The following is a 43050-nucleotide window of genomic DNA, read 5'->3' as shown; positions in this document are numbered from 1 at the left end:
GAGCATTCCCAGATAGTCCAACATCACCGCTTTGTCTTGGACATCTCCAATGCGTTCAAATATTTCCAAAGACTGATTGAAAAGTGCGATCGCTTAATCCACTTCCCCTTTGTCGGCGTAGAGCATTCCCAGATAGTCCAACATCACCGCTTTGTCTTGGACATCTCCAATGCGTTCAAATATTTCCAAAGACTGATTGAAAAGTGCGATCGCTTGATCCACTTTCCCTTTGTTGGCGTAGATATTTCCCAGTTGGTACAACGTCGCCGCTTTCCATTGAACATTACCAATGCGTTCAGTTATTTCCAAAGACTGATTGTAGAGTGCGATCGCTTGATCCACTTCTCCTTTGTCGGAATAGAGAATTCCCAGTTGGTGCAACGTCGCAGCTTTGGTTTTGACATCATCAATACGTTCAAATATTTCCAAAGACTGATTGTAGAGTGCGATGGCTTGATCCACTTCCCCTTTATCGGCGTAGAGCATTCCCAGATAGTTCAATGTCGCCGCTTTGGCTTGGACATCTCCAATGCATTCTTTTATTTCCAAAGACTGATTTAAAAGTGCGATCGCTTCATCCACTTCCTCGTTGTTGGCGTAGATATTCCAGACATTGCAATGTAGCCGCTTTGGTTTGGACATCACCAATGCGTTCTGTTATTTGCAAAGACTGATTGAAAAGTGCGATCGCTTGCTCCACTTCCCCTTTGCTGGCGTAGAGAATTCCCAGTTGGTTCAACGTCGCCGCTTTGCCTTGGACATTACCAATGCGTTCTTTTATTTCTAAAGACTGATTGTAGAGTGCGATCGCTTCATCCACTTCCCCTTTATCGGCGTAGATACTTGCCAATTGGTGCAACGTCGCTGCTTTGCCTTGGACATCACCAATGCGTTCTGTTATTTGCAAAGACTGATTGAAAAGTGCGATCGCTTCATCCACTTCCCCTTTGTCGGCGTAGATACTTGCTAGATTGTGCAACGTCGCCGCTTTGCCTTGGACATTACCAATGCGTTCATTTATTTCTAAAGACTGATTGTAGAGTGCGATCGCTTGATCCACTTCCCCTTTGTTGGCGTAGAGAATTCCCAGATTTTGCACCGTCATCGCTATGCCTTGGACATCTCCAATGCGTTCAAATATTTCCAAAGACTGATTGAAAAGTGCGATCGCTTGATCCACTTCCCCTTTGTTGGCGTAGAGAATTCCCAGTTGGTGCAACGTCGCCGCTTTGCCTTGGACATTACCAATGCGTTCTTTTATTTCTAAAGACTGATTGTAGAGTGCGATCGCTTCATCCACTTCCCCTTTATCGGCGTAGATACTTGCTAGATTGTTCAACGTCGCTGCTTTGTTTTGAACATTACCAATGCGTTCATTTATTTCTAAAGACTGATTGTAGAGTGCGATCGCTTGATCCACTTCCCCTTTGTTAGCATAGATCATTCCCAGACAGTGCAACGTCGCTGCTTTGGTTTGAACATTACCAATGCGTTCATTTATTTCCAAAGACTGATTGTAGAGTGCGATTGCTTGATCCACTTCCCCTTTGTTGGCGTAGAGAATTCCCAGTTGGTGCAACGTCGCCGCTTTGCCAGCAAAATTCCCAAGGCGTTCGTAGAGTTCAAGAGACTGCTGATAGAGATTCATTGCTTCATTGACTTGCCCTTGTTGCACATAGAGTGTTGCCAAGTCAGCAGTACTTAGTGCTTTTTCTTGTTCATCTTCTGGAGGACAATTATGTATTGCTTGTTGATAATGTTCAAGCGCTTGATTTACCTCACCAAGGCTTTTCTCTGCTCTAGCTAAACGGTGGAAAAGGCGATAGTCTTTAATAATTGTTAATGTAGCTTTGCAAGTCCTGAGAATTTCTCGATATCGGCTGCTTGTATTCCATTGAGATGTCAAATTATCCGCTATTTTCGCGGCGATTTCTCCATCCTTACCCAACAAAGCCAAGCGATGAATTTCTAACATTTTTGCTTCCGTCGCACCTCCCGCCTCCCACCACAGACGATACAAAATTTGTGCAGCTTGTTTATACAACTCTTCACCCTTGGGGTTTTCTGGAAACTCTAGCAACGGTGACAAAATCCGGGGAACACGATACAACCTCTCTGTGTTGTTGGTGAGGGTAACTTCCAACAAACCCAAAATTTCAGCGCGTTGAATATGATCCCAACTTGAGATATCCTCACAAATCAGGGAAATTGCAGCTTGAGGAACAGGTAACTCATACACCAACAACTTCCCCAGCATTTGACGCAAAGCTGGAGTTTGCTGCTTCAGCAATTCCTCAGCCAAAATATCCTCACGAAATTCCTTTTCCTTCTCCTCCATCTTTTGCAGAATCATCTCAACTCCCCTCTCCGCTTCCGGCGACTTGGGGGAATTTTGCAAAATCTTATCTAACCATTCCAACAACCGAGGATTTCCATCTGCTGCTTGTTTGGCACGTTCGGGCAAATCTGGCTGAAATTGCCAACTGCCATTAAACGAATCCAGACGATTATACTTTTTAATTAAATCTGCCCCACCCAAAGCGCCCAGAGGTTCGCGGTACAGACGATGATTCAGTTCCGACAATGTGAAATTGTAGCGACAGGTAATAATTACCTTGTGGGGAAGTTGGGAATTTTGCATCGCCTTTAGTAACGCCAGCAGTACATCCACAACTTGTGGTTGCAAAATGTAAACCCCATTTTGTAATTCCAAATTCGCCTCAAAATCATCTAGCACAAAGGCAAAGCGCTGTTCTTTGGTATTCAGTCCTTCAGTGAAAAACTTGGTGAGGCGCTGCATCAAAGGTAACTTGCCATTGAGAATTTCATGCCCCCGTTCCGAGGTACATTGTTCAGCAAGGGTTTTGAGCAGTTTGTCCTCATCCAGTTGCCGAAAGTTCACCAGCCTGTGATAGCCAACCATCCTTTCCAGAAGTCGCGCCGTCACAGTACTCTTACCCACACCCCCCAGTCCGTGAATTAGTACCCCTAATGAAGTGCGAATTGCTTTGAGACAACGTTGCAAAGTCCGCCGTCTCCCAACAAACTCAGAGGGTTTCGCCACCCGCACCTGTTGGGTATCGGGATCTAAAAACTGTTGGTATGCAGGTTCCGGCGCAGAGGGTGGCACATCTCCCAACACTTCCACCAACGCACCGGGACATTCTCCCTGAATATATAAACGCAACAAATGCCAGTCACGCACATTCTGTTTAAACAACTGCTGGTAAGTGCTAGCGAGTGCTTCAGCTAATTGATATCCAGCCGCCAATTTCCCGTAGAGGTGCGCGGCGGCGGCTGTGGCTGTCCGATCTTCCACAGGCCGCCCCCAACTTAATACCGTCCTGGCCCCTTGGGCAATTAGTGCCTCAGCCATTGAAGGGACAGCCCCTTTATCTGGTGCTTGTCCAGTCCGACACCCAGACAAAAATACCAACTTGGGAAAGCGAAACCGGAAGACTTCGGCCAGTTCTGCTGCTGTGGTTTCGTGACGTTCCCCAATTTCCGTCTCAGTAATAAAGTAAGGCATATTCGCCTCTAAATCTTCTCCCCTCCTCGCTTGCGGGGAGGGGTTGGGGGTGGGGTTCTTTTCCGCTTCAGGAGGACTAATCGACGCGTGTCCTGTGAGATGAAACACATCAAACTTATTAAAATAGCGACTCCACACCTTACCCAACTCGCTAACGCAACCGCTTTCTTCGACCCGTAAATCTAAAGCAAAATCTCGCGTATCTGCCAGAATTCTCGCCTCTTCCTGTTCAAACTCTAACTTTGGTTCCACATCTTCCGGATCGGTTGCCATAAACAATACTCGCAATTGTCGTGCTTCCACAGAAAACGGTTCCGTTTCTTTTTCAATCCAGCGCAGAGGTAACACCACTGGATTAACCCGCTTGACTAAAAAATCCTCACCATCATGCAGCACTTCCCAAGGTAGATGTGCCAGTTGTTTATCAGTATCAATGGCAATTAGCAACCCCTCACCGCAACAATTAGCAATTCCCCGACTCAACCACCGTCCATCCCCATCCAACCAAAAAAATAACTGCTTCCCGATTCCTGCTAAATTGGGCAGCAGTTTATAGTAATCTCGTTCACCTTGCTTGAGGAAATCAGCGATTTCTGCTAATTTCAGGCGACGTGATTCATAGTGCTTTATTTCAGGTAGCCAATACCTGAGTTCAACTATTTCCTGCGTACTTTCCCGAAGTTGAATGCGGATAGTTTGCACTTTATTTGCTGAGAGATTTAAGGATTTCCGTGATTTCCTCTATAGTAGCTTCTTCGAGTAAAATCCTGTTTCCAGTATCAGGGTCAAGGATTACCACATCAAATTGTTTTCCTGGATGGGATTTATGCCATTCTTGATACCATTTGCGGATTTGTTCAGCTAAAGCAGCAGCACCACCCACAATGCCGACAATAGTAGCAATAGCTGCTAGAGTCGCCTCTCTTTGCGTCGGAACTTCATAGCTTCCCGATATTCCAGGAATTTCTAGCAAAGCCTCGGCTGCTGCTGGTGCGTTTTCGCCTTCAATACCAACTTGAATTTCAGCCATTAAATTACCTACGAATTTATCCAAGATTCCGTATATTATCCATTGAATTGGAGATAAGATTCACGCACAGACGCAGAGAGGATTAAAATTAACTGTTTAAGAAGTTATAGCTGCAAGTCAAATCCAAAAACTATGAGAAGTTCCAAAAATGGTATGGACTCCCCTACATGCAAAAATACATCGCACCATCCGATCGCGTCACTTATTTGAGCGCAACCAGCGTCTATTAGTCGCTGTCTCTGGCGGACAAGATTCTTTATGTTTAATAAAATTACTTTTAGATTTACAATCCAAATGGGGATGGGATTTAGGTATTGCTCACTGTGATCATCGCTGGCGTTCTGACTCCCAAGCTAATGCTCATCATGTCGAAAACTTAGCTAAAATTTGGGGTATATCTTTTTATTTAGAAACAGCGATCGCTCCGGTAAATAGTGAAGCTGCTGCGCGCGATTGGCGCTATCAAGCTTTAAGTGCGATCGCTCAAGCAAATAATTATCAATATATAGTTACAGGACATACTGCCAGCGATCGCGCCGAAACTCTCCTCTACAACTTAATTCGCGGTACTGGTGCTGATGGCTTACAAGCCCTGACTTGGCAACGCCCTCTAACTACGAGCATTATGCTAGTGCGTCCACTTTTAGAAATCACTCGCTTACAAACAGAGCAATTTTGTCAAGAGTTTAAATTACCAATTTGGGAAGATTCTACCAATCAAGATTTGCAATATGCCCGCAACCGGATTCGCCAAGAGCTATTACCATATTTGCGGGATAATTTCAACCCTCAAGTAGAATCAGCCTTAGCCCAAACAGCAGAACTTCTCCAAGCAGAAGTGGAATATTTAGAAAAAGCTGCCCAGCAGTTGCGAGAAAAGGCGATGTCATGGGGCATTGGGGATGAAAAAGATTCTCTTATTCGCCTTCTTCCCTTACGGTTAAATCGCCGGGTATTGCAAAAAGCACCATTGGCACTGCAACGTCGGGTGATGCGTCAGGTATTGCAGCAAATACTTACTGATGCCCCTAGTTTTGAGCACATCGAAAAATTAACGGCTTTAATTATAGCGCCCAACCGATCGCAAACTGATCCATTTCCTGGTGGTGCGATCGCTCAAGTAGAAGGCGACTGGATCTGTTTTAAATAGTTAGGAGTTAAGAGTTTGGAGTTTGAAGTTTTCGGTTTTAGGTGTTGAGATTTAGTTAGTAAGGAGAAGGGTTGAGAATAAGGTTTTGATATGATGTACTTCATGCACCTGGGAACCACTATAACTCCTAACTCCTAACTTGTTAAGACGCTAGTAATTCTGGCTGAGATATTAAACTTTGGAGAGTATGACGCAACTGGCCGATCGCTTGGACTTGATAATCACCAGTTTCCTGGAATTGATCTAAAGATTCTCCAATTCCTTGCAGCTTTTGTCGTAAGCCATCGAGTGAATCCTGAATTGGTTGTAGTGCTTCTTGATACAGATTCGCCCGACCCCAGTACTCAGCGATCGCTGTTCGCAGGGACAGCAAGTTTTCCTCGATCGCTTTGAGTTGTTGGCGCTTTTGATCTAGATCGTGAGTTTGATTGTCAATCATTCCTTGATTTAGCTCAATACCAGAACGAATCTGCTCAATTTCCCGTTCCAGTTTTGGGATTTCCTGTGAATATTGTTGCCGCTGGGTTTCAATTTGTAACAGAATCGGTTCTAAATTAATTTTGTTATTACTTTCTTCTTCATCAGTAAGAGTATGTCCTTGCCGCCGCAGCAGTACAGCTTGGTGTTGCTTGAGAAATTTCTGATGCTGTAGCATATTGCGGCGTTGTCCCACCAAACTGGAGTTTAGCATCTGGTAGAGGTCTTTTTCATCCGTTAGTTCCAGTTCCAAATTGATGTGGTCATGGTCAGATGCGTGATTTCTTTTAGTTTGGAGTTCTTCTATAGCTTCTTGTTTATATGTCAGTTCTTGTTCTTGATCGTGAACAAAGCTAGCGTCTATTTGTAACTTATATTGCAAGTCTTGCACTATCTTTTGTAGTTCTTCTAAAGGCATTTTATCCAAAGCTTTTACATCAGCTTGCTGTCCGAGAACTACATCACCAGATGTTGCAGCTAAAGAGTGAATCTGTTGATATAACTCTTCGGCGTTTCGTAACTGCTCTTTGATTATCCGAGCATACTCTTGCTTGCTAGTAAGGTCTGCTGTATTTATCTGCAATTGGGCTGTGTGCTGGACTAGAGAATTTTGTGCTTCAAGACATGCGTTTTGGCGATCGCTAAAGGTTTGTGACAAACGCTCTACTTCTTCTTGCTGTTGAGCTATGGCTGTTTTTTGCTCCTCCAGTTTTTGCCAGTGTGGGGTTAGAGTAGCTTGCTGCTTTTCGACCAATTCAAAGACCAGATGCAGCTGTTCTCTGACTGTTTCCGTGGGAGCCGCACCACTAGACAAGCGATCGAGTAACTCACTCATCACCCGACTCTGCTCCTCATCCAAAACCGTCCCTTGTTGAAAATCCGCTTGACGTTCCTCTAGGCGACGCTGCTCACCACGCAAATGCTCCCAAGCGCCTTCCAACTCCTGGCGGTTGCGCTCATTTTCTGCTTGCAATCGTTCAAGTTCCTGGCGCGAGGTGTCAACTTGCTGTTTTTGCTCCTCCAGGCGTTGCACCTCATCTTCCATTTCTTGCAACTGTTCTGATCGGACTTCCATGTCCATTTCACGGCGATTCAACTCTTGCGCCTGAAACGTCAGCGACTGCTTCCACTGATCAATCTCATCTTCCTTGAGCTTAAATTTCTCCAATTGGCGGGAAAAATTCTGCAAAATGTTGACTAGTGGACGCCCTGCTTCTTGAATCCGCTGCACTTGACGATTCGGATTCAGTTCAACCAGTACCAAAGCACCATCATTTAATTTGCTTGCGTCCTCAGCGGCAATCACATCTTCCGACACAGTACTCCAATTCTGGTCAGTTCGCTGACAAGCTAGCAGTTTCAGTTCGGTTTTAGCACCGCCGCTGAGTAAACCACCTTTCTGTTTTTGTACTTCTGCTAAATACAGCACACCGTTAGTCCTTTATTGATGCACTTAAAGTTTGTGTTTTGTTTTGGGATATACCTTAAATAATTCTGTTAACTTCTCTCACTGAACCGAAGTTTAGGAGAACAAGACAGACAAAACTATAGACGCGAGATGTTACGTCTTGGATACTTATAAAAGCGACTTGGTCGCGTCTTTATATTTTGTACTGATGACAGTGATGATGACTTCCGTGTTAACACTAGCTTTGTTGAAGTGTATTACGAAAGATAAAGGTTTATAGTTTAATGTATTCTCGGATGAGAACAAGGAACAGGGTAATAATCTTTGCAATACTCCATAATTAATACTTAGAGGATGTTTTAAAAGTATTAGGCGAATAGAATTCGCTACTATCCAAGGGTACTCCTTCTCTACGAGACGCTCCGCGAACGGAGAAGCAAGCTACGCGTAGCGTCCCGTAGGGAAGTTCACCTCCGTGGACTAATACAAAATGAAGGGTTTTTAACCCACGGAGGTGGGTTTTGTTTGTATAGTCGCGACTTCTAGTCGCCAGGGCTAGTAATAAATTAAACTTTTCAAACATCCTCTGAAATAAGAAGTCAGAATTCAGAATTCAGCAATAAGGAGTACTTTTTAGATAAATGCAGGGAAATTTAAATGAAATTGATATTTGCAGTATCCTGCAATTGATTGAGTTGGGACAGCGAACTGGGCAACTATGGGTAGAAGCTCATAGCTTTCACCATAACAACAAACTGGGTGGAGACGGAGCAAGCATTTATCGCCCCAAACAACAGTCTTGGTTCGTCTTTTTCCTGAATGGTCAAATTATTTATTGCCAAGAAGGTGAAAGTAGTTTATCCAGAATTAGCGATTATTTACGTTATTACCAAGTTGAGACGCGACTCACCGAGAAACAAATTGCCTCCCTACCATCAACTGACGCGCCAGAGTATGCCTATCTTTGGGCACTCTTGGAGCGGAATATTATCAACCCAAAGATAGCTGGTAGTATCATTCACGGCTTGGTGCATGAAACCCTTTTTGACCTGTTGAGCTTACACCAAGGTAACTTCATCTTTCATCAGGGTACGGCACTTGCCCCGCAATTAAACACTTTCGAGATTGCTCCATTTGTTACAAAAATTACGAAGCAGGTGCAAGAGTGGAAGCAACTATATCCACACATTCAGTCTCCAGAACAATTGCCAGTGCTATCTGACAAAGTTCAGCTACAATCTTCCCTACCAGAAGCAACCGTGAATAAGCTACAACATTGGGCTGATGGTAAAACATCCTTGCGTCAATTGGCTCGCTATCTCAACCGAGATATTTTGACAGTCGCGAAGGCAATATATCCATATGTGCAACAGAGTTGGCTACAACTAGTATATTCAGTCACAACTAAACCAGATACCCAAACGGATAACTGGGAATTGAAGGGAAAACATCGGGGGCGGATAGTATGTATTGACGATGCGATCGCCATCGGTGAGACTGTAAATTCCATCTTACAACCACAAGGTTATGAAGCGATCGCTCTCACCAATCCTTTAGAGGCACTGAGTCTAATTTTTCAACTCAAACCGGATTTAATTTTATGCGACATTGCCATGTTGGAATTAGAGGGGTACGAGGTTTGCGCCATGCTACGCCATTCAAGAGCATTTCGGCTCATACCGATTATCATGCTTACTGGTAAAGATGGATTTATTGATCGAGTCAAAGCTAGGATGGTCGGGGCTACAGATTATTTAACAAAACCATTTACAGATACTGAGTTACTTATGCTTGTAGAGAAATATATCAACATCGACTCTCAATAGGGCATGGGGCAGAAGAATTTTGGATTTTGGATTTTGGATTTTGGATTTTGGATTTTGGATTGAACATCTAAAATCTAAAAGACGCTTGATAGCGCAGCGTAAAGCCAACTCTTGGAGAGGCTGCGCCAACGGCATGACTTCGCTTAGAGCGACTGTGCGTAGCGTCTGACTGGTTAACGCAAATCCAAAATTGAGGAGGCATAGGACATGGGGCACATAAAAAGCTCGAAGATTTGTTGATCTACTAAAAGATGAGTTAAAAGATGTTATCACAGAGTCAGCCAACTCAGTGAAACCTCAATATCCAGGAAAATAGTGAAAAAATAGAATTAATTTATACAGTTAATACTTGCGGAGGAATCAAGGAATGTTCCAAATAGGAACGTCTACATCAGGAGGTAAATAGACACTTATGAGTACAGTTCTGATTGTGGAAGACAGTATCGCGCAAAGGGAGATGATTACAGACCTCCTGAAAGCTACTGGACTAACAGTGACCCATGCTAGTGACGGATTAGAAGCATTGGAGGCAATTCAAATAGCACCTCCCGATTTAGTGGTATTGGATATTGTCATGCCCCGGATGAACGGCTACGAAGTTTGTCGGCGGTTAAAATCCGATCCAAAAACCCAAAATGTCCCTGTGGTTATGTGTTCTTCCAAAGGCGAAGAATTTGATCGCTATTGGGGCATGAAGCAGGGTGCAGACGCCTATATAGCCAAACCGTTTCAACCAACCGAGTTGGTGGGAACTGTCAAACAACTGCTGCGAGGATAAGGATAAAAGCAATATGGTCAGCAAACCGGACTTTTTAAGTGGCAGTGGTCAAGACCATTTCCGACCTGAATTACAAGTAGAAAGTCCTGAAGGTGAGTTACATTTGAGGTTTTACATTCCCTCGCATCAGGAGTTTGCACTACAAGCAACTGGCATTCGGGAGGTAATTGAACTAAGTCCTGATAGAATCACCCCGATTCCTAATGCTTCTCCTTTACTTTTGGGTACTCTAAATTTACGAGGTCGAGTTATTTGGGTGGCTGATTTGGGTCAATTTCTTGGGGAAGCAAGTGCATTAAATACGGATAGAGCTGAAATTCCGGTAATTGCCATTGAAGAGCAAGACACAATAGTGGGTTTAGCAGTCGAGGAAATCGGTGGTATGGACTGGCTGGATGTCCAGAATCTCATGCCACCAACTAATGTTCCAGATACTATGGCTCCCTTTTTACGTGGAGAGTGGTTATTACGTGCTAAAAATAACCAGTGTCTACGACTGCTCGATCAAATGGCAATTTTACGGAGTGCACGGTGGGCAGGATGAAATTGGAGGAGGAAATGGCAGCAAGTATTGATAATTACGAGCCAACATATCAACAGGCGATGACCGCCTATGTTCAAAGGAATTATGAGGTTGCCGCCACTTTAGTTGACCAAGTGGTGCAAAATTTACCAAATGATCCCAACTCCCATTTGTTACGGGGTCACATTTACTATGTTTTGCAGCAGTACGATGTAGCAAAAGAAGAATATCAACAGGTCTTACGCTTGACTAAAGATCAAGAAATTATTGATTTTGCCAATAATGGAATTGAGAATATCAATCAATATTTACAGTCATTCAGTGGGCAGATTGATACATCAGGAAGTCAAAAGCAAATAAATTCCCCAGAAATGTCTGATCCACTGGCATATAGCGAACAAGAATTAGAAGATTTGGGCGCTAGTGAGGAGTTTGACAGTAAGAATCTTGATTTTAACTTTTTTGGAGAGGATGAAGAAACTCTGAATGGCAGTAAAGATATATCTTCAAAAAGTCCATTTGACATACCCACAGAAGACAGTATTGGAGCGGTAAAAATCTCAGATTCTTCTATAGCTTTTGGTGACGACCCTTTTGCCTTCAATGAAGAATTACAGGGACAAGAGTCAAATAGCAACTGGGAGGAGAAAACAGAATTAGAGTTGCCTGCTTTTTGGCAGGAAGATATGTCAGAAGATAGTCTGGAAGAATCATTAGTAAATAGTCAATTCTCAGATAATGGGATAAATCTTGATCGCAAAACTTCAGCTATTGACAATAATAACTCTTCATCTTCTAATTCCCAAACTAGTAATAGCGAGAATGATTTCCTTGATTTGTTGAGTGAGCCAAAGTCTCCAGAGCTTAAGACCGAAAATTTAGAACATAAAAAATCTAATTTGGGAGACGAAACGTTACTGATTGTTGAAGAAGAACTTAGAAACAGTTCCTCAACAAAAAACTTGGAATACAAAAATCAAGATAATTTACCTGAAACCGAAGCACATGAGTGGTTGAAGTCAAAATATTTGGGAGAAAAGGAAGATTTTCAGCCGGATTTATCTGATGAATCTTCATCTTTTAGCAGCAATCTCCCTTTGGAAGAAAAGCAGTTTAAATCAGGAGAACTCAACGGTAAAAATAGCTTTGATGATGATGAAAATTTTGATATGGAAGCATTTGAGTCTGCCTTTGGCTCAGAAGGGTTAAGTTCTTATGAAGACTCAAAGAATATACTGAATGAAGAAAATTCTAAGAGCAATATCGAGTTTTTAGATGACTTTGAGGAATTTGACGATTTAGGCAACATTCCAGGGTTTGACCTGATCGAAGGAGATTCTAGCTTTGGTAATCCAGCAATGCATTCTGCTCCAGCGGAAACTAGTGGCAGTGGACGCCCTGAAAGCGCGGAGGCTTTTTTAAGTAATGCAGCTGATCGCGAAGAGGAACTATTCTCGATGACTGGTTCCCATGAAGCAGTTCCAGTCTTTAGCCAAACAGATGTCTCCAAGCAAGAACCCAACGTCAGCATCGAGCAAGGATGGTTAGCACCATTAGAGAATGCCTCCATCGAAAGGAAACAATGGTTAATTGCTGGAAGTGTAGGCATTGTCTCAGCGCTGGTTGTAGCCATAGTTAGCTTTGTCGCCACCACGTTTTCGCCAGCCCAACAACGAGAATCAGTACGAAACACAGGTTGGGCAATGTCACTAGCATCTGGGATTGCAGGTTTTGCTACCGCAGGCTTCATGGGGAATCTTGCGCTCAAACAAATTCGGCGCACAACCAATGATCTCCAAACTCAGTTTGAGGCTGTACGCCAAGGAAATCTGAATGCTCAAGCCACAGTGTTTTCCGAAGATGAATTGGGGCATTTATCCACTGGCTTTAATGAAATGGCGCGGGTAATTTTCACGACGACAAGTGAAGCCCAACGGAAAGCTGATGAACAAGAGGAAGCCAAAGAAAACCTGCAACGCCAGGTGATTCGGCTCTTGGATGATGTGGAAGGAGCTGCTAGAGGAGATTTAACAGTCCAAGCTGAAGTGACAGCCGACGTACTGGGAGCCGTAGCTGACGCCTTTAACCTGACAATTCAAAACCTGCGGGATATTGTCCAACAGGTAAAAGTAGCAGCCAAGGATGTGACAAAAGGTGCAACCAACTCCGAAACCTTTGCTAGAGCCTTATCTGGTGATGCTTTGCGGCAAGCAGAAGAGTTGGCAGTGACGCTAAATTCTGTACAGGTAATGACCGACTCGATTCAGCGGGTAGCAGAGGCAGCGCGGGAAGCTGAAACCGTCGCCCGTGATGCTAGTACGATCGCTCTCAAAGGTGGAGAAGCAGTAGAAAATACTGTGGCGGGGATTTTAGAAATTCGGGAAACCGTTGCTGAAACCACTCGCAAAGTGAAGCGGTTGGCGGAATCTTCCCAAGAAATTTCTAAAATTGTGGCGTTGATTTCCCAAATTGCTTCCAGAACAAACTTGTTAGCACTCAATGCTAGTATTGAGGCGGCAAGAGCGGGAGAAGCTGGACGCGGGTTTGCGATCGTCGCAGATGAAGTGCGCCAGCTAGCAGATAAATCAGCTAAATCCCTGAAGGAAATTGAACAAATCGTGATGCAAATCCAAAGCGAAACAGGCTCTGTAATGACTGCAATGGAAGAAGGCACACAACAAGTAATTAAAGGGACAAAATTGGCAGAAGAAGCCAAGCGATCGCTGGAAAACATTATTCAAGTAGCGAATCGCATCGATATTCTTGTGCGCTCCATTACCAGCGACACTGTGGAACAAACTGAAACCTCCCGTGCCGTCGCTCATGTAATGCAATCAGTAGAACTCACCGCCCAAGAAACTTCCCAGGAAGCACAGCGAGTTTCAGGTGCCCTACAACACTTAGTAGGTGTATCCCGTGACTTGATCGCCTCCGTTGAACGTTTCCGAGTGGAAACTATGGAAACCAGGTAAAAAAGTTAGGAGTTAGGAGTGAGGAGTTAGAAATAAAAATCACAACTCACAACTTGAAAAAAAGTTAGGAGTTAAGAATGAGAAGTTAGAAATAAAAATTACAACTCATAACTCATAACTCATAATTCATAACTCATAACTCATAACTCATAGCTCATAACTCATAACTCACAACTCATAACTTTTGCTATGCTGCCGGAACAACAACAGCGGATTTTGGGTTACTTTATCGAAGAAGCCAGGGATCACCTGAATACCATTGAGCAGGGGTTGCTGAATTTAGAGGGGACTCTGAACGACCCGGAAATGATCAGTGAAGTCTTCCGGGCAGCTCACTCCATCAAAGGAGGAGCGGCGATGCTTGGATTGACTAGCATCCAGCATACCTCCCACCGTCTGGAAGATTGTTTCAAAGTTCTCAAAGATCATCCGGTTCAGATTGACCAAAAGTTAGAGTCTTTATTTCTTGGTGTATCTGATACCCTTAAATCCCTGTTAGAGCATTTGAGTGGGCCATTCGGTCTTTCCGAAGATGCAGCTAATACTTTAATGTCAGAAACTGAGCCAGTCTTTCAATGGCTGTATCAGCATCTGGAACTACTTGTAGAACAAGGAAAAAGTGGAGTAGCCAGCAGTCCTTCGGCAACAGAACTACACACAACTTCTGTAGAGAATGTCTCTACACTTACAGAACTTTTCCTGCAGCGAGATATTCCCAGTTTGGCAGAAGACACCCATCAAGAATCTCCAGAAATATCTCTCTCTGTAGCACCCCAGGAGGTGCGAGACGCTCTCTACCAGACGCAACCCGTAGCTAGCGCAGCCCAAGGTAGAGAAGAGACTGGGCGATCGCCAGTCACCGCTAAAGAAAATAATAATTGGGGCGAATTTCAAGCCCAGGTGCTGCAAAGACTGCGGGAAATGTTGCAACTATTTAAGCAAACCCCAACACCCTCAACGCGACAAAATCTTCAGCAATGCTGTTACCAGTTAGTCAAACTTGGTGAGACTTGGAATTTGTCCAAGTGGTGTGGTTTGTGTCAAGCAGCAGCCAGTGCGATCGGCAATCCTGAAAATACTTATCTGACTTTAGCTAAAATTGTCATTACTGAAATCAAGCAAGCTCAAGAATTAGTCCTGCAAGGTAGGGAAGCCGAAATTGCAATTAGTCAGCAACTAGAAGCACTTTTGAGCTTTGCAGAAATTGAGTTATTAGAAATTACCCCTGATTTGTTTGATGAACAGTCTGTGGCCTTGACAGAATCATCAACTGCCTCTGAGCCAATTGTATCTGGTGATACCGAGCCGTTAGTCATAACTAACCTAGTCCAGACAACTGAGGAACTGAATCTAGACGAGGATACTAGCGTTCACCCCTACCTTCAATTCCAAGGGACACTACTAAACGCTGCAACTCACACTAGTCTTACTTTCACCGCACATGAGGAAGCACATCCAATCAGTGGCAATCTTGACCCCAATGGGCCAGAGGTAGGAATAGCTGAGTTAAATACCCTTGCCGATTTATTTGAAGGTGAGACTCCCGAACTAGATGAAAGCTGGCATCAAGAAGAAACCTTAGATATTGTTGCCACTGATGACTTTGGAATTGATTTGGGCAGCACTGACGCTGCTGATGGTGATTTATCCGATTTACTCTCCTTTGATGAAGACACAAGCAACGAGCAGTACCCAACAACCACAGCCACAACAGAAGATTTATCCCTGTTATTTGGCGACAACTTCCTAGAAAATGAGAATTCAGAACCGCAAAATCAACAAACATCTGCTACAACTGTAGAGTTGAGTGATATCAACGTACTTGATCTAAATTTAGACTTTTATTCTCCAGAAAATTTACAAGAATTTACTGAAATTCCTCGTGATCCAAACCAACCTCCTGGGGAGATTGTCCAAAATAGTGTTAATAAAAACGATGTGGTTGAAGATTTATTGACACTGGCACTAGAAGATGATGATACAGAACTATTGCTTACAGGCGAAGTGACTCAACCAGAAACTGAGGCGTTCGCCAGTGTGGAACTATCTACTAACCAACAAAATAGTTTTGATAACTTATTCTTAGAAACTAGAAATGCAAATTGGGTAGAAGAAATTACCCCTAGTGACTACATAGAATTACCCCAACAAACAGGCTTGTCTATGGACAGCCTGTTTGCTGAAATGGAAGAACAGACACTACTCCCTACAAGTGAGCCAGAAATCGGTGATTTATTTGATACATCTTCAGCAACAGCACCTGAGTTTTCTGAATCAGAAAATGATCTAAGCAACTTCTGGAGCCAGGAAACCACAGAGGAACTGGACGAATTTGATTCCTTAATTGAACAGAATGTGGAAAGGGCGTTAGATGAGAGTTTGTTTACTGCGGCGACTGATGACATTTTTGCCAACAGTAAGCAGTCCATACCTTCTCCTATAGCCAGTTTTGACATCGAAGAAGATTTTGATCTCAATTTCCAGCACCAAGAGCAGCTAGATTTGATATCCTCATCAGATTCTGGAGATGATTTGTTTGATGAGTTAGCACCAAGTAACTCAACTATTCCCCCTGTAATCAACGATGCCTCCACGCCGGAAACGCCGTTGTTTGCGAAGCATTCAGGGGAAGAAATTCTCAGGCGATCACAACAACTAGAAGCTTTAGATTTTGTTCCAGAATTTACTAATCAGCCTCCAGAGATATCTGCTGTTGATCTAGAACTTGATTCATTCAGTTCTTTCGATGAAAACCCGCAACTATTGTTTGAAGATGTAGCGATAGATGACTCCACCTATATTCAGATGAACACCACAGATAATACTGTGGATGAACAAGAAGCTAGAGAGTCTACTTTAGATATCAGTTTTGGGGAAACTTCAGATTTAGTATCACCCCAAGTACAGCCAGGTGATTTGTTCAGTTCTTTCAATGAAAATCCGCAACTGCTGTTTGAAGATGTAGCGACAGATGACTCCACCTATATTCAGATGGACACCACAGATAATACTGTGGATGAACAAGAAGCTAGAGAGTCTACTTTAAATATTAGCTTTGGGGAAACTTCAGATTCAGCATCACCCCAAGTACAGCCAGGTGATTTGTTCGGCTCTTTCGATGAAAATCTGCAACTGCTGTTTGAGGATGTAGCGACAGATGACTCCACTTATATTCAGATGGACACTACAGATGATGCTGTGGATGAACAAGAAGCTAGAGAGTCTACTTTAAATATCAGCTCTGGGGAAACTTCAGATTTAGTATCACCCCAAATACAGCCAGGTGATTTGTTTGACTCTTTCGATGAAAATCTACAACTGCTGTTTGAGGATGTAGCGACAGATGACTCCACTTATATTCAGATGGACACCACAGATAATACTGTGGATGAACAAGAAGCTACAGAAACTTCAGCTTTACCCCAGACAAGCCCAAAAGTTTTAGATACTGAGGGGAACAATAACTTAGAAACTGCCTTTGAGTTCCCAGAAAACACAGATTCTGAAGGTATAGAACTGGGTTTTGTGAATGATTTATTGTTTACAGAAACTGCTCTGCCAGAAGCAGCAAACCAGGAAGAATTAGGAGAAAAAGCGGCAAAAACTGACTCACAAGCTGTCAATTATTTAACACAAACGATTATTCAGGAAGATGTAGAAACCGATTTGTCGGATCTAAGAGAGACATTTGAACCTGTACCAGTGTCAGAGGCAGAAGATGCTATTGTTGCCTCAACTGAAGAATTGGCAACGACAGAAACCGTTGAAGAAGTTGCTTCAGAAGATGAATTTGCAGACTTGGCAGCATTACTAGGAGAAGAAGTAGCACCCATCCCCAAAGCTACGTCAATACCAGAAGTAGATTTTGCTGCCCTGGAAGAATTGCTAGGTACAGATAACGATCGCGATGTCGACGACGGGCTACACCAACACCAGCCCTTGAACATTCAACCAGTCTTGGCTAAAAATGCCATTCCATCACCAGCCATAAAAGATGAATTTGGTGACTTGGAAAAGTTACTGGCAGAAGCAGATCAAACAATATCCCATTCACCAGTAGTAAAATATAACACCAATAAAACTCCCCGCCCCTCTACTCGTCGCGCTGCAAGATTTGAAGAAACGATGAAGGTTCCAGTTAAACAACTGGACGATATGAGTAATTTAGTTGGGGAGTTGGTGGTAAATCGTAATACCTTAGAGCAAGATCATGAACGGCTGCGGCAGTCATTAGATAACTTGCTAATTCAGGTACAACAACTCTCGGATGTGGGCGCAAGGATGCAGGAGTTGTACGAGCGATCGCTACTAGAAGCCTCTCTGTTAGCTGGACGCAAAAAGAAAGACTCCGGCTTCCAAGCGCCTGATTCCAATGCCGATAGGGGTTTTAGCGAGTTAGAAATGGATCGCTTTACTCCCTTCCATACACTCTCCCAGCAGATGATTGAGCGGATTGTGCGAGTGCGTGAGTCGGCTAGTGACATTGATTTTGTAACCGAAGAAACCGAGCGAGTAGCAAGGCAATTCCGCCAAGTAACCACCCAGCTACAAGAGGGATTAACTAGAGCGCGAATGGTGCATTTTGCCCAAACTATTGATCGCTGGCGGCGAGGAGTGCGCGACAACGCCATTAAATGTGGCAAACAAGTAGAGTTGGTGATTGAAGGTGGCGATACCTTAATTGACAAGATGATTTTGGATCATCTTACCGATCCGTTAACTCATATGCTAAATAATGCGATCGCTCACGGTATTGAAACGCCAGAAGAACGACAGGCTGCTGGTAAACCACCCGTGGGAATCATTACTATTCGTGCCTTCCACCAAGGCAACCAAACGATCATTTCTGTAGGCGATGATGGTGCAGGCATCGATTCAGCAAAGGTTAAGGCTAAGGCGGTGAAGATTGGCATGATTACACAAGCGCAGGCAAAAGCCATGTCTCGCCTGGAAGTCTACGATTTGCTGTTCCAGTCTGGTTTTACGATGAAAGACCAAGCAGATGAAATTTCTGGTCGTGGTGTAGGTATGGACGTAGTGCGCGCCGAGATTAGCGAAATTCGGGGGACAGTGAATACCGATTCTGCGATCGGCAAGGGAACCACCTTCACCATTCGTTTACCACTAACTCTGAGTATTTGTAAAGCTCTCTGCTGCGTCTCTGATCGAGCTAGAATTGCCTTCCCGATGGATGGTGTAGAAGATACGCTCGATATACCATTGAAAAATATTCAGCACGATGCCAATGGGCAATCATTTATTTCCTGGCGGGATACGGTGCTGCCATTCCGACCCCTGAAGGAACTTTTAACCTTCAATCGCCAAATCAGTCGGGGTAATGTCTATGGCGGCACCAGAGATGATGATATGGTTTCTGTGGTTGTAGTGCGATCGGCAAATACCCTGATTGCTCTACAGATTGACCTGGTATTGAGCGAACAAGAAATTGTAATTAAGCAATTTGAAGGGCCAGCGCCTAAACCCATTGGTGTAGCTGGTGCTACGGTACTGGGTGATGGTCGGATTATGCCTATTGCTGATGTGCTGGAAATAATTGATATCTTCCAAGGACGGATTTCTACAGAAATTGATGGCAATTCTTGGCAACAGAAAGCTACTCCCCCAGATACCTCTCCTGTGAAGATTGACCCGACAGTGCTGATCGTCGATGACTCAATTACAGTTAGAGAATTGCTATCCCTGACATTTAACAAAGCAGGTTATCGCGTAGAACAGGCGCGTGACGGCCAGGAAGCTTGGGATAAACTCCGCTCTGGTCTGCCTTGTGATATTGTATTTTGCGACATTGAAATGCCCCGCTGCGATGGTCTGGAGTTACTCTCTCGCATCCAGAAAGACCCTAACCTCAACCACCTACCAATCGCTATGCTCACCTCGCGGGGTGCTGACAAGCACAGACAAATTGCTGCTCAACTCGGTGCTAGTGGCTACTTTACTAAGCCCTATCTCGAAGAAGCTCTACTTGAAGCTGCGGCGCGGATGTTGAAAGGCGAAAAACTTGTTAGTACTACAAGTAATATTTAGTAAGTAAGTAATAAGAGACTTTGACAGGTTTACTGCCAAGGTCTTTTATTTAAACGAGGTAAAAATTAAAATTAGGACTAGCCTTTTCCAGGTGACTTATAAAATAAGATTGTTTTTCTCAGCGTTCTCTGTGCCTGGAGCGGTTTAAAAGTAATTTATTTCACCGCAGAGGCACAGAGAAGCCAGTGCGCCCTTCTCCCTTGGCGTTAGCCTCTCCCTTTGGGAGAAGGGGAGACGCCAAGGGCGATAGCGCAGCGGTAGCGAGCCTGCAAGCGTCTGCGGTTAAGAGACTTGTACCCCTCCGGGGAAGCAAGCTACGCTCTTAGCGTTCCTGTAAGGTAGCAACTGGCGTGATACAGAGATCAGAGGTTAAAGAAGAATTATATGGACTAAAATTTCCACCCACCTTGAAAGGGCTAGTCTTAAAAATATAGCAACTGCCAAGCTGTACTAGTGATAAATAAAAAATAATTACTCAGTAATGGCAACATTGCTCTCCTGAGTTTAGGTATTGTCAGTATTGAGTTTATCGATTGTGGGTTCTACATTCAAACTTATGTATTAATTACGTAAAGTTTGTGTAAAGCAGTAAAATTAACCTGCTTTTAGTACTGAATATAAAATTTGCACTCTCATCTGCTCAACTTTATCTATACAGGAGGAGGAAATTTGCTATACCTGTATAATTTATCTATACCAAAATCTACGTTAGAAAGAGAATAGATCAAACATCTAAGCAAAAGACACCATAACGATGCAAAACTACGTTAGAGCCTCTACTTACAGTGGATTTGCCAGCACATGGTCAATTAAAACACAATATGTAGCTTTTCTATAGTTGACTAGTGGTAGATTTAAGTTACTCTTAAAGCGGATCGCTTTCTGTAAGAATCTACCCTGACAGAAATGTATGAAGATATAGTTAAATTTAGCAATTCTGTCCGAGATTTTTAATTTGCAAACTGAATAGTTTGATACGGTGTTCAAAACCCCGATCTACTACCCTAAACAAGGTAGTCAATTAACGACTCAATATCATTTGTCTGGTAATTGTAATGAATAGTCTACAATACCAGTGGATGAGAAAATCTAAAGAAAATATAAAAGAGACTCAAATGACTGTGGTGTCTGGAGGACAAAAGTGTTTCTGAGACTAGCACATCAACATCGACAATTCGTCCAAGACTTGGTAATGAACCTGCAAGCCTTGGCGGTTGTATTAGAACGACGTGGGTATCCTGCGTCTTGTTACACCTGTGGCGACCAAATGAATAGTGCTTCGTTTATGGTTAGCTTGGGTGATAACCATCTGATTCGATTTTTAGTGTCCGATTACGGGATTACTTGGACGGAAATGCGGGATGACCGCGAATTAATGAAGCTAGAAGGTGCGGAGGCAATTAGCCAACTAGACGAACTGGCTAATCTTGTCAAGCAATCTATGCAAACTGATACAGGCTCTAAAACTCTTGCCAAGAAGTATTAAGGTTTTAAAGGTCGATCGCTTTCTTAGAAATTGATTATCGATAATTGGTAATGATGGCTTAGTTGGCGATCGCTCTTACCTGTTTCATTACCATTAAGTGATTGGCTCGTCGCTAGCCTATCACATATTTTTTTGTATCTGCCAAAATCTCACAAGCCGGATTTTGAGCCTTTTGCTGGAAGGTGTTAAAACACACCAAAGTCAGAGGTTGAATAGTTGGGCACTTCTCTTTGCCCAAAATATCATCAAAACGCGAAAACTTCTCTACGTAGACGCTCTTGCTAGCTCACTTCCCCGTAGGAGTACGTTAAGCTTTGCTAACACAGTTTTCCTTAGGGCTATGTAATCAGTAATGGAATATCACAGCTATCGAAATCGCGGATATTAGGCGTTACTAAGGTCAGCTAGTGAATCTGGGCGGTAGTAACTATCATTGTATCTGCTTGACTGTGTGTTTTCCCTAATTATGAATTTTTACACTTAAAATCCATTACCAATCAAAATAAAAGGTGCCCAATAGTACGGATGACTAAAGTCACTAACTGCTGCTACGGGTACATTATGACTTATTGCCTTCCAGTCTCCAGTGATTAATGAGATTTGAGCTTGTCGTAGAGCTTGAGTTTTAGTCAACTTATCAGTGGAAAGTAGAGCATAAAAAGCACTCATGAGTGCTTGTGTACCACCATCATCCACAGACCACAACGAGGCGATGGCGGCTCTAGCGCCAGTTTGTTGCATCTGATAGCCAAAGCCCAAAATTTCCTCACCATTACCCAACTTACCTCCCAAGCCGGTTTCACAGGCGCTCAACACTACCAAATCGACATGGGGGAGTGACCAAGTGGCGACATTTCTAAAGTTAACGCGATCGCCATTCCCGAATAAAATAAACGAATCTTCTGGTTTACCCACCACAAAGGCTGCATGAGTCGCTAAATGGACAATTGTATAATCATCCATTTGGGGTACAGTGACTTTGGGGCTAAAGGCATCGTCTAAAAGCTTCGTAGTTTCAGGAACCACAGCTGCTAAACTTTCTACTTCCTGCGTTGCAAAGGGCAAACCAGCGAAAGCAACCTGCCGATTACCAACTTTGATTTGATAATTCCCTTTAGTAAAAGCACCAGCTAAAACCCGCAAAGTAGATTGTTGTGGGGTATTTAAGTTAGTCAGACTGGCAGATGTAATGTGACTCACATTGAAGCGCTGTACTAGCCATTGTTTGCCATCATATAAAGCAGTTAAAGGAATGTAACGTAACTGGTCATCTGGAGCGTAAATCAGAGTTTGTGTACCTGATAGCTTCAGGTCTTTTTCTATCGGTTTAATTAGCCAGTCATACAATTGGTGTGCAGGTGCTTTGATATTTCGACTGGGATTGATTAAAGCTTGGCGGAAAGCAGCAATTGTCTGATGAAGGGTTTCGCGTTTTACAGCAACGGTGCGATGAATTGGTGGAGAATCAGCAGTTACTAGTACCAATTCCAAGCTATCTTTTAAAATCAGTGGGTAGAGTAGTGCAGATTTTTGCGGTAATCGCGCCAAATTATCCCGAAGTTCGTTGAGATTCTCCAAATCCAAATTTTGCCGCCTGGCTGTGCGGCTAATTTGCTCTACCTGTGCTTTCACTGAAGGACTATTGATAAATTCGTTAAATTTATCTAGGAGTTGCTGTTGATTTAAGACTAATTGCTCGATCCGTTGTTTCTGTTCGAGTGATCGCTGTTCAGGCTTAATTTTACGTAGTGTTGTCAGTTGTTTACCCAACACAACAGCATTATCCACGCTTTGATCCCACTTAGCATGAATTGGTTTTTCTGTTGCCGCTATATTAATACCTTTGACAGTACGTTGATTACCTGGCACATTCTGGAGATATTCCTCTAGTTCTTCAACTTTGAGTAAATCCATTGTCCTTTGTGCTTCAGCAACACGTTCCTGTTTGAGCAATCGTCCACTCAAAATGCGATATGTCTGACTAACAGTTATGCTATAAGCATCTGGTTGTGGCGCACTCAGTGCTGATGGATTCAAGCGAGCTTTCTCACGATTAATCAAGCAATGCTTATAGAAAAAAATTGCTAACTCTGGTTGGTTTTGGATATCAAACAAGTAACCTATGTTACTGTATGTTTTGCCAAGTCGAACGAGATCCCCAAGTTCTTTGTTAATTAATAGGGCTTGCTGATAATATTGAAGTGCTTCAGGATACTTTTCTTGACTTTGGTAAATTCTGCCGATGTTGTTGAATGTTACCGCTTCCCAAGAGCGCTCTCCAAGTTCTCTGCTGATGGCTAATGCTTTTTGTAATCTCTGCAACGCTTCTTTCGATTGACCTTGCCGAGATTCTTTGATAGCCTCTTCGTTGAGCCTTGCAATTTCTGAGAGTTGATTATTCTGGGATAAAGCTTGAGCTCTTTCTCCGAAATCATACCTCAACTTTGCATTTGTGCTTACCTGGTTATTATCTGGGTACGCCATCCCAAAACCTAGTAAACTAAGTAGAGTCAAAGTAACAACATTAACATACCAAAGATTAGGCTGCATAACAGAACACTCCCCATATTCGGAAGTGTAAATATTAAATCAACAAGTCCGGCAACGCAATTAATTTTTATGCTATTCAATGATTTGGAAAATTTATAGGTGCTTAGAAAATCGAAGATGTCAGAAGAAAAGCCCAGCCAACCAAAACTACCACCAACCAGCGCCCTTGACAATCCATCAAGTCATGAATTTGGGAATTGGTTTGAATATCCTATCAGAGTGCAACCCCACCACACCGATTATGCCGGTCTTGTCTGGCACGGTTCCTATATAGCTTGGATGGAAGAAGCGCGGATTGAATGCTTGCGATCTATAGGGATTGAATTTGTTGATTTAGTCGCTATAGGCTGCGATTTACTAGTTGTAGAACTGTCGGTGCGCTATCACCGTTCAATTCAATTGGGTATGGCAGTGGTGGTAAAAACGCGCATGGCTGAAGTGACTGGTGTCCGCATCAATTGGGATTATGCCATTGTCTCAACTGATGGACAACAATTGTACGTCACTGCCAAGGTGACTTTAGTAGCTTTAGATCGCGAAAGAGGCAAAATTATGCGTCAGTTGCCGCCGAGTTTTAAGGATGCGTTGGCTAAGATTTCAGCATTGAATAATAATTGACCAACAAAGGTTATGTGTGAATCCGTTTTGATTTCGAGAACTGAGTTGGCTTAGAAGGCAATAGGCAAAGGGAAAGAAGGCTCTTTGAGTTGTAGCTAGTTTGGCAAAAATCGAATACGAATTTTATAGACGAAAATTTTGTCTAGTCATTTTTTTCGATTCAGCTTTGTTAATAAAGGTGAATTTTTAATTTTTTACTTGCCGCTTTGGATCTGCGAGAGAGTTTGAGCAAACTGTGTTATGTGATGCCAAATATCTTGCGGAGTAATCCCAAAACTGATGTTTAATAAAACAAGGATTGCCGCAATAGTTAATGCACTACTCACGGTTGCTTTCAGCAACTTCCATAATATTATGAAGACAATCCAAGCTACAATCAGTGTAGCAATCATAATATATTAAATAAGCTAAGATTTTTTGTGTAACTGTGCCAATGTAATCTTAGCTGCAAATGAGACAAAAATTCAGATAATAGGCAACTTATTTGGCAATTTGGCAGAATTCCTGAAAATATTTTTTCTGGATATTTTTGTATCAATAATCACAAGATATCAGAGTTATATTTATTTACAAGTCATCGACTATTACCTGTGGGCTGTGCAGCGATGCTATTAACGCGACGATGACCAGTTTTTTTGCCCCTTGCCAATAAATATAGACTGATTATGGATTTGGACGATAAGCGCAATAAAGTTTATGGAGAGTGGTATGGCGATCGCAATTCATTAATTCTGGAAAAGCTAAAGGGGCTAGTACTGCAAGGCGGAAGTCACTCATTCAAAAGTCAAAAGTCAAAAGTCAAAAGTATTAGGGAATGAGCTTTTTAGGGTTTTTAAATGGTTGGCTCTATTTACGCCGTGTTGTACTAGGTCTAAGTAGAATTACTACTCAGACACACGGCATCAAGCCGACGTTCGCCCCTTTAAATACTATTGTACAGTATATAAATCCAACCATTCAAGTCCTCACTGGTCAAAGGCTTGGGCATGATGCCAGAATGTCATCAGCCATTTTTTCCTCTGTGGAATGGGCAGGTTTACAATATTAGAAAAAACTTGATTGCAAGGTGACTCAAACAACCGTGAATCACAACGGGGCAATGCCACAAAGCAGTAAACCAACTTATTACTCCCTGCTAGGACTGCATCCGTGGGCATCAGTAATCGACATTCGTCGTGCTTATAGGCAACTGAGCAAACGCTATCATCCTGATACTACAGACTTGCCTACTGCGATCGCCACTCTCAAATTTCAGCAAATCAACGAAGCCTACGCCACCCTAAGCCATCCAGAACGTCGGTTAAGCTACGATTTAAAAATTGGCTATTCCCGCTTTGGAGTGATTCAACCACCCCCTGATTTGAATCATCCCGTCTCGCGTTCCGATGAATTGTCAAAATCAGCTTACCTCGATGCGAGCGATCGCCCCCTCTCATCTGGGGAAATATTTGCTTTATTTATGCTGGTGTTAACATTTGTCGGTTGTCTGCTACTAGCAGTAGCTATCGGCTTAACTCGTGGTGAGACTGCTTTCCAAACGCATTTGCAACAGCCAACTCCATCTGTACAACAGCACATTATCCATGTATCACAACCAATTACCCCTATGGTTATTAAAAATTAAAAAATTTCCTAATCCAAAATCGTTCGACTGAACGAACGCGAATAGCGTTTCTAATAGCTGCGGAAGTCCAAAATCTAAAATCTAAAATTCCTATGCCTCTTCTCCCCTCTGATACCCCCCTATATAATCATCCCCTGCCACAAATTGAACAGTGGCTAAAAGACCAAGGCTGTCAACAAGACGAAACACAGAGGCATTGCTGGCATGTGCAGCGGCCTAGTTGGCAAGCTGAACTATGGCTCGATGTTGAGCAAATCGTAGTGCGATATGTCCAATCTGGAGAAGATGGACAAGATATCCAACGTTCATTCAAGTATTCTCTTAGTCGGGATGATGTAGAACAAGCCGTGTTTTCAGGGCCGTAAGAGGAGTTAGGAGTTAAGAGTTATACTGATTGGCTATGAAGATGCACTTACGATTTATTAACAAACCGCCAAGTACGCTAAGTACGCCAAGGGATAAAGAGTAAGTATTAAATGCAAGTTTAGGGAGAATTGGTATTAGAAGTTAGGAATTATGAGTTTTTATTCCTAACTCCTCATTCCTAACTCCTCACTGATTTTATACTTTCCCAAATCGCCGCTCCCGTTGCTGGTAGGCACATAAGGCGCGGTGAAACTCAGCCCGGTCAAAATCAGGCCAGAGAGCATCGGTGATGTAAATTTCCCCGTAAGCCATTTGCCAAAGAAGGAAATTTGAGAGACGCATTTCTCCACTGGTGCGAATTAACAAATCTGGGTCAGTAATTCCTGCTGTGTACAAGTGGCTCTCAAACACCTGTTGATTAATTTCATCGGGTTGTAGCATACCTTGCTGCACAAGCTTGGCGATCGCCTGACAAGCTTGTAAAATTTCTTGCCGTCCGCCATAATTAGTTGCTACTGAAAACCGGATACCGCGATTATCCTTGGTTTCTTGCATTGAACGGGATATTTCTTGTTGGAGCGATCGTGGTAGGTCTTGTAAATTTCCCACAAACTTAATTTGAACATTCTCTTCGACCATTTCCCGCAGTTCTTGGCGCAAAACTCTTTGAAACAGAGTCATCAAAAAATCCACCTCTTCCTGCGGTCTTTTCCAGTTCTCTGTTGAAAAAGCATAAGCCGTCAGCGCCTGAATTCCCCAATCTTGACAACAGCGAAGTAAATCCTTAAGAGCATCTACTCCTCGCTTATGACCCATAATCCGAGGTAAACCCTGACGTTTAGCCCATCGACCATTGCCATCCATAATCACTGCAACATGCTGGGGCAATAGTTCTTGTTTTAAGTCAGTAGGCAAATCTTGCAGTTTAGTTTGTTGTGCTGTCATTTTTTATCTCGAGAAGCGGTCGATGGTAATCTGAGTAAACGTGAAACCAGTGCTAGTGCCTTCCCACTTATCTGACGAACAAAACTCAACAGACCAGGAGCAACAGCTTCCCTATCGACGGTTGGAGACAAAACAGCCTCTAATGACTCTTTCAGCTTCCTAATCGTCAGCGGTCTATTTAGGGTTCCCCGTTCCGCTAAGGAAATGGAACCGGTTTCTTCAGATACAACAACACAAATGCAATTTTCGACCCGCTCAGTAATTCCCATTGCCGCCCGGTGGCGTGTTCCCAACTGGCGCGAGGCTGTGCGTCCCGAAAGTGGTAAAATTATACCCGATGATACGATCCGCGAACCACGAATTAATGTCGCTCCATCGTGTAACAAAGTTTTCGGCTGAAAAATTGTTTGGATCAGTTCTTTAGAAACCTCCGCATTTAGCTTTACTCCTGGCACAGAAAAATCTCGCTCATCAATTGGCCCTGTGGTTTCCACAATTAGTAAAGCTCCAATGCGGTTTTTTGACAATTCTTTAACAGCCTCAACAATTTCATCAATTACACTATCAGACTTAGGGATTGTCAGACGGTCAGGTTGAAACAGCTGGCGAAATTCGCCACGCCCCAATTGTTCTAAAAACCGTCGAAACTCTGACTGTAGAGCAACTGCCATCGCTACAGCACAACCAATCACTAACTTTTCCAGTACAAAATTTAGCAGAGGTAGTCCTAATTTGTTACTTAGTGCTGAGGCTAGCATTAAGATAATGAATCCCCGCACCATCCATAGTGTTCGGCGCTCACTAATAATAACTAGTATCATGTACGTCAGCGCCAGCACTAACACAATATCCAGAGTCCCAAGCAGCAAGGACTGTGACCACCCCAGGTTTGTCAGCCATTGCTTCCACCAATCTCTCATGACATCTGGATTACACTTTTGCCTCTAATTAGATTAGTCATTAGTCATTAGTCATTTGTAATTAGTTCCTGGCTAATGAATGTCACTTGCTTTAACTCTCTTGACCAGAGCAAGGCAGTGGCTTCTAATGACCCTTAAGGGTGACGCTGGTTCGCCCTTGGCGTCTCTATGCCACTTGCTCTACTTGGGGAAACCCCAGACGCTCGATGACTCGCTACCGCTTCTCTACGAGACGCTACGCGAATGCTATGCGCGGCATTGTCTCCCCCTTCTCCCAAAGGGAGAGGCTAGCGCCAAGGGAGAAGACTTGCTAACGCTAGTCACTTGCTCCGGGAAACCCTCCCACAGTGCTAGACTCACCAAGGACAAATGACTATTTCTTTAGTCTTTCTGGTAGGCGATCTTGTCGAATTAAGTCTTGATAAGTTTCACGTTGCAAAATTAAATTTGCTTCACCATTCGCCACTACGACTGCTGCCGGTCGGGGCAAGCGGTTGTAGTTAGATGCCATACTGTAATTGTACGCACCAGTTCCCATAACTACGAGAATATCCCCTGGTTCAGTCTTTGGGAGTAGTGCATTTTTAATCAGAATATCTCCTGATTCACAATGTTTACCAGCAATTGTGACTTTTTGGGTTAAGGGAGAAGACATTTTATTGGCAATGACTGCTCGATAAACTGATTGGTAAGTAATCGGGCGGGGATTGTCAGACATTCCTCCATCAATTGCCACATAAGTACGAATTTCTGGAATGACTTTGGATGAACCGACGGTGTAGGCAGTGACGCAAGCTGTAGCAATTAGCGATCGCCCTGGTTCACTAAGTAATTTCGGTAAAGGCAAATTTTCGGCTATACAAGCTTCTTGGATGACTTTACAAATTGCCTTCACCCATTCTTCAATGCTAGGAGGATCGTCTGATTCTGTATACTTAATCCCTAAACCGCCACCAACATTTAACTCTGTAATATTTAAACCATACTTCGCGGCATCCCGCAGCCACTGCACCATGACAGCGGCCAAATCTTGATGCGGTTGGCGCTCAAAAATTTGGGAACCAATATGAGCGTGTACTCCTACGCAATTAAGGGCAGATTGTTGACTGACAAAAGTAAACACCTCATCTAATTCATTGGGATCAAAGCCAAATTTGCTATCTAAGTGCCCCGTGCGGATGTATTCGTGGGTGTGACACTCAATACCAGGAGTTAGCCGTAGCATGATCCGGATTGGTTGAGCAGGTTGGGCTATTTCAACAAGGGTACGCAACTCATACCAGTTATCCGCCACAATCGTGACACCAGACTTGATCGCTAAAATTAGTTCTTCATGAGATTTATTATTTCCGTGGAGGTAGATTTTATTGGGACTAACACCCGCTTGTAAGGCGGTGTAAAGTTCGCCCCCGGAAACTACATCAATTCCCAGCCCAACAGAAGCGGCGATCGCACAAACTGCTAAACAATTCCAAGCTTTTGAGGCATACAATACTTGAGATTCACCCTTGTAGTATTGCTTGAAAGCATTTCGGTATTGCTGACAAGCCGAACGCAGGGTTTCTTCATCTAAAATATATAAAGGTGAACCAAACTGCTCAACTAGGGTTGTGACATCACACCCACCAATTTCCAGGAGGTCATGATCATGAACTCTGGCAGTCAAGGGTAAAAGTTCTTGATTAGGCGATGGATTTGCGCTGGTGTCGCGCATTTGATGTAAATACTGACTTCCAGAATGTTGAACCCCAGTGGGGTGAGTCGATACCATAACTATAAAAGTTGTCCTTGTTCAAATTAGGGGCTTTGAGTTAGTCTCCTGATTCCCAGTTTACAAAGGGTTTGTAATCTTATTCAATAAATGTGATCTCATTAGACTTAGAAATTAAATTACTGAAAAAAGAGCATCTGAGTGCATTGCTGGAACTGGATCAAGCCTGTTTTGGCGGTTTATGGACAATGGAGGCCTACGGGCGTGAGTTGGACAGTCCTAACAGCGATCTGCTGGGTTTATTTTCCTCTGTCTCTAGTTCGAGACTGCTGGGAATGGGTTGCTTTTGGTCAATTTTAGAAGAAGCCCACATTACAATTTTGGCGGTTCATCCCCAATATCACCGTCAAGGAATGGGTGCAGCTTTACTATATTCACTCATTAAGACAGCTTGCGATCGCAAAATGGAGCGAGCTACCCTCGAAGTGCGAGCTTCCAACTTGGGGGCTATATCTTTATATCAAAAATTTGGCTTCAAAACAGCTGGGCGGCGTCGGCGTTATTACCAAGATAACGATGAGGACGCCCTAATCCTTTGGCTCCCAGATTTACAACACCCGAAATTTCAAGCAACTTTAGACCAGTGGTATTCCATGATCAGCGATCGCCTCGACAAATCCTCTTGGCACTTGCGTTTTAACTAATTACAAATTACATTAGCGAGTCCGCGTACTTCTGCAAAGAAGCAAGCTAGCAAGAGCGTCAGCCCCTTCCCTGCGGGACGCTACGCGAACGGGGAAGTCAAAAGTCAAAAGTAACAACCCCATAAATAAATTTAGGCGATGCACGTTCGCTAGCCGAAGTGGGCTTGTACCTTTTTTTTTCTGGTCATTACGAATTATTTTAAGTAGTTGCGGATTATTAATTTTGGATTATCGGGGTTTGTTATCAGCTTCAGCAAAAAAAATGCAACTTTGCTGCGTCTAATTATATTTAAATATCCTATATTAAATAAACTTAACATAATAAAAAACTATGTTAAAATTTGTGCTTGACATGAAAAAATACATATGTTAAGTATAAGTGTTTGGGATTAAGTCAAGAAACTCCTAATATAAGCAGTCAGCTATTTGTAATAAATCCCAAAAACGCTGGTGAACTAAAGCTCCTCAGTACACTAGCCAGATAAAAGTAGTCAAGAGTTAACAATTAGCCCATCAACCCAAGTCATAGCTTCAGGATGTCTATAATCTGTTATACAGGCATCCAAAAGCTTTGCCTGTGCTAAAATCAGCATACCGGCACGACCGCAGGTGATGGGAAAAATGCCATGTTTGAACGCTTCACAGAAAAAGCCATTAAGGTAATCATGCTGGCCCAAGAAGAGGCCCGCCGTTTAGGTCACAACTTTGTCGGAACCGAACAGATCCTCTTGGGTCTGATTGGGGAAGGCACTGGTGTGGCTGCCAAGGTGCTGAAATCAATGGGCGTCAATCTCAAAGATGCCCGAATCGAAGTTGAAAAAATTATAGGTCGGGGATCAGGCTTTGTTGCCGTGGAAATTCCGTTTACGCCACGGGCAAAGCGAGTTCTAGAACTCTCCTTGGAAGAAGCACGCCAACTGGGGCATAACTACATTGGTACCGAGCATCTGCTGTTGGGCCTAATCCGCGAAGGGGAAGGTGTCGCAGCCAGGGTGCTAGAAAACCTCGGTGTGGATCTATCTAAGGTAAGAACCCAAGTCATCCGCATGTTGGGAGAAACTGCCGAAGTTTCACCAGGCGGTTCATCCGGGCGCACAAAAACCCCGACTCTGGATGAATTTGGCTCAAACCTAACCCAGATGGCAATAGACAATAAGCTCGATCCAGTGGTGGGACGCGCCAAGGAAATTGAGCGGGTGATCCAGATATTGGGTCGCCGAACTAAAAATAACCCAGTGCTGATTGGGGAACCAGGGGTTGGTAAAACAGCGATCGCTGAAGGTTTAGCTTCACGCATTTCCACTAAAGATGTTCCTGACATCCTCGAAGATAAACGCGTCGTCACGCTGGACATTGGTTTGCTCGTAGCAGGAACCAAGTACCGGGGTGAATTTGAAGAACGCTTGAAAAAAATCATGGATGAAATCCGCTCTGCGGGTAATGTCATTCTCGTGATTGATGAGGTACACACCTTAATTGGTGCAGGTGCGGCAGAAGGTGCTATTGACGCAGCAAATATCCTCAAGCCAGCTTTGGCAAGAGGTGAGTTGCAGTGCATCGGAGCTACAACCCTAGATGAATACCGGAAGCACATCGAGCGAGATGCAGCACTAGAGCGGCGTTTCCAACCAGTGATGGTTGGCGAACCTACAGTAGATGAAACAATTGAAATTTTGTATGGTCTGCGCGAACGCTACGAGCAACACCATAAACTGAAAATCTCCGACGAAGCATTGGTGGCAGCGGCGAAATTATCAGACCGTTACATTAGCGATCGCTACCTCCCAGATAAAGCCATCGACTTAGTTGATGAAGCTGGTTCTAGGGTGCGCTTGATTAACTCCCAGCTGCCACCCGCAGCCAAAGAGTTAGACAAGGAGCTGCGTCAGATATTAAAAGAAAAAGATGACGCGGTGCGCTCCCAAGACTTTGACAAAGCTGGGGAATTGCGCGATCGCGAAATGGAAATCAAAGCCGAAATCCGAGCGATCGCTCAAAGCAAGACCAATGCAACTGGCACTGAAGGTGAAGAACCTGTAGTTACAGAAGAAGACATTGCCCACATTGTCGCTTCCTGGACTGGGGTACCGGTGAACAAACTCACCGAATCTGAATCTGAAAAGCTACTGCACATGGAAGACACCTTGCATCAGCGTTTAATCGGTCAGGATGAAGCTGTAAGGGCAGTTTCACGAGCAATTCGTCGCGCTCGTGTCGGTTTGAAAAATCCCAACCGACCCATAGCTAGCTTTGTCTTCTCTGGGCCGACTGGTGTAGGTAAAACCGAGTTGGCAAAATCCTTAGCTGCTTACTTCTTCGGTTCCGAAGAAGCGATGATCCGCTTGGATATGTCGGAATACATGGAGCGTCACACCGTCAGCAAGCTGATTGGTTCCCCTCCAGGTTATGTTGGTTATAACGAAGGTGGTCAGCTGACCGAAGCCGTGCGGCGGCGTCCTTACACCGTGGTGTTGTTCGACGAAATCGAAAAAGCACACCCTGATGTATTCAATATGCTGTTGCAAATTTTGGAAGACGGTCGGTTAACCGATGCCAAAGGTCGCACAGTGGACTTCAAGAACACCTTGCTGATTTTAACTTCCAATATTGGTTCTAAGGTAATTGAAAAAGGCGGTAGCGGTATCGGCTTTGAATTCTCCGAAGATGCCAGCGAGTCAACTTACAACCGGATTCGCTCTTTGGTGAACGAAGAACTCAAGCAGTACTTCCGTCCAGAGTTCCTCAACCGACTCGATGAAATTATCGTCTTCCGTCAGTTGAGCAAGCCTGAAGTGACCCAAATCGCCGAAATTATGCTCAAGGAAGTATTTGGTCGTCTGACTGAAAAGGGTATCACCTTAGAAGTCACAGATCGCTTCAAGGATCGTTTGATCACTGAAGGTTACAGTCCCAGCTACGGCGCAAGGCCATTACGTCGGGCAATTATGCGCCTGTTAGAAGATAGCCTAGCAGAAGAAATTCTGTCTGGTCGTATCAAGGACGGTGATACAGCCCTTGTTGATGTAGATGAAAATGGCGTTGTGCAAGTTAGTTCTCAACAACGCCGGGAATTGTTACCCCAAGGTGTTGAGTAAGATTTAGGGTTTGGGATTTAAGTCTCAAATAGAAAATTAGAAAACGGTAGAGGGTTTATTCCTCTACCGTTTTTTGTTTTCTTTCTTATCGTTTATGGCTATTTTATTAAATAATTAACTATTTCCTCAATAAACCACTTTATAGTCTCGTGTATTTTTTGATAATCTTTTTTATCGAAAAACTCTTTAAGTTTATTTTGAGGCTGTGATTTGTGTGGAATAATTTCCACCTTATTTCCTAATTTGTATTGCAATAAACTTAAATTATTGATAATATCATTGACAACTTCTTCAACATTATAAAAAGTATCTTTTAGACCATATAAAATAATATCTGCTGTTCTTTTTTCCAAGTTACCGTAAATTTTAACTGTTTTTTTATTTACTACATATAAACTAAAAATATCATTTATTTCTGTTATAGTAAAGTTATCTTTTAGTAGATTGAGAGATATTTTTATAGACTTACCTTTTCCTTCAATTCTTTCTTCTATTGATTTACCATTCCAATCTCCATGACTGGCAACATCTCTGATATTCATGATCAAAGTAATTATATTATACTCTTCACAACTTTTTTTGTTAAATTTTTCTGAGCCACCCTTAATAACTTCAAAAAAATAAGTTAATCTTTCCCATTTAGAGTACGAATTATTTTGTATCTTGTCGTTGCCATATTCTTTAGCTATGAATTGATCAAGTAGGATTTCTATTTGCAAGTATATCCTTCTACAAAATTTTACAAAATCATCATTAATGATGTCATTAACTGATTGTATATTATACTGTTCAAGTTGTTTTCGGAGTGAATTATTCTCTGGTAGATTGAGCCAAAGATACTGTGAATAATCAATGACAAGTATTTTGTTAGAGTCTATCTTAATTTCTTCCCTGGTTAATTTATCCAGATATAGAGCAATATTTTTTAGATTCAAGTTAATTTGTTGAAGTAAGTTTTGAGCAATTTTATCCATTAATTACCACTCTCAAATAATAATTAACTAATCACTAAAGTTGAAAGTAGCTGATATTGCTTTAGATATTTTTGATAAATAGAATTATTTCTTCCCTTAACCATACCAATAAACTCTATTTTTCCTCTCAATACCTGTCGAAAATTTGATTTTTCTTTCGTAGATAATCTTGGCTTAAATTCAGACTTTTCTTGATACTCTTTTTCCACAGCTTCAAGCCCAAACTTAGCCCAAGCATGAAGCATAGCACGAACCTGACGCACATACTTTCGGTCAACATTAGGAAACAGATTAGTTGTTAATCCCGTAACTTCTTGATGACTCTCTCTGCTTTGCAGTCTGATTTTCTTCTCATTCACCTTAAATCCGTTGTCATTAATAATTGATAGTAATTTGTTACCAATAAAAATTTTATCTACGTCTTCTTCAGCTACTATATATGCTAATTCTTCAGGTAACTTAGGTAAAGTTGTTGAGAAAGTAATATCATCTGCATACCTTGTATAAGTCGCTTTGTACTCTTTTGCTAAACGTTGCAATTGACTATCCATCTTGGCACAAATCATGTTAGTTACAATGGGTGAAGTTGGCGCACCTTGAGGTAACTGATTGTTATGACAACAAATCTGTGCTAAAACTGTCGCTACATCTGGATGTAAACCATAGGGTGTAGCCATAAACATACCCCGGACTCGACCAAAATTAATCGACGGAAAAAAATCAGTTAAATCAAGATTTAAAACATAGCGTTTTTTAGTATGAGCTTGAGCATTAGTTACAATATTTTTCCCCATCACAAACCCATGCACTGATGGTTTTATCTCATACACTGTTTGTAATACTTGATTAAGTTTTGTCTATAATGCAGCCAAGTTATGGTTACTAGAAGATGAGTATGAACCAATTCAAGGTAGGCTTTTAGCTACGGAATTAGCCTAAGTTACTAGATAGTTTTTAGAAAATATAATTGAGAAAACTTGCGTAAGTCTTGTGATTTATGCAACTGTCACAAGCGCCGACACGACACAGCTGTATTGAGCTTTAAAGAACTAGAGTAATAATATTTAGCTGTATGTGGAACAGGTGACCGCAGATAATTATGTATTAGATATAGAATTAATACAAATCAATAATTAAGGAGCAAGAGCGTGCAATCCATACTTTTAAGCTGCGAATAAGTTGGATGACGTGCAAAAGAACTATACGAAAACAGCATTCGTCAACAAGTGGAACGAGAATAAAATATCGGTAAGATGGTGATTATTGATATAGAAACAGGTGAATACGCAGTTGACAAAATAGGTATAGAATCAGCGCGATATTTACGTAATAAATGCCCATTTGCTCGACTTTTTGGTATTCGCATTGGTTACAAAGTCGCTGTTTCCTTCAGTGGTGAAATGGAGCGCGATTATCGGTGATTTCAGGTATCATTTACCGATATAATCAGTAGGGAAATCAAGTAAAGTGGATATGAAGCCCACAAACGAACAAACTCAGGGACTCTACAGGCTTTGTTATCGACTTACTAATGTCATTTACCCTGGATGGCCATACACAAACATCGAACTTGTTAGGGTAGATGAACGTACTGGCAACTTATACGTACTTGCTGGCGAAAATCTAGACTTTGAGATTAAACCAACCGGAGGGTATGAACCATGACAGTAGCTAAGTATGAAGCGATGAATCTCAATGAACTACGTCGCTATATTCTCACTCATCGAGAAGATGTTGCAGCTTTCCATATATATATTGATCGCTCAAAATCTGAAGGGCAAATGATCAGCATAGACTTGAATGATGAGAATTGGGAAGACAAAGTTAAAGAAGCAATTAAATCTAGCTCCAATGCTATTCGTTGGCACTGTAACAATACACCAAAATATACTAAAGAAGCTCAGATAATTTCTGAATGGTGGAATCAGTTAGATAATAAATTTGTTACCAAGCATCATCTTACTGGAATAGAAATTGATCAAGCAACTGGAATCTGGGAACCAATTCAAATTAACCCGCCAGTGCAAATACGCATCAGCGAACCAAGTTTAGAAATTGGTCAATTTACTACGTTGCTCAAATACAGAAGTCAAGATAACTCGATAAATCAAATAGAAGCCGTTGCTATTGATCTGGATATTGCAAAGCAAAACCTATTTGTTTGGCCGACTCAAGCAGCAGAGGTTTTTATTTTCTCAACAGAGTCTACTTAACACTTCGCTGTACTCAAGTTTCTTACGCTACATCCGTCACTAGAATCAAACTTCTCAGCATAGTGCTGCTAGTTTAAAAAGTCCTTGTATTTTGATAGAAGTTCTATCCTTGTAGCAATAGTTGCTAAGTGGACGATTAACGAATATCACCGCATGATTAACGCTGGCATTTTGAGCGATCGCACCATATAAACGCCGCTTTTTAACATTGCAGAATCTGGGGTACAATACCGCCTTACAGTGGTTGAGATAATTATCCCGATTTTAGATATGCGTCTATTCCGAGAAAAAGAATGGTTATTTAGCCTACTGGTAATATCTCTAGTTCTATGGCTGATATTTTTAGGAAACTCCCCTTTACGAGATTGGGATGAAGGTACTGTGGCACAAGTTGCCCGTGAAATTTGGCGTGCCCCACTTGATTCAATGCGTTGGCTTTACCCCACCTTGGCAGGTGAACCTTATTATAATAAGCCACCCCTGATGCACTTGCTAATTGCTTGGACTTACTCCATTGGAGGCGTGAATGAGTGGACAACACGTCTGCCGGGTGCAGTGTTAACTGCCTTGGGAGTGCCTTTGCTTTACTTGGTGGGATGTTTGCTTTTTAACCAAAGTTTACCAGCTCTGTTTGCCGCTTTAGTTTACCTGACGATGTTGCCTGTGGTGCGTCACGGACGGCTAGCAATGCTAGATGGTACAACTATTACCTTTTTCTTTCTGTTGTTGTTTTGTTTGCTAAAAGCACGTCAGAATCGGCGGTATGCTTTAGGCGTGGGATTTTGTCTAGGGTTAATCACTCTCACTAAAGGGATGATAGTTTTGTTGCTAGGGGCGATTGCTTGTTTATTACTGATTGCAGATCGGCAGTTTGCTTTGTTAACAAGCCCCTATTTATTAGTAGGAATGTTTTTAGGAAATGCACCAGCGATCGCTTGGTTTGCTGCTCAATGGCAACATTATGGCGAAAATTTCTTCCAAGTGAATTTTCAAGCACAAAGTTTTGATCGCCTTACACAATCTGTTGAAGGTCATAGTGGCCCTCCCTGGTACTATTTAATAGAGTTAATTAAGTATAGTTTTCCTTGGCTATTATTTTTACCAGGGGGTTTTTATCTAGCTTGGAAAAAACGTCATACTACCTGGGGTTGCCTAATTATTATTGGCACAATTGTTTATTTAGGAAGCATCTCTTTAATGAGAACTAAACTCCCGTGGTATATTATGCCTCTATATCCATTTTTAGCTTTGGCAATTGGTGCTAAACTTAGCGAAATTTGGCAGTATGGTCATTTTAGAGTGCGAAGTTGGACAATATTTCTGGCTATTATTGCTTTTGCTGGTTTAGGAGGTTGTGTTTACTTTATTATTGTAAATAAAGAGCCTATTTTAATAATCATGACTATTGTTTTGGCAATAAGTATGGGCATCGCAGCATGGCTAATTAAACAACGCGATCGCAACTTTATTCCAGTCTTATTTACAGGGATGTATTTAGTTTTAGTACTATTGATGAGTTCACAATCTTGGATTTGGGAATTAAAGGAAGCTTTTCCAGTCAAGCCAGTAGCAGACTTAATTCGGGCAAATGTTTCACCAGGAACACAAATTTACACCTCTTTTACTTATGGGCGTCCTAGTTTGGACTTTTACAGCGATTGCAAGGTAACTCCTGCAAGTGTGCCACTTTTACAACAAATGTTATCTAATAAATCTTATTTGCTATTAGACAATGCGGCTTTACAGCAAATCAATTTAACTGGGAGTAAAATTATAGGAGCAGTTAACGGATTTACACTGATTACCAAGAATTAATTATACCAAAAGCCACAGATTTCAGACATCTTTGAGAAGTCGGAGATCTTATTTATGGGTAAACCACCAATGAGTGATCTTATCAACCTAAGCTATCCAAAGATCGCGGGCAAATCGAATAGAAAATGTAAACATTAGTATTCCAAAAAAGTACATAATTGGGTATCCCCAACGAGGATATTGGGCAAGTAATAACCCGAATGCCATTGACAAGGATATAATACCGTAAGCGTAGCGTTCAGCCGAGAGTGTAATCCCAGTGTTTAAAATTAAAGCTAAGGAAGAAAACCCATAGACAACAGTAACAAGGGGAATTTTAGCTCGTGATAACCATAGTAAATAGATCCCACCAAAAACTAGTGCAATTTTCAATAATTCATCTGCTGTCAATAACCACAACAATAGCCATAAAAAATATAATCCATAGCGGAGTTTTATCATTCCTAGATGTAAACGAAAGCGCCATAACAAACAGCCGCTACCAATAATTATTAAAAATAATAACGGATACAAAGGATCTTTAATATAGCCAGATTTCAAATTAGTTAAACCTAGCGTAATTTGCATCACCATCTTCCACCAACCTTCCCAAGCAAACCCTGTTGCATCACCACGCCATGCCTTTTGTGCATGGATAAAAGCCAAAGCATCGCCAAATTTAATTTGACAATAAAGACTGTACAGAGATATACCCAAAGCAACAGTTAAACTAGCAATATAGGCTTTTATACCTCTACGTTCTTTCCACGAAACAAACAGAAAAGCGGGGATAAGAGCAACTCCAGGTAGTCGTGTTGCTGTAGATAATGCTCCCCAGAATGCTGCCCAAATATATTGCTTTTTATCAAAAGCTCGTAAGGCAGATGTGGTGAACAACAAAAACAAACCTTCACTATAAATTACGGTTCCATAAAGAGAATAAGGACACCATGCTAAAGTAGCTGTAGCCCATCGGGCTGTGCTTGTGCCGTAAAGCTCCTGTACCCAAAAATAAAGGATGATCAAGGCAGCTAAAAAAGCCGAATTATTAACTAATATAGCTGCCACTTTAGGAGACAAGCCGATGAACATAATTATCCGGCTTAACAATGGAAATAAAGGGAAAAATGCAACTGTGTGCATTTCCTTTACGTTACTGGAGAAATCATAACCAGAAGTCATAATTTTCTCATACCAAACACTATCCCAAGCAGAGAAAACATTCCAACTAAAGGTGGCAGCAACGCCAACTGATGAAGTTGGAAATAATGGAGCAATCAGCAACATAGCGATGGCTATTAGAAGCCTACTAGACAGCCACACTGCAATCACAAAAAATAAGCCATTAGCCAAAACTTTTTTCTTTATATTTATCATTCCAGATAAATTAACTTTTGATTGATATTTCAGTAAAAGTCAGCTTTTAGTTTTGGATAAATCATGTCACAATTTCGCACAACAAACCAAAGTGTAAAACCTAAAGGTATAGAAAACAACTGGATATATATGGGAGTCCCTAAATAGCCGAAAAATGAGGACATTTGTACGACGATAGCTACCCAACGATATTGGGGAAAGTAAAAGGCAAAAATAAGAGAAAATATATCGGCAGGATAAAAATACCTTTCGTGCATTTTGGGCAGGATATATGGCATAAACAAAACTGATATGGTGGCTAAGTATATAAGTCTGTCTTGAGTTATTTCTAGTCTACTTTTATAAACAATATATGCCAATAAAAATATTACACATATAGTTAACATTAAAGCTATAGGGACAACAATATTATAAAAATTGTTGGGAATCCATTGATAAAGATTAGGTGCATGTTTAGTGAGGTCTTTATATTCATTAGCTTGGTTCAAGTATACTAATAGCAATTCTAACATTGGTCTGCCGGCAAACCAAGCTGGCAATATTGAAACTATATATATTAATGGAATTAATGGTAAGTAATACCAAGAAATTCTTTTTTTTAGCAACATAATCAATAATAAAGGTGCTAAAAACATAGCTTGCAATTTAAAAGAAAGTGCCATGCCAAAGCTAACTAATCCTAGAATTGGTTTTTGAATAGATAAAAAATAAATACAGGCAATCAATCCTGTTGTATAAATAACGTCACATTGACCCCATAAGACACTATTACAAATAACACTCGGACTCAATATAACTGCCAAAAAAGCAAAAGTTGCTATTTTACCTTCTGGGTATTTTAGTTTGACAATTTTGTAAGTGAAAAAGCCACAAAGAAAATCAACAGTCATAGCAAAAAGCTTGATTGCCAGAATTTTTGGCAATCCAGACAGCACGGTAGCAGCAATTAAAATCCAGTAAAGGTAGGAGGGTGTGTAATCGGCAAAACTATATTTTAGAGCGCTAAAGCCGCCATGAGATGCAATGAAATTATACCAAGGCTCTAAAGAAGACTTATAATCCCCCGATTTATTTGGAACACAAACCAATCGAATCAGCACTGCTAATATAATGCCAATAGCCAAGTATCCAGGAACTGGGAATGGGAGAGAGTTTAATAGCCTATTAAACTGAAATTTAACTAATTTTAATAATGTCTTGTCGGAAGTTTTTGTCATAAATTGTATCACTCAAGTTAACGGTGTCCAAATACTAAATTAAGAGTAATGGAAGCAAGTTTGGGCGAGTAGAAGTTGCGGCTACACAAGACTTTACCCACATCTGTGGGTTTAAAACCCTTGATTTTTCATGCTTTCTGCGTAGGCAGGTCTCGTTTGCATAATAGCGAATTATACTCACTCAATACTACGAAGTTTCGTTCGTTACTTGAATAGTGGATTGACTAGATTGGGCTAGATAGATACCCGTTAAAACTACGGCAAAAGTTGCCCAGTCAAACAAACCTACTTGTTCTGAAAAAATGAACCAAGCGAAAATGGAGGCCAGGACTGGTTCAAGGAGAAGCGTTACCGCAACGACGCCTGAAGAGATTCTGCTGAGGCTATAAGCCAAAAGTCCCTGACCCAAAACTTGGCAAAAGAGAGCTTGAAAAATTATGAAAAACCAACCCATCCAGGAATAGGGCAATAGTCTATCTTCGAGGAATGGGAGGACGGGTAGTAGAAACATTGTTGTCACTCCACAGCGCCACAGCATTATAGTTGCGGTGCTAAATCGGGTTCGAAGTCGTTCTATCAGCAGCATACACGTAGCCATGAAAATCGCAGTTAGCAATGCTAATGCATCACCTAGTATTTGGTCAGTTGCAAATTGTACCTTATTGAGTTCAAATGCGATCGCTCCTCCCAAGGCTATGACCAGACCAATAACGAATCTTTTATCGAAGCGCCAACCGAATAATAGATACCCAGCTAAAGCAACGAATAAGGAGTTCAAATTAGAGAGTAAAGCCACGTTGGCAACACTAGTTTGACTCAGCGACCAAGCCCACAAGAGGAGGTAGGTTCCAGCAGCGGTTCCCATTGCCAATAAGAGCCACACTTCTTCTCTGGTAAAAGGCTTCTGTTCTATAGATTGGTTATCGGACTGTTGATAGCCCAAAGCCTCAAGTCCATTCCACAGGCCAAAGACAACTGTAGCAATCCAGCTGCGATGAAATACTACAGCATTTGCGCCAATTTCTTGTTGGCACAATTTGGTAAGAGATGGTGCCAAAGATATGGGAATTAGGGCAAAAAATAATGAGACAGTTCCTAATAAAGCTGGTGTTTTGGAGAATTGTTGCCTTAGTAATGACAGTTTGGTCGTCATACTTTTAACGAAAGTATTAACTATACTTTTGACGGATTCCTGAAACGGGTAATTAACAGCAGTTTGGCTAGATATGGCTAAGTATAAACCCATTAAAACTATAGTGAAACCTATCCAATTTGAGAAACTTAATTTTTCCGAAAATATTACAAGAGCGAAAATGCCGCTAAATACCGGCTCTAACAGATGCACCAAGGAGACAACCACCGAGGAAAAGCTAGCAAGGCTATAGGTCAAAAGCCCATGACCAATGACTTGGCAGATCAGGGCTAAGAAAATCACCCAAAGCCACCCACTAACTGTTGAGGGGAAAAGCTGATCTTGAGTGAACAAAAGTATGGGAAAGATGACTAAAGCTGCGATCGCACAAATCCACAACTGGATTGTGGTGGGAGAAAATTTGGTTCGTAATTTTTCTACGAGCAGCAGATATGCACCCAAGAAAATCGCCGAAACGCTTGCAGCAATGCCTCCTTGAACTTCGTCTGTGGCGATTTGCAGTTCCTCAAATTCAATGGCAATCGCTCCCCCAAGAGCGATGACCATCCCAATCAGGAATTGGCGC

General features: G+C 42.1%; 31 protein-coding genes and 1 pseudogene (1 of these 32 cut by a window edge). 18 read left to right on the top strand and 14 right to left on the bottom strand.

The window, feature by feature from the left end; all coding sequences use genetic code 11:
• Positions 1 to 93: 93 nt before the first annotated feature.
• From V7K48_RS28450 to V7K48_RS28440, 3 genes are read right to left on the bottom strand one after another with little or no spacing between them, the layout of a single operon-like run.
• Positions 94 to 642, bottom strand: a complete 549-nt coding sequence (locus tag V7K48_RS28450) for a tetratricopeptide repeat protein (RefSeq protein WP_335077611.1) — start codon at positions 640 to 642, stop codon at positions 94 to 96.
• A complete protein-coding gene (locus tag V7K48_RS28445; protein ID WP_335077609.1) occupies positions 575 to 4231 on the bottom strand; it encodes a tetratricopeptide repeat protein in 3657 nt (1218 codons plus the stop codon). The genes V7K48_RS28450 and V7K48_RS28445 overlap by 68 nt, the downstream gene beginning before the upstream one ends.
• Position 4232: 1 nt before the next feature.
• Positions 4233 to 4559 (bottom strand): hypothetical protein, encoded by a 327-nt coding sequence (locus V7K48_RS28440; RefSeq protein ID WP_335077607.1) that lies wholly within the window; start codon positions 4557 to 4559, stop codon positions 4233 to 4235.
• A gap of 148 nt (positions 4560 to 4707) precedes the next feature.
• Between V7K48_RS28440 and tilS the strand changes: the two genes are divergently transcribed.
• On the top strand, positions 4708 to 5709 hold the full coding sequence (gene tilS / locus V7K48_RS28435) for a tRNA lysidine(34) synthetase TilS (protein WP_335077605.1): 1002 nt from the start codon (positions 4708 to 4710) through the stop codon (positions 5707 to 5709).
• 142 nt (positions 5710 to 5851) lie between these two features.
• Here the strand turns inward: tilS and hmpF are convergent, their stop codons facing one another.
• Positions 5852 to 7615: a pilus motility taxis protein HmpF gene (hmpF, locus tag V7K48_RS28430; protein WP_335077603.1), complete on the bottom strand. Its 1764-nt coding sequence runs from the start codon at positions 7613 to 7615 to the stop codon at positions 5852 to 5854.
• 620 nt (positions 7616 to 8235) lie between these two features.
• On the opposite strand from hmpF, the gene V7K48_RS28425 reads away from it, so the two are divergent.
• The 6 genes from V7K48_RS28425 to V7K48_RS28400 all read left to right on the top strand — a co-directional run bounded on the left by V7K48_RS28425 (position 8236) and on the right by V7K48_RS28400 (position 21224).
• Positions 8236 to 9420, top strand: coding sequence for a response regulator (locus V7K48_RS28425; RefSeq protein ID WP_335077601.1), 1185 nt, complete (start codon positions 8236 to 8238; stop codon positions 9418 to 9420).
• Positions 9421 to 9832: 412 nt separating this feature from the next.
• Entirely contained in the window at positions 9833 to 10198 is a 366-nt protein-coding gene (locus V7K48_RS28420; protein WP_069073698.1) for a response regulator transcription factor, read from the top strand.
• 13 nt (positions 10199 to 10211) lie between these two features.
• Positions 10212 to 10742 (top strand): chemotaxis protein CheW, encoded by a 531-nt coding sequence (locus tag V7K48_RS28415; RefSeq protein WP_334977853.1) that lies wholly within the window; start codon positions 10212 to 10214, stop codon positions 10740 to 10742.
• A gap of 14 nt (positions 10743 to 10756) precedes the next feature.
• The gene (locus tag V7K48_RS28410; RefSeq protein WP_335077599.1) at positions 10757 to 13693 is read left to right on the top strand and encodes a methyl-accepting chemotaxis protein; all 2937 of its coding nucleotides are present in this window, start codon (positions 10757 to 10759) and stop codon (positions 13691 to 13693) included.
• Positions 13694 to 13882: 189 nt separating this feature from the next.
• On the top strand, positions 13883 to 19738 hold the full coding sequence (locus tag V7K48_RS28405; protein ID WP_335077597.1) for a hybrid sensor histidine kinase/response regulator: 5856 nt from the start codon (positions 13883 to 13885) through the stop codon (positions 19736 to 19738).
• Positions 19739 to 20879: 1141 nt separating this feature from the next.
• The gene (locus V7K48_RS28400) at positions 20880 to 21224 is read left to right on the top strand and encodes a DUF1815 family protein (protein ID WP_069074034.1); all 345 of its coding nucleotides are present in this window, start codon (positions 20880 to 20882) and stop codon (positions 21222 to 21224) included.
• 480 nt (positions 21225 to 21704) lie between these two features.
• Here V7K48_RS28400 and V7K48_RS28395 read toward each other — a convergent pair whose 3' ends face one another.
• Positions 21705 to 23774, bottom strand: coding sequence for a CHAT domain-containing protein (locus V7K48_RS28395; RefSeq protein ID WP_335077595.1), 2070 nt, complete (start codon positions 23772 to 23774; stop codon positions 21705 to 21707).
• 117 nt (positions 23775 to 23891) lie between these two features.
• Here V7K48_RS28395 and V7K48_RS28390 point away from each other — a divergent pair, with 117 nt between their 5' ends.
• Positions 23892 to 24392 carry an acyl-CoA thioesterase gene (locus V7K48_RS28390; protein WP_334723506.1) on the top strand — a complete coding sequence of 167 codons (501 nt, stop codon included), beginning with the start codon at positions 23892 to 23894 and terminating at the stop codon, positions 24390 to 24392.
• 194 nt (positions 24393 to 24586) lie between these two features.
• Here V7K48_RS28390 and V7K48_RS28385 read toward each other — a convergent pair whose 3' ends face one another.
• Entirely contained in the window at positions 24587 to 24784 is a 198-nt protein-coding gene (locus tag V7K48_RS28385; RefSeq protein WP_335077593.1) for a hypothetical protein, read from the bottom strand.
• Between the two features lie 273 nt (positions 24785 to 25057).
• On the opposite strand from V7K48_RS28385, the gene V7K48_RS28380 reads away from it, so the two are divergent.
• The 4 genes from V7K48_RS28380 (at position 25058) to V7K48_RS28365 (ending at position 26381) form a co-directional block, all read left to right on the top strand.
• Positions 25058 to 25210, top strand: coding sequence for a hypothetical protein (locus V7K48_RS28380; RefSeq protein ID WP_335077591.1), 153 nt, complete (start codon positions 25058 to 25060; stop codon positions 25208 to 25210).
• On the top strand, positions 25207 to 25440 hold the full coding sequence (locus V7K48_RS28375; RefSeq protein WP_335077589.1) for a hypothetical protein: 234 nt from the start codon (positions 25207 to 25209) through the stop codon (positions 25438 to 25440). The genes V7K48_RS28380 and V7K48_RS28375 overlap by 4 nt, the downstream gene beginning before the upstream one ends.
• Before the next feature lie 51 nt (positions 25441 to 25491).
• Complete coding sequence (locus V7K48_RS28370) at positions 25492 to 26016, top strand: J domain-containing protein (protein WP_335077623.1); 525 nt, start codon at positions 25492 to 25494, stop codon at positions 26014 to 26016.
• A 92-nt stretch (positions 26017 to 26108) separates the two neighbouring features.
• Entirely contained in the window at positions 26109 to 26381 is a 273-nt protein-coding gene (locus V7K48_RS28365) for a DUF3143 domain-containing protein (protein WP_334973186.1), read from the top strand.
• A 196-nt stretch (positions 26382 to 26577) separates the two neighbouring features.
• Here V7K48_RS28365 and V7K48_RS28360 read toward each other — a convergent pair whose 3' ends face one another.
• From V7K48_RS28360 to lysA, 3 genes are all read right to left on the bottom strand, one after another.
• On the bottom strand, positions 26578 to 27327 hold the full coding sequence (locus V7K48_RS28360; protein ID WP_335077587.1) for an isoprenyl transferase: 750 nt from the start codon (positions 27325 to 27327) through the stop codon (positions 26578 to 26580).
• On the bottom strand, positions 27324 to 28247 hold the full coding sequence (cdaA, locus tag V7K48_RS28355; RefSeq protein ID WP_335077584.1) for a diadenylate cyclase CdaA: 924 nt from the start codon (positions 28245 to 28247) through the stop codon (positions 27324 to 27326). The genes V7K48_RS28360 and cdaA overlap by 4 nt, the downstream gene beginning before the upstream one ends.
• A 373-nt stretch (positions 28248 to 28620) precedes the next feature.
• Entirely contained in the window at positions 28621 to 30018 is a 1398-nt protein-coding gene (gene lysA / locus V7K48_RS28350) for a diaminopimelate decarboxylase (RefSeq protein ID WP_335077582.1), read from the bottom strand.
• A gap of 92 nt (positions 30019 to 30110) precedes the next feature.
• Here lysA and rimI point away from each other — a divergent pair, with 92 nt between their 5' ends.
• Positions 30111 to 30662, top strand: a complete 552-nt coding sequence (gene rimI, locus V7K48_RS28345; protein ID WP_335077580.1) for a ribosomal protein S18-alanine N-acetyltransferase — start codon at positions 30111 to 30113, stop codon at positions 30660 to 30662.
• Between the two features lie 626 nt (positions 30663 to 31288).
• A complete protein-coding gene (locus tag V7K48_RS28340) occupies positions 31289 to 33757 on the top strand; it encodes an ATP-dependent Clp protease ATP-binding subunit (RefSeq protein WP_334814118.1) in 2469 nt (822 codons plus the stop codon).
• A 98-nt stretch (positions 33758 to 33855) separates the two neighbouring features.
• On the opposite strand, the gene V7K48_RS28335 is transcribed toward V7K48_RS28340, so the two are convergent.
• Positions 33856 to 34731: a hypothetical protein gene (locus tag V7K48_RS28335; protein WP_335077578.1), complete on the bottom strand. Its 876-nt coding sequence runs from the start codon at positions 34729 to 34731 to the stop codon at positions 33856 to 33858.
• 23 nt (positions 34732 to 34754) lie between these two features.
• Positions 34755 to 35561, bottom strand: a complete 807-nt coding sequence (locus V7K48_RS28330) for a reverse transcriptase domain-containing protein (RefSeq protein ID WP_335077576.1) — start codon at positions 35559 to 35561, stop codon at positions 34755 to 34757.
• A 357-nt stretch (positions 35562 to 35918) separates the two neighbouring features.
• On the opposite strand from V7K48_RS28330, the pseudogene V7K48_RS28325 reads away from it, so the two are divergent.
• The 4 genes and pseudogenes from V7K48_RS28325 to V7K48_RS28310 all read left to right on the top strand — a co-directional run.
• Positions 35919 to 36152 (top strand): annotated as a pseudogene (locus V7K48_RS28325) (hypothetical protein); the annotation flags it as partial.
• A gap of 52 nt (positions 36153 to 36204) precedes the next feature.
• A complete protein-coding gene (locus V7K48_RS28320) occupies positions 36205 to 36396 on the top strand; it encodes a DUF6888 family protein (RefSeq protein ID WP_190876219.1) in 192 nt (63 codons plus the stop codon).
• On the top strand, positions 36393 to 36944 hold the full coding sequence (locus tag V7K48_RS28315; protein WP_335077574.1) for a DUF6887 family protein: 552 nt from the start codon (positions 36393 to 36395) through the stop codon (positions 36942 to 36944). Before V7K48_RS28320 ends, V7K48_RS28315 begins: the two co-directional genes overlap by 4 nt.
• 270 nt (positions 36945 to 37214) lie before the next feature.
• Complete coding sequence (locus V7K48_RS28310; RefSeq protein ID WP_335077572.1) at positions 37215 to 38759, top strand: ArnT family glycosyltransferase; 1545 nt, start codon at positions 37215 to 37217, stop codon at positions 38757 to 38759.
• Between the two features lie 87 nt (positions 38760 to 38846).
• On the opposite strand, the gene V7K48_RS28305 is transcribed toward V7K48_RS28310, so the two are convergent.
• From V7K48_RS28305 to V7K48_RS28295, 3 genes are all read right to left on the bottom strand, one after another.
• On the bottom strand, positions 38847 to 40115 hold the full coding sequence (locus V7K48_RS28305; protein ID WP_335077570.1) for a mannosyltransferase family protein: 1269 nt from the start codon (positions 40113 to 40115) through the stop codon (positions 38847 to 38849).
• A 29-nt stretch (positions 40116 to 40144) separates the two neighbouring features.
• Complete coding sequence (locus tag V7K48_RS28300) at positions 40145 to 41332, bottom strand: hypothetical protein (protein ID WP_335077568.1); 1188 nt, start codon at positions 41330 to 41332, stop codon at positions 40145 to 40147.
• A 187-nt stretch (positions 41333 to 41519) separates the two neighbouring features.
• On the bottom strand, positions 41520 to 43050 hold the 3' portion of the coding sequence (locus tag V7K48_RS28295; RefSeq protein WP_335077566.1) for a DMT family transporter. Its footprint extends 401 nt past the window's final position; 1531 of the gene's 1932 nt are visible here — the last part of the coding sequence; its start codon lies off the right edge, out of view; it ends in the stop codon at positions 41520 to 41522.

Origin of the sequence: Nostoc sp., from assembly GCF_036919615.1 — a bacterium.
Lineage (GTDB): Bacteria > Cyanobacteriota > Cyanobacteriia > Cyanobacteriales > Nostocaceae > Nostoc.
This window is presented reverse-complemented; position numbering and strand designations above follow the sequence as displayed.

Coding starts and splice junctions, on each gene's coding strand:
- V7K48_RS28450 (WP_335077611.1), bottom strand. CDS start 642: ATGTCCAAACCAAAGCGGCTACATTGCAATGTCTGGAATATCTACGCC.
- V7K48_RS28440 (WP_335077607.1), bottom strand. CDS start 4,559: ATGGCTGAAATTCAAGTTGGTATTGAAGGCGAAAACGCACCAGCAGCA.
- tilS (WP_335077605.1), top strand. CDS start 4,708: ATGGTATGGACTCCCCTACATGCAAAAATACATCGCACCATCCGATCG.
- V7K48_RS28425 (WP_335077601.1), top strand. CDS start 8,236: ATGCAGGGAAATTTAAATGAAATTGATATTTGCAGTATCCTGCAATTG.
- V7K48_RS28420 (WP_069073698.1), top strand. CDS start 9,833: ATGAGTACAGTTCTGATTGTGGAAGACAGTATCGCGCAAAGGGAGATG.
- V7K48_RS28415 (WP_334977853.1), top strand. CDS start 10,212: ATGGTCAGCAAACCGGACTTTTTAAGTGGCAGTGGTCAAGACCATTTC.
- V7K48_RS28410 (WP_335077599.1), top strand. CDS start 10,757: ATGGCAGCAAGTATTGATAATTACGAGCCAACATATCAACAGGCGATG.
- V7K48_RS28405 (WP_335077597.1), top strand. CDS start 13,883: ATGCTGCCGGAACAACAACAGCGGATTTTGGGTTACTTTATCGAAGAA.
- V7K48_RS28395 (WP_335077595.1), bottom strand. CDS start 23,774: ATGCAGCCTAATCTTTGGTATGTTAATGTTGTTACTTTGACTCTACTT.
- V7K48_RS28390 (WP_334723506.1), top strand. CDS start 23,892: ATGTCAGAAGAAAAGCCCAGCCAACCAAAACTACCACCAACCAGCGCC.
- V7K48_RS28385 (WP_335077593.1), bottom strand. CDS start 24,784: ATGATTGCTACACTGATTGTAGCTTGGATTGTCTTCATAATATTATGG.
- V7K48_RS28380 (WP_335077591.1), top strand. CDS start 25,058: ATGGATTTGGACGATAAGCGCAATAAAGTTTATGGAGAGTGGTATGGC.
- V7K48_RS28375 (WP_335077589.1), top strand. CDS start 25,207: ATGAGCTTTTTAGGGTTTTTAAATGGTTGGCTCTATTTACGCCGTGTT.
- V7K48_RS28370 (WP_335077623.1), top strand. CDS start 25,492: ATGCCACAAAGCAGTAAACCAACTTATTACTCCCTGCTAGGACTGCAT.
- V7K48_RS28365 (WP_334973186.1), top strand. CDS start 26,109: ATGCCTCTTCTCCCCTCTGATACCCCCCTATATAATCATCCCCTGCCA.
- V7K48_RS28360 (WP_335077587.1), bottom strand. CDS start 27,327: ATGACAGCACAACAAACTAAACTGCAAGATTTGCCTACTGACTTAAAA.
- cdaA (WP_335077584.1), bottom strand. CDS start 28,247: ATGAGAGATTGGTGGAAGCAATGGCTGACAAACCTGGGGTGGTCACAG.
- lysA (WP_335077582.1), bottom strand. CDS start 30,018: ATGGTATCGACTCACCCCACTGGGGTTCAACATTCTGGAAGTCAGTAT.
- V7K48_RS28340 (WP_334814118.1), top strand. CDS start 31,289: ATGTTTGAACGCTTCACAGAAAAAGCCATTAAGGTAATCATGCTGGCC.
- V7K48_RS28335 (WP_335077578.1), bottom strand. CDS start 34,731: ATGGATAAAATTGCTCAAAACTTACTTCAACAAATTAACTTGAATCTA.
- V7K48_RS28320 (WP_190876219.1), top strand. CDS start 36,205: ATGAAGCCCACAAACGAACAAACTCAGGGACTCTACAGGCTTTGTTAT.
- V7K48_RS28315 (WP_335077574.1), top strand. CDS start 36,393: ATGACAGTAGCTAAGTATGAAGCGATGAATCTCAATGAACTACGTCGC.
- V7K48_RS28310 (WP_335077572.1), top strand. CDS start 37,215: ATGCGTCTATTCCGAGAAAAAGAATGGTTATTTAGCCTACTGGTAATA.
- V7K48_RS28305 (WP_335077570.1), bottom strand. CDS start 40,115: ATGATAAATATAAAGAAAAAAGTTTTGGCTAATGGCTTATTTTTTGTG.
- V7K48_RS28300 (WP_335077568.1), bottom strand. CDS start 41,332: ATGACAAAAACTTCCGACAAGACATTATTAAAATTAGTTAAATTTCAG.